Source organism: Streptacidiphilus jeojiensis (genome assembly GCF_042510965.1).
In the GTDB taxonomy this organism is placed as follows: Bacteria; Actinomycetota; Actinomycetes; order Streptomycetales; family Streptomycetaceae; genus Streptacidiphilus; species Streptacidiphilus jeojiensis.
This window is the reverse complement of record NZ_JBEUKS010000015.1, coordinates 1-56,815: the sequence shown is the minus strand read 5'-3', so window position 1 is coordinate 56,815 and position 56,815 is coordinate 1. Positions and strand designations below refer to the sequence as shown.

Here is a 56,815-nt window from a genome sequence, read left to right as displayed (position 1 = left end):
CTGCTGCTGGCCACCGCGGTCGCCGCGCCCTGCGGCCTGCTGGTCGGTTGGCCCGCCATCCGCCGCCGGGGCCTCGCACTGGCGCTGACCACCTTCGCGGTCGGCACGGCGATGAGTCGATTTGTCTTCCAGCAGCCCTCCCTCACCAGTGGGCTGCGCCTGGACCGCACCGGTGCCTGGGCCGACGACCGGCTCTTCTACGGCGTGGAACTCGCCCTCCTCGCCGCCGCCCTGCTGGCGGTGCACGCCCTGCGCCGGGGCGCGACCGGCCGCGCGCTCGGCGCGATGCGCGACCACGAGCCCGCCGCGTACGCCTCCGGCGTGGACGTCCCCCGGTTGAAGCTGCTGGCCTTCACCGCGGGCGCGGCCCTGGCGGCGCTCGGTGGCGGCCTGCTGGGGCTCGGCGCCCAGGCCTTCGACCCCAACGCCTTCGACCCGGTGCTCGGCCTGCTCTGGTTCGCAGCGGCGGTCGGCCTCGGCGCGGACAGCGCCTCTGCGGCCGTGCTCGGGGCCATGGTGCTCACCGTGCTGGACGCCTCCACCACCGCCGGGGTCTCGGCCGCCGCGATCGGCCTGCTGGCCCTGGTCCGCGGACGGCTCGTCCACGGACGGCGCGCCGTTACCGGCGGGAGCACCGCCCCCGTACCGCCCGAGCAGCCACCCCTGCCGGTCCGGCTCAGCCCGTTCGGCGAACGACTGGTCCAGCGCCTGAAGGGAGTCCCCGAGTGAGTCCGAGCCCGAGTCCCAGACCAAGTCCGAGTCCGAGTTCGAGTCCGGCACCGCGCCTGTCCGCCCGCGCCCTGGTCCGCCGCTTCGGCGGGGTGACCGCCCTCGACCGGGTCTCGCTCGACCTGCCGCCGGGCCGGATCACCGCCCTGACCGGCCACAACGGAGCCGGCAAGAGCACTCTGTTCCGCTGCCTCAGCGGAGCCGACCGCCCCGACAGCGGCCAGGTGCTGCTCGACGGCCGCGACATCACCCGCCTCCCCGAGTACACCCGCGCCCGGCTCGGCCTGGCCAGGACCTTCCAGCAGATCGCCGTCTTCCCCGGCCTGAGCGTCGCCGACAATCTGCGCGTCGGCGCCGAGCAGGCGGGCCGCAGGGGACGGCTCGAAGCCGACTTCGCGGTCGCCCGCACACTGCGGCTGCTCGGGCTGGACCACCTCGCCGACCGGCACGCGTCCGGCCTGCCCACCGGCACCCTGCGGCTGGTGGAACTGGGCCGCGCGCTCAGCGCCGAACCGGGCGTCCTGCTGCTGGACGAGCCCGCGGCCGGCCTGGACCGGGCCGAATCCGAACGGCTGGCCGTACTGCTCACCGCACTGGCGGCGGACGGACTGGCGGTGCTGCTGGTGGAGCACGACCGCGAGCTGGTCGACCGGATCGCCGACCGGGTGCTCACCATGTCCGCCGGACGCATCCTCCCGGCCGTATCCACATCGGCCGCGTCCACACCCGCACCCGCACCGTCGGAAAGCGCGGCCGATGACGCTTGAGATCGCCCTTCTCGGTGCCCGGGTCCGCCACGGCCCGCTGGAGGCGCTGCACGGAGTCGACCTGCCGGTCCCGGCCGGCCGACTCACCGTCCTGCTCGGCCGCAACGGCGCCGGACGGAGCACCGCCCTGGACGCCCTGGCGGGCGCCGTCCCGCTCTCGGCCGGGCGGGTGCACTGGTACGGCGGCGCGCCCGCCGGGTCCGGCGCCGCCCGCGACATCACCGCGCTGGGCGCCTACGCCCGGGCCCGCCTCGGCATGACCCTGGTCCCCGCCGAGGGAGCGGTCTTCCCCTCGCTGACCGTCGCCGACCACCTCTCCCGGTCGACGCCCCGCGAGCGCGCCGCTGTCCTCGACCTCTTCCCCGAGCTGGGTCGGCTGCTCCCCCGCAGCGCCGGCACCCTCTCGGGCGGGGAGCAGCAGATGCTCGCTCTGGGGGTGGCCCTGGCCCGCCCGAGCCGGCTGCTGATGCTGGACGAACCCGGTCGGGGGCTCGCTCCGGCCGTCCTGGAGCGGTTGCACACCGCGCTCGCCGCCGCGGTCGCGGCGGGGCGCACCGTCGTCCTCGCCGAGCAGTCGCTGCCGTCGGCGGCCACCGCCGCGGTCGACCTGGTGCATGTGCTGCACCGGGGCTCGGTGGTCTTCTCGGGCGAGCCGGACGAACCGGCCCTGGCCGCGATCAGCGCAACCGCAGCACCGTCCCCGCGTCCAGCCGGTCCGGGTCCGGGCCGATGGCGGCCCGGTTGAGCCGGTACAGCGCGCGCCAGCCGCCGGCGAGGCCGTAGCGGACGGCGATGGCTGACAGGGTGTCACCCGGACGAACGGTGTAGCGCGCGGGCACCGGCCCGGGCACAGGCGTGGGCGTCGGCCCCGGCGTGGGCGTCGCTCCCGACGTCGGCGTTGGTTGGGGACTCGGCGTCGGGCTCGGCGTCGGCTTGGGGCTCGGCGTCGGCTTCGGCACAGGCTTCAAGCTTGGCTTGGGCGTCGGATTCACGCTCGGCGTCGCGGTCGGCTTCACGCTCGGCCTGGCACTCGGCTTCAGTGTCGGCGTGGGCTTCTGACTCGGCTTAGGGCTCGGCTTCGGTGTCGGCTTGGGACTGAGCGTCGGCTTCGGCACAGGCTTCAGGCTCGGCTTGGGCGTCGGTTTCAAGGTCGGCGTCGGCTTCGGCGTCGGCCTCACGCTCGGCCTGGGACTGGGCTTCAGCGTCGGCTTCGGACTCGGACTCGGCTTCGGCGTCGGCTTAGGACTGGGCTTCGGGCTCGGCTTCGGCTTCGGGCTCGGCGTTGGCACCGGCCTCAGCAGGCCCAGTTGCCGTGCGCAGGAGGGCCAGGCCTGCCAGCCCTGCTCGCGGAGGATCCTCTCGGCCACCGCGATCTGCTGCTGCTTGGTCGCCTGGTCCGGCCTGGTCGCATAGACCCTGCCGCCGGACTCGCGCCAGGTCTCCAGCGAGATCTGGACTCCGCCGTAGTAGCCGTTGCCGGTGTTGATGTGCCAGTTCCCGCTGCTCTCGCAGGCGGCGAGCGAGTCCCAGACGGCCGTGGTCACCCGGGCGGGCGCAGGCCCGATCGCCGCGCCGCTGCCGTCCGCACTGGGCACCGCCCAGAGCAGCAGCGTCGCGGTGACGACGGTCAGAGCCTGACTGCGTATGCCCACGGCCGACGACGCTACGTCCGATCAGCACACGATCTGATGAACCACCAGATCGGCGCGCCGAAGCCTCACCCGGTCGGCCGCAACAGCCGCGCAGCCGGCACGCGCACCGGCCCCGGCAACGCCGAAGGCGCGGCACCCCGCGAGGGGCCCGCGCCTTCGGTTGGAGCAGAGACTGACGTCAGCCGATGGTCAGCACCTGACCCACGAGGATCAGGTTCGGGTTGGAACCCACGGTGCTCTGGTTCTCCTGGTACAGGGTCTGCCAGGTGGTGCCGTTCGCGGCCGCGATGGCGCTCAGGGTGTCACCGGACTTGACGGTGTAGGAGGTGCCCGAGGCAGTGGAGCCGGTGGAGGCGCTGCTGTCGGTGCTGGAGGTGGTGGCGGCGCTGTCCGAGGAGCTGGAGTTCGAGCTGCTCGAGTCGCTGGAGCTGCTGGAGCTGTTGTCCGCGTAGCTGTTGGAGCTGTTGGAGCTGCTGGAGCTGTCGGACGAGCTGGAGCTGTTCGAGCTGCTGCTGGAGGTGGACGAGGTGTCCACGGAGGCAGCGGCGCCGCCCTGGGTCAGGCCGGCCTGCGGGCCGCAGACGGGCCAGGCGCCGGGACCCTGCGAGGCCAGGACCTTCTCGGCCACGGCGATCTGCTGGCCCTCGGTGGCCTGGTCGGCCGAGGAGGCGTACTGGGTGCCACCGTAGGCGGCCCAGGTGGAGGCGGAGAACTGCAGGCCACCGTAGTAGCCGTTGCCGGTGTTGATGCTCCAGTTACCGGTGCTCTCGCACTGCGCGACGGCCTCCCAGGTGGAGGTGTCGGCGGCGGAGGCGCTGGTGGCGGTAACCAGACCGGCCACGGGGGCGGCGACGACCACACCGGCAAGTACGGCGGCCCGGAGGCGGCTCTTCTTGCGGCCACCCTCGGTCTCGATGGCGGCGGTGCGGGCAGCGTCGGTCTCGCGGCGGAAGATCATGAAGTCCCTCTCGACAGCCCCGGCCGGGCCCACGGGCAGCGCTTTGCAAGCACTGCTTCGTTCCATGGATCCGGTTCTGCGGGACGGGCGGCGGCACGGGGGTGTCCGCCTGGCCGTCCCGGTGCCTGCCACTCGCCGCCGGCCTGTCCTTGCGGCGGCGGGCGCACTTCCCCGGGGTGAGCCGAGGAGGCGTACAGAGGCGGGCGAACCCGGGCGGTGCTCGTTGCACCGGTCTCCGAACGTAGGCAACTCGTGCTGCACAGCCAAATAATTTGGTTTAAATGCTGATCAGAGGGGCGTTACCGGAGGTATCGATCATCGAATGCCTGGCAATTGGCACCGATTGGTCCGATATATGCAAGATCGACGGCGGGCGTCGTGGGCTGCGCCACACAGCCGGCTCAGTGAGCTGACCCACATTGTCGACCCACGGTCACCGCTGACCTGCAGGGAGTGAAATCTCGACCGGCCGTTCCCCTGCTCGAACCCCCTCAACCGTGACCTGGCGCACACCCGGTCCGTTTGTCATCACGGCTGGGGCAGCACCGCGCCGCCCCCGTGACCCAAGGAGTGTTCGTGCCGCGTTTGATCGACGTCAGCGACGAGGTCCGTGCCGAGATCGGCGACGACGAGGCGGACCGCCTGCTCACCGGAGTCACCGCCCCGGACCGATACGACTGCACCTCATGCCGGGCTCCGGGCGATGTCACTGTGGAGCCGACGGCGACCGTGCTCTTCGTCGGCGAGGAGACGGCAGTCCTCGCCTTCGCCCATTCCCGCTGCATCCCCTCCCAGGTGGTACCGGTCGCCGAGGAGCAGTTGCTCGGCGCGGTGCGCAGCATCGGCCAGACCGCCGGCGGCGCGGCCCCCGGCAGCCCCGAGCAGTCCCCCTACCCGTACCCGGCCGAGTTCCAGCCGGAGTTCCAGACCCAGCCGCACACCGGCCCCCAGGGCGGCTTCCCGTCCGCGGCCCAGCAGGCCCAGCTGGCCCAGCAGGCCCAGCCGCAGGCACCGGCGCAGCAGCCGCAGGCCCCCGCCGCCGTCCCCTCCCCGCGGCAGCAGGACGCCGCCGTCCTCGGTGTCACCTGCGGCCTGGTGCTCAGCCAGGAGGGCCCGTACGCCGGAGTGCCCCGGGCCGCGCTGGTGGTGGAGCCCACCGGACCGGTCGGCCGGCCCGGCGACGAGTCGGGCGTGGACCACTTCGCCGAGATGCTGCTGGACCACGGCTTCGGGCAGGTCGCCGATGTCGAGCAGCCGCCGCAGCAGCTGCCGGGCTGGTCGGTGCTGATGGCGATGGGCCAGCTGCACGCGATCCTGCAGCCGGCGCCCCAGGGCGGCGGCACCATCGCCTGGTGGCAGGCGCACGTCCCGCTCCAGGTCACCGAGGCCTGGCGGTCCGCCGCCACCCGGCAGGGCGAGGTGCTGATGTACGCGGCCCCGGCCGGGAGCGTGGGCCGCCAGCCCCGGGAGGACCTGCTGCGGCAGGCGATGGACGACGCCGCCCGGCGCGGGCTGCTGATCGGAGCCGTACTGCCGCTGGCCGGGACCTGACCCCTCCGGCAGCAGGTCGGCAGACTCCAGCAGCCCTCCGCCGACCTCCGGCATCCCTCCGGCGCGCGTCCTGCCCCACGCGCTCCGGGGACGGCCACCCTCCACCTGTCGGCCGCCGCCCCGCATCCCGCGGGGCGCCCGGTCGTTGGCCATGACGTGCAGACTTCTCGCTCCTTCCCCCCGCCCCGCTGGGCCACCGGCCATGTGCCGACGAGCGCCCCGCTGATGCCCTCCCCGCGTTCGCACGAGGCCGAGCCCGCCTCCAGCACGCCCATCTACGACGCGCTGTACTCGGAGTTCCGTCGGCTCTTCCGGGCCCTGCCGGGGGACCGCTCGGGAGAGGAGGAGCTGCGCTTCACCGGCTTCGGCCACTACTACGCGGGCAGCAGCGAGTACGCCGCGCAGGGCGGGATGGGCCGCCACCGCAGCTACCTCTCGCTGCCGCCGGGCCGCGGCTGACGCCGTACGGCCCCCGCCCCGGCCCGCGCGGCCCGCGCCCCGCGAAATCGACCGCCGCGCACCGCGCTGGCGCCCCGGCGGCATGCAGCAGGGCCCCGGGCGACTGCCGCCCGGGGCCCTGCTGTGACCGCCGTCCTGCCGTGACCGCGGCGCCTGCTCCTTCTACTTCTTGCGGCCGCGCTTCTCCCGCACCCGCACGCTGATGGAGATCGGCGTGCCGACGAAGCCGAACTCCTCACGCAGCCGACGCTCGACGAAGCGCCGGTAGCCGGCCTCGATGAAGCCCGAGGCGAAGAGCACGAACCGCGGCGGCTTGGCGCCGGCCTGGGTGCCGAACAGGATCCGCGGCTGCTTGCCGCCCCGCACCGGGTGCGGATGGGCGGCGACCAGCTCGCCGAGGAAGGCGTTCAGCCGGGCGGTGGGGATGCGGGTCTCCCAGCCCTCCAGCGCCGTCTCGATCGCCGGGACCAGCTTCTCCATGTGCCGGCCGGTCAGCGCGGAGACGTTCACCCGGGGCGCCCACTGGACCTGGACCAGGTCCTGCTCGATCTCCCGCTCCAGGTAGTAGCGGCGCTCCTCGTCGAGCTGGTCCCACTTGTTGTAGGCGACGACGACGGCGCGGCCGGACTCCACCGCCATCGAGATGATCCGGGTGTCCTGCTCGGCCAGGGTCTCGCTGGCGTCGATCAGGACCACCGCGACCTCGGCCTTCTCCAGCGCGGCCGAGGTGCGCAGCGAGGCGTAGAAGTCGGCGCCCGCGGTCTGGTGCACCCGGCGGCGGATACCGGCGGTGTCGATGAACTTCCAGGTCTTGCCGCCGAGCTCGATCAGCTCGTCGACCGGGTCGCGGGTAGTGCCGGCCAGCTCGTTGACGACGACCCGGTCTTCCTTGGCGACCTTGTTCAGCAGGCTGGACTTGCCCACGTTCGGCCGGCCGATCAGCGCGACCCGGCGCGGGCCGCCGAGCGGCTCGCCGCCGAAGGTCTGCTCCGGGGCGGGCGGCAGCTTGTCCAGGATGGCGTCCAGCAGGTCGCCGGAGCCGCGGCCGTGCAGCGCCGAGACCGGGTACGGCTCGCCGAGGCCCAGCGACCAGAGCATCGCCGCGTCGGCCTCGCCGGACAGTCCGTCCACCTTGTTGGCGCACAGCACCACCGGCTTGCCGGACTTGCGGATCAGCTTGACCAGGGCCTCGTCGGTGTCGGTCGCGCCGACGGTGGCGTCCACCACGAACAGCACCGCGTCGGAGGTCTGGATGCCCAGCTCGGCCTGCGCGGCGACCATGGCGTCCAGGCCGAAGACGTCGATCTCCCAGCCGCCGGTGTCGACCAGCCGGAAGCGGCGGCCGTTCCAGGTCGCCTCGTACTGGACCCGGTCCCGGGTGACGCCGGGCTTGTCCTCGACGACCGCCTCGCGGCGGCCGATGATGCGGTTGACCAGGGTGGACTTGCCGACGTTGGGGCGGCCGACGACGGCCAGCACCGGCATCGGGCCGGCCTCCGACAGGTCGCCGATCTCCTCCGCGTCGAAGCCCTCCTCCGCGGCGAGGGCCATGAACTCGGCGTAGTCCGCCGGGTCGATACCGTCGACGTTGCCGGCGGAGCCGTCGAGCCCACTGGTGCCGGCGTTGCTGCCGACGTTCTCGTTACTCATGGTGCGGTGCCAACTCTCGTTCGTCAGACGCCCGGGAGGGCGCGCAAAGCTTCGGGGTGCTGCGTGGACCGGCCGGGCCGGTCGCAGCGGGCCCGGCAACGGCCGGGCTCGGTACGGGGCTAGGCCCGGACGGTTCGGGCGCGCTGCCGCACCAGGCCCAGGATGTGGCCGATGACCTCTTCCGGGTCCATCTCGCTGGTGTCCACCTCGATCGCGTCGTCGGCCTTGGCCAGCGGCGAGGTGGCCCGCCCGGAGTCGGCGGCGTCGCGGCGCTCGATGTCCGCGAGGATCGCCGCCACACCGGCCGGGTCGGCCACCCCCAGCTGCGCCGCCCTGCGGGTGGCGCGGGTGGTGGCGGAGGCGGTGAGGAAGACCTTGAGGTCGGCCTCGGGGAAGACCACGGTGCCCATGTCGCGTCCCTCGGCGACGATCCCGCGCGGGGCGGCCGCCGCCGATCCGCGCTGCAGGTCGACCAGCCGGGTGCGGACCTCCGGAACGGCCGAGACGGCCGAGACGGCGGCGGTGACCTCCGGGCCGCGGATCGGCCCGGAGACGTCCACGCCGTCGACGGTGATGGTCGGGCCGTCGGCGTCGGTGCCGGAGAGGATGACCGGCTTGGCCGAGGCGTTGGCCACCGCCTCGGCGTCGTCGACGTCCACGCCGTTCTGCAGCAGCCAGTAGGTCATCGCCCGGTACATCGCGCCGGTGTCGAGGAAGCTGAGGCCCAGCCTGGTGGCGATCTCACGGGAGACGGTGGACTTGCCGGTGCCGGCCGGGCCGTCGAGGACGACGATCACCGGGGCATCCGAACGGTCGCCGCTCGGTGCAGTGTGGTGGGCCACGGTGAAGGATCCTCATTCTTCTCGACGCAATCAGGGGTCTCCCCCAAGGTTACCGGTCCGAACGCACCCGCCAGCCCCGCTCCTGCAGCGCCGCCGTCAGCACACCGGCCGCGGAGGGCGCGACCATCAGCTGCACCAGTCCGACCTGCTGCCCGGTGGAGTGCTCGATCAGCACGTCCTCGATGTTCACCCCGACCCGCCCGGCCTCGGCGAACAGCCGCGCCAGCTCGCCCGGCTGGTCGCCGATGGCGACCACGACCGTCTCGTAGCGGGTGGGCGGCGCGCCGTGCTTGCCCGGGATCCGGGCCCGCCCGGCATTGCCCCTGCGCAGCACGTCCTCCACGGCGGTCGCGCCCTGCTCGCGCTTGGCCTCGTCCGCGGCCTGCAGCGCGCGCAGCCCGGCGACGGTCCCGTCGAGGTCGGCGGCCAGCTCCTCCAGGATGTCGGCGACCATCCCGGCGTTGGCGCTGAGGATCTCCACCCACATCAGCGGATTGGAGCCGGCGATCCGGGTGGTGTCCCTGATCCCGGGGCCGGCCAGCCGCACCGCGTTCTCCTCGGCGTGCTCCAGCCGCGCCGCCACCAGGCTGGCCAGCAGCTGCGGGGTGTGCGAGACCAGTGCGACGGCGCGGTCGTGCGCGGCGGCGTCCATCACCACCGGGACCGCCCCGCACAGCGCCACCAGCTCCAGCGCCGCGTTGAGGGTGTCGGTGTCGGTCTCCGGCGTCGGGGTGAGCACCCAGGTCCGGCCCTCGAACAGATCGGCCCGCGCGGCCAGCGGCCCGGTCCGCTCGGCCCCGGCCATCGGATGGCTGCCGATGTAGTGGACGGTGTCGCAGCCCAGCGCGGCGATGTCGCGGCGCGGACCCGCCTTCACGCTGGCGACGTCGGTGTACCAGCGGGCCAGGTTCTGCCGCTGGCAGTCGGCCAGCACCGTGGCGATCATCGCCGGCGGCACCGCGATGATCGCCAGGTCCACCGGACCCTCCGGCTCCTCCACCGTTCCGGCGCCCAGCGAGGCCGCGGTACGGGCGGCGTCGGGGTCGGCGTCCCGCAGGTGCACCGTTATCCCGCGGGCGCTCAGCGCGAGCGCGGCGGAGGTACCGATCAGTCCGGTGCCGATCACGGCGGCGGTGCGCATGGCGGGATACGTCCTCGGGCTCAGGGGGCGGGTGCGGCGCGGGTTGCGCTCCCCATGATTCCGCATGGCCGGGCGGGGCAGCGAGTTCGCCGCAGCAGGGACCGGGTCGGAGGCGCAGACCGACCCGGTCCCTGCTGCGGCGCGGCTGCGGACTTCGGCTGCGGCGTCCGCGCGGCAAGCCGGCCACGGTCCGCTGCGGTCCGCGGCCAGCATCAGTCAGCGACCCTAGCTGCGCCGACCGCCATTCGAAACGGCGGGTTCACCTGTCGAGACTGCCGGAGCGACCGGACGGGCGGCCGCCCCGGCCCGCTGGGTGGTGGCGATGCAGCCGAGCACCAGTACCGCCGCGACCAGCGCGGACAGCGGCAGCCGCTCGCCCAGCAGCAGCACCGACCAGAGCAGCGTCAGCAGCGGCTGGGCCAGCTGCAGCTGGCTGGCCCGGGGCACGCCGATCGCCGCCATCCCCCGGTACCAGACCACGAAGCCGCCGAACTGGGAGACCGCCGCCAGATAGCCGAGGCCGACCACCGAGTGGACGGTCAGTCCGACCGGTTCCACCGCCAGCGCGACCGCGGCGGCGAGCGCGGTGAGCGGCAGCGCCGCCACCACGCCCCAGCAGATCACCTGCCAGCCCGGCATGGACCTGGCCAGTCGGCCGCCCTCGGCGTAGCCCACCGCGCACACCAGCAGCGCCGCCAGCAGGCACAGGTCGGCGCCGGTCGGACGGCCGTGGTTCTGCTGCAGCGCGAAGGCCGCGACGACCGCGGCCCCGGCCAGCGCCGCACCCCAGAACCAGGGCGACAGCCGGGTCCGGTTCCGCGCCGCCGACACCACCGCGGTGGCCAGCGGCAGCACCCCGATGACCACGGCGGAATGGGCCGATCCGGCGGTCTGCAGGGCGAACGTGGTGAGCAGCGGGAAGCCGACCACGCAGCCCAGCGCCACCGCCGCCAGCCCGCGCCAGTGTCGGCGCTCGGGGACCGGCACCCGCCCGGCGCGCAGGCAGCCGAGCGCCAGCAGGCCCGCCAGCACGCCACGGAGCCCGGTCACCGTCCACGGGCCCAGGCCGTGGCCGCCGTCCAGCGCCCAGTCGGTGGCCGGGAAGCTGAAGGAGAAGGCCAGCACCCCCAGGGCGCCGAGCAGCACCCCGCCGCCGGAACCGCTACTCGACCCACCCGCGGAACTGCTACCGGATATCCGACTCTTCACCGTAGCGCTACCATATTCTCTCATGAACGATAGTAGCAGTGTGGTCGATCTGGCGGACTTGCTGCGCCGCGAGCTCCAGCGCTACCCGGACGGGCAGATGCTCCCGTCCAGCCGCGCCCTGATGGCCCGCTACCAGGTCGGCCCGGGCACCGTCTCCCGCGCGGTCGCGGTACTGGCCGCCGAGGGGCTGGTGGTCTCCCGTCCCGGCGCGGGCGTCTTCCGGGTCCGCCCGCACGACGGCCCGGACCGGCGCGGCGGGGACCTGTCCTGGCAGCAGGTGGCGCTCAGCGCCGGCCGGGGCGAGCGCGCCGTGGACGCGACCGGGGTGCTGGCCACGCTGACCGTCCCGCCCGCCGAGGTGATCGACCTCAGCGGCGGCTACCTCCACCCCTCGCTGCAGCCCGAGCGCGCCCTGGCCGCCGCCCTGGCCAGGGCCGGACGGCGCCCCGGGGCCTGGGGCCGGCCGCCGGTCGAGGGGCTGCCGGAGCTGCGGGCCTGGTTCGCCGCCGACATCTCCGGCCCCTCCCAGGCCCTGGGCGCGGCGGACGTCCTGGTCGCGTCCGGCGGGCAGAGCGCGCTCAGCACCGCACTGCGGGCCCTGGCCGCGCCCGGCTCCCCGGTGCTGGTGGAGTCGCCCACCTACTACGGCATCCTGGCCATCGCCCGAGCCGCCGGGCTGCGCCCGGTGCCGGTCCCGCTGGACGCCGACGGCGTCCGCACCGACCTGCTCGCGGACGCCTTCGCGGCCACCGGCGCCCGGGTCTTCGTCTGCCAACCGCTGTTCCAGAACCCGACCGGGGCGGTGCTGGCACCCCAGCGCCGGACCGAGGTGCTGCGGATCGCCCGAGCCGCCGGGGCGTTCGTGGTCGAGGACGACTTCGCCCGCAGGCTCGCCCACGCCGACGCGCCCCCGTTGCCGCTGCCGCTGGCCACCGACGACCCGGACGGCGTGGTGGTGCACATCCGCTCGCTGACCAAGGTGACCTCGCCGAGCCTGCGGGTGGCTGGACTGAGCGCCCGCGGCCCGGCGCTGGAACGGCTGCGCGCACTCCAGGCGGTGGACAGCTTCTTCGTCTCGCGCCCGCTCCAGGAGACGGCGCTGGAACTGGTCGCGGCCCCCGCCTGGCGCACCCATCTGCGCACGGTCGCCACCGCGCTGCGGGACCGCAGGCAGGCCCTGGCCGTACCGCTGCACCGGCATCTGGCCGGACCGGCCCCGCTGGGCAGCTACCAGCTGTGGCTCCGGCTGCCCGACGGCGCCGACGAGACCGCGATCACTGCCGCGGCCTTCCGCGCCGGCGTCTCGGTCACCCCCGGCCGCGCCTACTTCCCGGCCGAACCCCCGGGCCCGCACCTGCGGGTCAGCTTCGCCGGCGCGGGCGGCGTCCAGCAGCTCGCCGAGGGGGCGGAGCTGCTCAACCGGGTCCTCGCCGAAGGGGCGCCCTAGCCGCCCCCGCAGCGGCCGCGGGCCTCAGAGCACCCGCAGCTCACGCGAGGTCAGATTGAGGCGCTCGCCACCCGTTCCGGTGCACACCGCGATGTCCTCGATCCGGGCGCCGTACAGCCCCGGCAGGTAGATGCCGGGTTCGACCGAGAAGGCCATCCCCGGCTCCAGCGGCCGGGCGGACCCGGCGACGATGTAGGGCTCCTCGTGCGTCTCCAGGCCGATCCCGTGGCCGGTGCGGTGGATGAACTGCTCCCCGTACCCGGCCTCGGCGATGATCTCCCGGCCCACCGCGTCCACCCGCTCCGCGGTGATCCCGGGGCGGATCGACTCGCACTGCGCGGTCTGCGCCGCCAGCAGCACCCCGAAGGCCCGCAGGTAGTCGGCCGGCGCCTCGCCGACGCAGTAGTCGCGGGTGGAGTCCGAGCAGTAGCCCGAGGGCATGGTGCCGCCGATGTCGACCACCACCGGCTCCCCGGCCCGGATCACCCGGTCGGACAGCTCGTGGTGCGGGCTGGCCCCGTTCGGCCCCGAGGCGACGATCACGAAGTCGACCGTCTCGTGGCCGGCCGCCAGGATGGCGTCGGCGATGTCCCTGCCGACCTCGCGCTCGGTCCGTCCCGGCCGCAGCCAGTCGCCCACCGCCGCGTGCACCGCGTCGATCGCCGCACCCGCGGCCCGCAACGCCTCGATCTCGGCGGCGGACTTCCGCATCCGCAGCGCCCCGAGCACCTCACCGGCCAGCGCCTGCTCCACCCCCGGCAGCGCGTCGCGCAACGCCAGGACCTTCTCGGCCCACATGTGGTTGTCCACGCCGACCCGGCGCGCGGACCCGCCGATCCGCTCGCCGATCAACCGGTACGGGTCCTCGGTCTCGTGCCAGCCGACGATCTCCAGGTCCAGCGCCCCGGCCGGCGACGCCTCGGCGGCCGGCTGCTCCAGCAGCGGCACCACCAGGAACGGCTCACCACCGGCCGGAGCGACCAGGCAGGTCAGCCGTTCCAGCGGCAGCGCCTGGTACCCGGTCAGATAGCGCAGATCCGGTCCGGGCGAGACCAGCAGGGCGTCCAGGCCCGCAGCGGCGGCGGCCTTCTGTGCGCGGACGATCCGGTCGGCGGGGTACAGCTCAGCGTCATGGGCCATGCGGCCCAGTCCACCATGCGGTCCGGTCCGCTGCCAGTCTGCGCAAGGGGTGATCCGGAGCGGCGGGGATCGGGTAGAAAGAGGAGATGATTATGCACCTGACGACGCTCGACGGCTGGCTGGCGCACCCCGACCGCCCCTACGCCACGGCCTCGCTGGCGTTGGAGGGCTTCATCCACTGCTCGCCGGACGAGAAGTCGGTCCTGGCCGTGGCCAACGACCGCTTCGCCGGCACCCAGGGACCGCTGATGGTCCTGCTGATAGACGAGGACGCCCTGGACTCCCCGGTCCGCTGGGAGGCCGCGGCGCCCGCTCCGCCGCCCGGCACCCCCGGCACCACGCTGTTCCCGCACATCTACGGCCCGGTCAACCGCTCCGCCGTCGCCGGGATGCTGGAGGTCGAGCGCGACACCGCGGGCCGCTGGGCCACCCTCGCCGCCTGGAGCTGAGCCGCCCCGAGCCGGACCCCCGGCTAGGCCGCCTCGGGCTCGAAGATGTGAATGGCCTCCGACTCCCGCCCGTAGAGGATGACCCGCGCCGGCGGCACCTTCCCCTCCAGCACGAAATGGGCGTGGATCTCGGCGAAGGCCCCGGCGAGGGTGGTCAGCCGCTCGGCGCTCGGCGGGGCGAAGGGCAGCCAGTGCACCGCGAGCTGCCAGCGGACACCGGTGTCGTTGTCACGCGGCGCCGTCGGCTCCGCCTCCAGATCAACCGCGTCCAGGATGTTCAACAGGGCGTTCATGTCGTCCCCGTCGATGCGGACGAAGTTCTCCTCAACCAAGATCTCTGCCATGCCCGGTCAATACCCCTTGCCACGTCGGTGAATCCGCTTCGACGGGGCAGACGAGCCTGCGTATCCGTCCAGGTGTGAACAGGTGAGGGAGCCTCAGATGCCCATCCGCTTCCACAAGTCCTTCCCGATCTTCCCCGGTGTCCGACTCAACATCAACCGTCATTCGCTGTCGCTGAGCGCGGGCGGCCGGCACGAGCACTACACCGTCAACAACCGGGGACAGCGGACCGAGTCGGTGGACCTCCCCGGTCCCTTCTCCTGGCGCCGCACCCGCAGTTCCCGCCGCCGCGACCGCTGACAACAGCGCTGACCGCTGCTACAGCCACCCCCGCTCCCGGGCCGCCATTCCGGCCTGGAAGCGGGTGGTCGCGCTCAACTCGCGCATCAGCCGCTGCAGTCGGCGCTGGGTGGTGCGGAAGCTCCAGCCCAGCGAGCGGGCGATGGCCTCGTCGGTGAGGCCGGAGGCGAGCAGCGCCAGCAGCCGGCGGCTGTCGTCGTCGGGGGCCGACTCGCCGTGCGGGGCGTCGGTGGCCCGGATCGGCACGGCCCGCTCCCACTCCGCCTCGAAGAGCGTGACCAGCGCGTCCAGCAGCGAGGACGGGTGGATGACGTAGGCCGCCTCCACCGCGTGCTCCTCGGCCCCGATCGGGATGACCGCCTGCCGGGCGTCCGCCATGATCATTTTCATCGGCAACTCGGGCCGGACCCGGGCCTGTTCGCCCTCCGCGCAGCTCACCAGGATGTCGTTCTCCAGCCGTTGCGGCCAGGCCACCGCCTCACGGCTGTAGATGACCCGGTAGCCGATCCCCTCCCGCAGCCGGCGCCGCACCCTGCGCAGGTTGAACCCGGGGTGGTTCAGGTACGGCGGCCGGTCGAAGCCGCAGACCTGCTCGCGGGCGCCCTCCTGGAGCTGGTTGACCCGGTGGCCGATGTTCTCCCGCCCGGTCAGCACCTCCACCGACTGGGCGGGGTGGGTGTAGCGGGAGGCCTCCCGGTAGGTCTCCATCAGGGAGTGGACCTCCGACCTGGCCTGCCGCAGCACCTCCTCCTGCTGGCCGATCAGCGATCCAATAGCCACATCGGGCGCCGCGGCAAGGAAGGTGACGGTCCGTCCGGAGATCCGGCTGGCGATCCCGGCCCGCACCAACCGCGCCAGCGAGCGCCCGGTCAGGGTCGGCGAAAGGCCGCAGAGCTGCCCCAACTCGGTTGCCGTCACCTGCGGATGTGCGACCAGGGCGGCGTAGACCGCACCATCGGGCTCCGGGAGTCCCACCGACTCGAACACGGCTGACCTCACTTGTCGGGTCCATCTGGCGTACTTGCGCCGCTTGGCGACTATCCGTCAGCTGGCCATCTTGTGCCACATCTCGCGCACCTGACAAGTTGCTGCCACGCAGTTGCCGGAATCGCACCCTCCGAGCGAATCCCAGAGCCAGGCGGCGCCCCGATCCCGAATTGCCCGAAGGGACTTGAATGAACTGGTCCATATCCAGCGCGCCGACCCGGGCGCTGGCCCTGCTCGCCGTGACCGGGGCGCTGATCAGCGTCACCACCGGTCTGGCCGCGGCCGCCCCGGTGGCTCCCGGCACTCCGACGCCGCCGGCCGCCCCCAAGGCGTCCGCCCCGGCCGCTGCCGAGGGCCGACCCGCCCTGGGCAGCAGCTGGAAGCCCGGCACCGCCAAGGGCGCCGCCCAGAAGGCCGGACAGGTGGTCCCCGGACAGGTCGTCCTGCAGCTGTCGCCGCAGACCGCCCTGACCAGCGGGAAGACCCGCAGCACCGCGCCCACCTCCAGTTCCGCCCTCAACACCGCCCTCGCCGGACTGCACGCCACCGCGCTGCACCCGCTCACCGCGAGCCTGGTCGTCGCCGACCTGGCCGACCGCGACTCGGCGGCCGCGGCGACCCGACTGGCCGCGGTGGACGGCGTGGTGAGCGCCGAGCCCAACCGCTATGTGTCCGGTATGAGCAGCGGCTCCACCCGACTGCCCGCAGCCGCGGCCACCACGGCCGATGCCGACGCCGCCGAGCTGGCCCGGCAGGCCGCCTCCGCGCCCTCGACCGCGCAACTGCCCACCAACTACGGGCTGACCTCCTCCCTGGAGAGCTGGCTGAACGCCGGCGGTGTCGACGCCATGGGCGCCTACACCGATCTGACCAGCCGTTACGGCCAGCTCCCCGGCGCCGGGGAGATCATCACCAATGTCTCGATCGGCGACCTCACCGACCAGTCGATGGCCGACGCCGGTGACACCTACGTCGCGTCCAACGGCCCCACCACCGTGGTCCGCAACGGCCAGCGCTACCTCGACATCCCCTCGATGCCGCTGATCCCGACCTGGACCGCGGACGCCTCCGGCACCCTGGACCCCACCGGTTCCACCGAGAACCAGGACGCCACCGACGGCGAGATCCTGCTGGACTTCGGCGTCATGTCGCCGCTGCCGCACGACCAGCAGCGCTCGGAGAACACCGGCGACGGGCTGACCGACCTGCTCGGCATCGCCCCCGGAGCCTCCTACCGCCTGGTGGTGCCGAGCGAGCCGACCATGGACCAGGTCGGCACCGCGCTGCTGGCCGCCGCCCGGCAGACGCCGCGCCCCGACGTGATCAACGCCAGCCTGGGCTTCGGCACCGACACCACCGGCTTCGCGGGGCGCTACCTGGAGGACGACCCGGCGATGCAGTCGATCATCGCCACCATCGTGCACCGGTACGGCATCACGGTGACGGTGTCCGCCAACGACGGCACCCGTCTCTACACCCCGGCCTCGGTGGGCCCCGACGGCGGCAGTACGCCCACCGACGTCACCCGCAACGCCTCCGCGACCACCAGCGTCGACGACGACGCGGCCTCCACCACCCCCAGCGAGGTGCTGGACAGCGGCGCCATCGCGGCCGGCGGCAGCACCACCGACGACACCCTGGCCGACGGCGCCTCGGGGGCGGCCACCGTGGCCGAGACCCGGATCAGCGGCTCCGGGGACTTCTCCTCGGGATTCGGCACCCGGATCAACCTCTCCGCGCCGAGCGACAACATCCCCGCCTTCGAGCACAGCGGCTCCACCGCCCAGTCGGTGGGCGTCTTCCTCAGCGGCGGCACCTCCGCGTCCGCCCCGGAGATCGCCGCAGCAGCGGCGGTGGTGCAGCAGACCGCCCGGCTGACCGGACGCACGCTGACGCCCCATCAGATCCGCGACCTGCTGGTGCGCACCGCCCGCCCGGTCGGCACCCCGGCCCAGATCGACCAGGACCTCCAGGTCGGCCCGCAGCTAGACCTGACCGCCGCCGTCGAGTCCCTGCTGCCGGCCGCCAAGGGCGGCAAGGGCGGCAAGGACCCGGTGATCGACCGGATCTCGGTGGCCCACCGGGTCACCATCGGCGGCCTCGGCGGCACCTTCGTCGAGTACACCGACCCCGGCGCCGTCGACCTGGCCGGCCCGGTGGACGGCGACGGCAACGCCACCGGCCAGGGCCTGAGCGGCCCGGTCACCATCGCCGCCGACATCTCCTACCCGGACCGGAGCGCCGGCCGGGAAGCCGACTACACCCTCACCGTCGGCCGCACCACCTTCCATTCCGACACCCCCTCGATCCGGGCCACCCCGGCCCAACTGCTGGCTGCCGCCGGGCTGCCCGTGGTCGCCACCACCGCCCGTACCGTCGACTACACCTTCACCGTCCGCGACCACGACGGCCGCAGCGCCGAGCAGAGCGGCCGGCTGACCTTCACCGCCAGCGACGGCACCGTCACCGAGGCCGCCGCGCCCACCGTCCGGACCGTGGCCAGGGCGGGCGACAGCGTCACCGTCCACTACGACCTGTCCGGCGTCAGGAACGTCAGCTCGCCGGAGCTGGTGCTCTCCACCGTCGGCCACTGGAACCCGGCCCTGGCCCCGCTGTTCAACCCGGCCTGGACCGCGCAGCTCAGCGCCACCGAGGGCACCGTCACCATCCCGGCCTCGGCCTTCACAGGCGGCGGCGGGATCTACGGCGTCGGCATCATCCAGAACAACGAGCAGCCCCAGGTGCCGGTCTACGGGGAGTTCGCCCCGATCCGGGTGCAGGCGGCCGCTGCGAGCAGCCGTCCGGACGCGCCGACCCTGGGCGCCCCGGGACAGCCGACCGGACACACCGTCACGGTCACCCGCTCCGCTCCTGGGTTCACTCTGCACTACAGCACTGACAACGCCCGCGGCGCGGTGCTGGAGATCTCCGCCCCCGCCCCCACCCTCTACGGCTCGCTCAACACCTTCACCGCCCAGAACGGGGTGGGCCGCGACGGCGACGGCTTCGACACCGGCTCGGTGGTCTACCGGCAACTGCCGGGCCGATCGGGCACGGTGGAGCTGGACGCGCTCAAGCTCGGTCTGGCCACCTCGGTGCAGTACAACGTCCGCATCGTCCCGGTCGACAAGGACGGCACGGCGACCGGGCAGGCCTCCCCGTCCTCGGCACTGATCGTCGACGACGGGCCGGCCCCCGGCGGCGGCACCGTCACCGACTTCGTCACCGCGGGTACCGACTCGGTCGCCGCGGTCAGCGGCTCCACCGGCAGCACCGGGACCTCGGTGCGCCACTACGACCCGGCCACCGGCCGGTACGGCGCGGTGATCACCAGCGACACTACCGCGACGGCCGGCTACGGCGTTCTGGGCGTGGACCCGGTGGCCCACACCGTGCTGCTGACCCACTGGGTCTCCAGCAAGGCCCAGAGCGTGGAGGTCTGGGACCTGGGCAGCGACACCGAGATCGGCTCCCCGATCACCCTGACGAGCAGTCAGGACATCCTGCTCGGCGGCAGGGTCGACCCGGCCCGGCACCGGGCCGCGCTGCTGGTGTGGGCCAAGCCGGGCAATGTGGACCAGCTGATCCCGCTGGACCTGTCCACCGCCACCGCGGGCAGCCCGGTCGCACTGGACACCACCACCGCCCAGAAGCGCGGCGCCTACTTCTACGGAATGGACGTGGACCGCTCCACCGGCCTGTTCCAGGTGGCCCACCTGGGCGGCGGCGGGCTCTGCTTCGGCCCGGGCACCGCCCAGGTGGCCGATGTCGACCTGGACACCGGGACGGTGACGGACGCGCCGACGTCCGCCACCCGGTGCGGGGTCCAGTTCGCCTCCTCACAGAACGGCACCAGCAGCTGGTTGCTGGGCTACACCGCGATCAGCGTCAACTTCCCCGGCACCACCGGCCTGGTCGGCTTCGACGAGTCCACGCTGGCCCCGGCCGGTTCGCTGACGCAGCGCCAGGAGAGCCCGCTGGCCTTCGCCGTGGACAGCGTCCACAACGTGGCGGTGGTGGCCTACGGCACTCCGCTGGGGAAGGTGGTCCTGGGCCAGCCGTTCGCGCAGACCACCGACAGCAACGCGATGAGCCAGCTCGACGTGGTCGACCTCAGCACCGGAGCCGTACTGAAGACCCTGTCCGACTCCAACTTCATCCAGGGGTTCGGCTCGGCCTTCGACGCGACCACCGAGCCGGCCGTCCAGCTCGACCCGGCCACCCGCACCGGCTGGACCTACGGCCCCGACGGGACCCAGATCCAGCAGTTCAGCTACTGACCGCCCGCTGAACCACGAAGACCGCCGGGCCCGCCCGCACCGAGATCGGTGCGGACGGGCCCGGCGGACGTTCCGTCACATGTGCACGGCGGCCGGGGCGTCCGGGTCCACCGAGATCTTCCCGCGGCGGTAGAGCACGCCGGTGAGCACCAGGCCGACCACGAAGAACCCGGCCGACCACCAGTAGGCGGTGCTGTAGCTGTGCAGCTGCGCCTGGGCCAGCACGGTCGGGCTCGGCGTCTTGCCGACCAGGTAGCTGGTGGCGGCGCTGGAGGCGAGGGTGTTCAGCAGCGCGGTGCCGATGGAGCCGCCGATCTGCTGCATGGTGTTGACCGTCGCCGAGGCGACGCCGGCGTCCGCCGGGTCGATCCGGTCGGTGGCCAGGCTCATCGCCGGGGGCATCACCAGCCCCAGCCCCAGACCGGTGATCACCAGCGCCGGCAGCACCGTGGTGACGTAGCCGCTGTTCATGCCGAGGCCGGTGAGCAGCACCATGCCGGCCGCCGCCAGGCCCATGCCCAGCGGGACCACCGGCTTGGGGCCGATCCGCGGGATCAGCACGATGGTGGAGATCTGCGCGGTGACGATCAGCGCACCGATCATCGGCAGGAACGCCAGGCCGGTGCTGACCGGGGTGTAGTGCCGCGAGACCTGCAGGTAGTAGGTCAGGAACAGGAACACCCCGAACATGCCCGCGCCGGAGATGCCGACGGCCAGGAACGAGGCGCCGCGGTTGCGGTCGAACAGCACCCGCAGCGGCAGCAGCGGGTGCGAGGCACGCGTCTGCCACCAGCCGAAGGCGGCCACCAGCACGGCGCCGGCGACCAGGAAGCCCCAGGTCATCGGGGAGGACCAGTGGTGCGTCTCGGCGTTGGAGAAGCCGTAGACCAGGCCGAAGAGCCCGGCGGTGACCAGCAGCGTGCCGGGGATGTCCAGCTTGGGACGGTCGGCCGGGGCGCCGGGCTTGAGCAGGATCAGGCCGCCGATCAGGGCGATCACCGCGAAGACCAGGTTGACGTAGAGGGTCCAGCGCCAGCTGAGGTGCTCGGTGAGCAGCCCGCCGAGCAGCAGCCCCAGCCCGCCGCCGGCGCCGGCGATGGCGCCGTAGATGCCGAACGCCTTGGCGCGCTCCTTGGCGTCGGTGAAGGTGGTGTTGAGCAGGGAGAGGGCGGCGGGTGCCAGCAGGGCGCCGAACATGCCCTGCAGGGCCCGTCCGATGACCAGGACCTCGAAGTTGCCGGCCGCACCGGCCAGCGCCGAGGCCACGGCGAAGCCGACCACCCCGACCAGGAACACGGTCTTGCGGCCGATCAGGTCGGCCAGGCGTCCGCCGATCAGCAGCAGGCTGCCGAAGGCCAGCGAGTAGGCGGTGATGACCCACTGCCGGTCGCTGTCGTTGAAGCCGAGCGCGTGCTGGGCCGAAGGCAGCGCGATGTTCATCACGGTCGCGTCGAGCACGACCATCAGCTGGGCGAGGGCGATGACGGCCAGCACCCACCAGCGGTGCGTGGAGGCAGGCTTCACGCCGGACGGGGTGTCGGTGCGGGCGCCGACGGTGGTCTGGGTCATGGGTCTCTCTCCGAACGAAACGGTTTCGTACCCAATCACCCTAGAACGCGACCTATCGAAACTCAAGCGTTTCGATAGGTCGTGAGTGTGAGTCAGGCAACACCGAGCGCGGGCAGGACCACCGCGTCGACGTAACGGGCCAGGTAGTCCCGGTCGGCGAAGCGGCCCTCCAGGAACTTCCGGCCGATCACCGCGCCCAGCATCATGTGGGCGAAGAACTCCACGGCCGGGGTGTCCGCGGCGATCTCGCCGCGGTCCACCGCGCGCCGGACCATGGCCTCCAGCTTGGCCCGCTCCGGGTCGATCAACATCTCCTGCAGGGCGGCCGCCAGGTCCGGGTTGGTGCTCACGGCATGGCCGATGGCGCCCATGAACGCGGTGTCGTGCTCGGCCGCGTCGCCGACCTCGTCGGCCAGCCGGTGCAGGTCACCGCGCAGGCTGCCGGTGTCCACGTCGGAGGTCTTCACCGGCCGGTTGTGCCGCATCGCGGCGGCCACCAGCTCCGGCTTGCCCTGCCACTGCCGGTACAGGGTGGCCTTGCTGGACTTGCTGCGGGCCGCGACGGCGTCCATGGTCATGGCCTCGTACCCGACCTCGCGCACCAGCTCGATCACAGCCTGGTAGAGCTCGGCCTCCCGCTCACTGCTGAGCCGGGAACGGCGCACCGTCGCGGTCATCGCTTCCCCTGTCCCCTACAGCCCGACGGCCTTCATCAGCTGGCCGACCTCGGGGTTGGTCAGGCGGCGGAGCCACCCGGACTTCTGGTCGCCCAGCGCGATCGGGCCGAACTGCACCCGGACCAGCTTCTCGACCGGGTAGCCGACCTCGGCCAGCAGCCGGCGCACGATGTGCTTGCGGCCCTCGTGCAGGCTCACCTCGACCAGGTAGTTCTTGCCGACGTTCTGCACCACCTTGAAGCTGTCGGCCCGGGCCCAGCCGTCCTCCAGCTCGACGCCCTTGGCCAGCTGCTTGCCCAGGTCGCGCGGGATCGGGCCCTGGATCGCGGCCAGGTAGGTCTTGGTCACCCCGTACTTGGGGTGGGTCAGCCGGTGCGCCAGCTCGCCGTGGTTGGTGAGCAGGATGATGCCCTCGGTCTCGGTGTCCAGCCGGCCCACGTGGAACAGCCGGGTCTCCCGGTTGTTCACGTAGTCGCCCAGGCACTGGCGGCCGTCCGGGTCCTCCATGGTGGCCACCACGCCGGCCGGCTTGTTCAGCGCGAAGAACAGGTACGACTGGGTGGCGACGGTCAGCCCGTCCACCTTGATCTCGTCGTGCGCCGGGTCGACCCGCTTGCCCTGCTCGCGCACCCGCTCGCCGTTGACCTCGACGCGGCCCTGCTCGATCAGCTCCTCGCAGGCGCGACGGCTGCCCATGCCGGCCCGGGCCAGCACCTTCTGCAGCCGCTCGCCCTCGGGCTCGCCGTGCGTCTTCGGCAGCTTCACGGCCGGCTTGTCGTGCCGGGCCCGCACCGCGTCCTCGACCTTGGCCTGCAGCTCGCGCGAGCGCACCGGCTTGGCCGGACCGCGCTTGGCGCCGGCCCCGCCGCCCAGGCCGCCGGGGCGGATCTGGCCGACCGAGCGGCCCGCGCCGGGCGCCTTGGCGCCGTACTCGGGACGGTCGTAGGAGCGCTGCTCGGGACGCGGCGCCTCCTTCTCCCAACCGCTGCCGCTGCGGCGCTTGTTGTCATTGGTCGAGCCGCCGCGCTGCCCGCCGCGGCCGCCGCCGGCCCCGCGCGGAGCACCGCCCCCACTGCGGCCGCCACCGCCGCCGCTGCTGTTCCTACCGTTGTTGCCACTACCGCTACGCATCAAGAAGTCCGTTGTCGAATCCGTCGTCGGGGCCGCGTCCCAGGGCGGGTGTCACTGCCTGTCACCTGCTCGTGGCGACCGCCTCGGCGATCGCTGAGCCCTCCTGCGAGTCCGCTTCCACGTCGTCGGCCTCAGGCAGGAAGGGGGCCAGCTCCGGCAGCTCGTCAAGGCCGCGCAGCCCCATCCGTTCCAAAAATGTTTGCGTCGTCCGGTACAGGATGGCTCCTGTTTCCGGTTCGGACCCGGTCTCCTCGACCAGACCCCTCTGCACAAGGGTACGCATGACGCCGTCACAGTTCACACCACGGACGGCGGACACCCGCGATCTGGACACCGGCTGCCGGTACGCGATGACCGCCAGCGTCTCCAGCGCGGCCTGCGTCAACCGGGCGTGCTGGCCGTCCAGGACGAAGCGGTCCACCGCCGGGGAACAGGCCGCACGGCTGTAGTAGCGCCAGCCCCCGGCCACGAAGCGCAGCTCGAATCCGCGCCCCTGCTCGGTGTACTCGGCGGCCAGCTCGCGCAGCGCCCGCTCCACGGCCCGCCTGGGCCGCTCCAGCACCTCGGCCAGCTGGGCGGTGGTCGTCGGCTCGACGACCACCATCAGGATCGCCTCCAGCGCCGGCTTCAGCTCCATCGAGGCGACGGCGCTCGGCACGTCGAGCCCGGCCGGGCTCCCGGCCGTGAGCGGCCCCGGCTCGGGCAGCGGCAGCGGCTCGGGGTCCGGCAGCGGTGGATGCGGCGGCAGCGGCGGGACCGGCGGCGACGGCACCGGGTCCGGAATCGGGTCCGGACCCGGTGCCGGCTCCGGCGGGGGCTCCGGGACCGGCTTGGGGATCGGGTCGGGCTCCGGCGTCGGCTGCGGGAAGGGCTCGGGGACCGGCTGCGGGCGCGGCGCGGGCACCGGATCGGGCTGCACCGGGTCGGGTTCGACCCAGGTCCCCTCCTCGATCCAGGCGTTCTCCAGGTACTCCCCCGGCCGCGGCCGGCCGGGCATGCCCAGCCGCCGCCGTCCGCCGGCCTGGGTTCCGTCGTCGTTGCCGCTCATCGCTTGCCACCTTCCTCGGCCGTGGAGCCCTCGGTGTCGAACTCCTCGCTCACCTCGACCTCTGCCCCTTCCTCCCCGATCCACTGCACCAGCAGTTCCCCCAGCGCCTCCGGCTGGTCGAACAGCAGCACCCGCTCGCGGTAGAGCTCCAGCAGCGCCAGAAACCTGGCCACCACCGTCAGCACGTCCGGGGCGTCCTCGGTCAGGACGCGGAAGCTGGCCTGCCCGAGCTGCTGCAGCCGCTCCAGCAGCAGCGCGGCCTGCTCGCGCACGCTGACCTTGGGCGTGTGGATGTGGTCGACGTAGACCACCGGCTTGGGCTTGGGCTCCATCGCCTTGGCGGCCAGCCGGGCGAAGGCCTCGGGGGTGAGGCTGATGACCACCTCGGGCAGCAGCGCGGCATGGTGCGGCTCGAGACCGGCGGTCCGCGGGCGGCGCTTCTGCTCCTCGGCCCAGCGCTGCTCGAACAGCGCCGCGATCTGCTTGTAGGCCCGGTACTGGAGCAACCGCGCGAACAGCAGGTCACGGGCCTCCAGCAGGGCCAGGTCCTCCTCGTCCTCCAGCTCGGCGACCGGGAGCAGCCGGGCCGCCTTCAGGTCCAGCAGGGTCGCCGCGACCACCAGGAACTCGCTGGCCAGGTCCAGGTCCCAGTCCGGGCCCATGGCCCGGATGTGGGCGATGAACTCGTCGGTGACCCGCGACAGCGAGACCTCGGTGACGTCCATCTTGTGCTTGGCGATCAGGCTCAGCAGCAGGTCGAACGGCCCCTCGAAGTTGTCCAGGCGCACCAGGAACCCGCCCGACGGCGCCTCCTCCTCGGGAGGCGCGGCGGCAGGTACCGGGACGGGGGGTGCGCTCACGGGCTCAGCGTAGAGCCCCGGGCGGACAGTGGGTGATCACGACCCGGACCCGGCTGCGGCATGTGCGTGGTTTGTCGCGCAGTTCCCCGCGCCCCTACGGTGCTGCAACTGAATCGCAGTGGGGACGTTGCACCCCCCAGGGGCGCGGGGAACTGCGCGACAAACCCCGCACAGCCCGCACCCGAAAACGGCACTACCGCCCGCGCAGCCGCCGCACCAGGATGCTGGCCTCGCCCCGCTGCTCCAGATCGGCCAGCACCACCGCGACGGCCTCCCGCACTATCCGGCCGCGGTCCACCGCGAGCCCGTGCTCGCCGCGCAGCACCAGCCGGGCGTGCTCCAGATCGATCAGCTCCTCGGCGGAGACATAGACCGTGATCTTCTCCTCGTGCCGCTCCCGCCCGGTGGGGCGGGACCGCCCGCCCCCCCGCGGCTTGCGCCGGGCCGCGGCGTCCGCCGCCGGCGCGGGGGTGCCGTTGTGCTGCGGTGCGGGCTGTCCGCCCGGCACGCCGGAGGCCGCCCCGTTGGCCAGCGGCCGACGCTGCGGGGCCACCGGCGCCGACGCCGGCGCCGCGGCCTGGGCCGCCTTCTCGCCGGAGGCGTGCTCGCCCTCCGGCTCCGCGGCTGCCTCCGTCGACCGGCCTGCCGGTGCTTCGGAGGAGCGGGGCGCGGGCGTGAGCGACATCCCCCCGGTGGTCCGGAACAGTTCGTCCGCTCCCGGGAGGCTCACTCGACGGGGCACCGGGCGAGCACCTCCCTGGCGAGCTGGCGGTACGCGGCGGCGCCGACCGAGTTGGAGGCGTAGGTGGTGATCGGCTCGCCGGCCACCGTGGTCTCCGGGAAGCGCACCGTGCGGCCGATGACGGTGTGGAAGACGTGCTCGCCGAAGGCCTCGACGACCCGGGCCAGCACCTCGCGGCTGTGCACCGTGCGGGAGTCGTACATGGTCGCCAGGATGCCGTCCAGGCGCAGGTCGGGGTTGAGCCGCTCGCAGACCTTCTCGATGGTCTCGGTGAGCAGGGCGACCCCGCGCAGTGCGAAGAACTCGCACTCCAGCGGCACGATGACGCTGTGCGCCGCGGTCAGCGCGTTGACCGTGAGCAGGCCCAGCGAGGGCTGGCAGTCGATGATGACGTAGTCGTAGTCCGGCAGCAGCGGCTTCAGCGCCCGCGCCAGCGCGGACTCCCGGGCCACCTCGCTGACCAGCTGCACCTCGGCGGCCGACAGGTCGATGTTGGAGGGCAGCAGGTCCATGCCGGGGACGGCGGTCTTCAGCAGCACCTCGTCGGCCGTCAGGCCCCGCTCCATGAGCAGGTTGTAGACCGTCAGGTCCAGTTCCATCGGGTTGACGCCGAGGCCGACCGAGAGCGCGCCCTGCGGGTCGAAGTCGACCAGCAGCACCCGCCGGCCGTACTCGGCCAGCGCCGCACCCAGGTTGATGGTCGAGGTGGTCTTGCCGACCCCGCCCTTCTGGTTGCACATCGCCACGATCTTGGCCGGACCGTGCTCGGTGAGCGGCGAGGGGATCGGGAAGTACGGCAGCGGACGGCCGGTGGGGCCGACCCGCTCGCGGCGCTGCCGGGCCGCGTCGGGCGCCAGCGTGGCGGCGTACTCCGGGTCGGGCTCGTACTCGGCGTCGGGGTCGTAGAACTGACCATCCGGCAGCTCGGCGTAGACCAGGCCCGGTTCGACGGCGTCGTAGGCCGTCGCGTTGTAGACCGCCGGCTCGGGCACGTCGGAGTGGCGCGCGCCGGCCTGGTAGGGATCGGCCTGACCGGGGTAGTGGTGGGTGTCGTACTCGGGTGTCGCCTGGCGGGCGTCAAAAGTGCGCACGTCCATCGACTCCTCCCCGGAGGGACCGGCGACGTCCTGCACCAGTCCTGGCTGACCACCCCCGGGAGCAAATGTCGACTCATTCACAAGTCGTCTTACCTCCTTGGCGACCGCCGTTGACACCGGAATCGTTTGGTGGGGCTTTGGGGCTTGCCCCCTCCAATGGGCGGCATGTGCCGTGCCGCAGCCTAGCAACGACACAGTAGCGCCAACCACCACACCAGTGATGCACGAACCAACATGTCGATATGACTAGATCACTGCTCAGTGGCCGACGACAGCCCCGCACCCCGCCACGATGCCAGAGATCAGGCGGCAGTACAGCTCTTCGGGCCACCGTCATCACATCTGCACGGGAGTGAGATCCCGGTCAGAAAGTTGACGATCTGTCGACATTGAGACCATTCGCCCCGCTACGACGGGCCCCCGGGCACGCCGTAGGGCGGAGCACCGGGGTGCTCCGCCCTACGTTTTGGACTATGCCTCAGGCCAGTACGTCGGCCAGGTCGACCGAGCTGAGCCCGTGCGCCTCGGCCACCTCACGGTAGGTCAGCTGGCCCTCGTGCGCGTTGAGGCCCTTGGCCAGCGCCGCGTCACGGTTGCAGGCCTCCTTCCAGCCGCGGTTGGCCAGCTCGACGATGTACGGCATCGTCGCGTTGGTCAGCGCGTAGGTGGAGGTGTTGGGCACCGCGCCGGGCATGTTGGCGACGCAGTAGAAGACCGAGTTGTGGACCGTGAAGGTCGGGTCGGCGTGCGTGGTGGGCCGCGAGTCCTCGAAGCAGCCGCCCTGGTCGATGGCGATGTCGACCAGCACCGAGCCCGGCTTCATCCGCGAGACCAGCTCGTTGGTGACCAGCTTGGGGGCCTTGGCGCCGGGGATCAGCACCGCGCCGATGACCAGGTCGGCCTCCAGCACCGCCTTCTCCAGCTCGAAGGCGTTGGAGGAGATCGCCTTGATCCGGTTGCCGAAGATCTTGTCGGCCTCGCGGAGCTTGTTGATGTCGCGGTCCAGCAGGGTCACGTCGTAGCCCATGCCGATGGCGATGGTGGCCGCGTGCCAGCCGGAGACGCCGCCGCCGATGACCACGGCCTTGGCCGCGTGGGTGCCGGGCACGCCGCCCGGCAGGGTGCCGCGGCCGCCGGCCGGGCGCATCAGGTGGTACGAGCCGACCTGCGGGGCCAGCCGGCCCGCGACCTCGGACATCGGCGCGAGCAGCGGCAGGGCGCCGTTGGCCAGCTGCACGGTCTCGTAGGCGATGGCGGTGGTGCCGGAGGCGAGGAGCGCGTCGGTGCACTCCCGCGAGGCGGCCAGGTGAAGGTAGGTGAACAGGGTCTGGCCCTTGCGGAGGCGGTGGTACTCCTCGGCGATGGGCTCCTTGACCTTGAGCAGCAGGTCGGCGGCGGCCCAGACCTCGTCGGCGGTGGCGAGGATCTCGGCACCGGCGGAGACGTACTCCTCGTCGGTGATGGAGGAGCCGACTCCGGCGTTCTGCTCCACGACGACCTGGTGTCCGTTGCGGACCAGCTCGTGCACGCCGGCGGGCGTGATGGCCACGCGGTACTCGTGGTTCTTGACCTCGCGGGGGATGCCGACCTTCACGGCTAAACACGTCCCTTGCACATCGGGGGTCCGCCGGCGGATACGCCGACGGTGGCCGCGCACTGGTTGCGGCACTTCCGAGTGTAATGAAGCCCGGGGATTGCGGCAGCCTTCCAATCTGACCAAAAGAATACGATCGGTTGGCAGTTTCGTAGGCTTGCGCGGTGGCGGGCGTTAACAAGTGCTACCAAAAGCACCAAATCGCTCACACAACCGCAATCACTCCGTAACGACCGGGTGCGTCGCGGCCTCCCCGCTCCGCCGCCGCTGCGGCAGCCCCAGCGCCGCCGCCTGCTCGCGCCGGGCCCGGCCGCCCTCGGCGTCGCCGGCCCGCTCCAGCGCCTCGGCGGTCCGCAGCAGCACCTGGGTCTGCAGCCGGGCACCCGGCGGACCGGCCACCCCGCGCGCCTCCTCCAGCGCGTCCCGCAGCGTGCGCACCGCCTGGTCCGGGTTGCCAGCCAGCTCCTGCACCCGGGCCGCACCGAGGGTCGCCCCGACCGCCCCGGCCGGGTCGCCGAGCTTGCGGTGCAGCGCCGCGGCCGCCCGGTAGTCCTTCAGCGCGTCACCGGTCCGCCCCTGCGCGGTGTGCGCGGCGGCGAGCCGGCCCAGCAGCCGCACCTCGTCGGCCTGCTCGCCGCGCCTGCGCCGCAGCCCCAGCGCCCGGCCGTACCAGTCCGCGGCCCGGACCAGGTCGCCCGAGGCCCGGAACGCCCCGGCGACCGCCTCCAGGATCCGGCAGACCGCGACATGGTCGTCGGCGGCGCGGGCCGGGCCCAGCGCCGAGCGGTAGCGCTCCAGCGCGCGGCGGTGCTGGCCCGCCGTGGCGTGCAGGTCACCCAGATTGACCAGCGCGGCCGCCTGCTGCCGGTGCAGCCCGCCGCGCAGGGCCAGCTCCAGCACCGTGCCGTGCAGGGCGTAGAGGTCCGCGGCAACCGGCTCCGGGCCGCCGGCCCACAGCGGCAGCGCCCGGACCAGGGCGGTGGCCAGCCGCATCGCCAGGCCGTCCAGCGCGCCGTCGGCCACCGCGGTGTCCAGGGCCGCCCGCAGCACCGGCAGTTCGGTGTCCAGCCACTGCCAGGCCTCGGCCGACCCGGAGAAGCGCAGCGGCCCGGGCAGCGGGTCCGGGGCGGGCCCCCCGGCCGGGGCCAGCTGGTGGCAGCAGGCGGTGAGCAGCCGGGTGAGCCGCTCCAGCAGCCGGGCCCGGGCCAGCTCGGTCTCGGCCGGCCGGTCCTCCACGAGCAGCACGGCCAGCGGTTCGCGCAGGCAGCCCGGCAGCTCGTGGCGCCCGCGGGCGCCGACCGGACGCAGCAGCTGCTGCTCGGCCAGCGTCGCCAGGTGCACCTCCGCGGCGTCCACCGGGCAGCCCAGCAGCGCCGAGGCGGTGCGCGGATCGGCCACCCCGCCGGGGGCCAGTGTCAGCAGCCGCAGCAGCCGGGCGGCCTGGGCCGGCAGTCCGTCACGGACCAGGTCGAAGGCGCGCAGCAGCGGCTCGACACCGGGTTCGGCGGCCCCGGGCCGCTTGGCCAGCACCACCCGCAGCGGCTCGGGGGTGTCCCGCCCGCGAAGTCCGGCCGCCTCGGGTTCGGAGGTGTCCCTCCCGCCGGGCCCGGTCGCCTCGGGTTCGTGCGAGGGTACCCGGGGCCGCTCGGCGGGGTGGGCCGCCAGCAGCCGCAGTACGTCGGTGACCGAGGCCCTGGGCCTGGCCCTGAGCCAGCCGCCGACCAGGCAGAGCGCCATCGGGTGGCAGGCCAGCGTCTCGGCCAGGGTCCGCGCCGCCACCGGGTCGCAGACGATCCGGGTGTCCCCGGCGTGCGCCACCAGCACCGCGGTGGCCGCGGAGGCCCCCAGACCGCCGATCACCACCGGGCGGGCGTCGGCCAGACCGGTCAGCGGCCCGGAGGTCACCGCCACCACCAGGCAGCCGTCGGACGGCGGCAGCAGTGCCTCGACCTGCTCCACCTGCGTCACATCGTCCAGCACCAGCAGCACCTGACGCCCCGCCAGCGCCTCCCGCAGCGCGGCCGGGCCACTGGCCGCCCGCTGTTCGGCGTCCTGCTCCTCGGTGTCCGGATCCGGCAGCGGGGCCGGCGGCCGGGGCTCCCCCAGCGCCTCCAGCAGCACCTCGGCCGCCCGCTCGGCGGGGACGGGCCCGCCGCCTGGCCCGGTCATCCGGACGAAGAACTGGCCGTCCGGGTAGTCCGCCGCGACGGTGCGTGCGAAGCGGACCGCCAGCGCGGTGCGTCCGGAGCCGCGCCGCCCGGCGACGATCAGCACCCGGCAGCGCGGGGCCTCCCCGTCCGCGCCCAGGCCGGGCCGCCGCACCTCGTCCCGCAGTTGGGCCAGCTCCGCCTGGCGACCGGCGAAGACCGCCGGATCGTCGGGCAGCTCCGCGGGCGGCAGCGCGCCGCGCCGCTGGTTCCGACGTACCGTCCGCGCCTCTGCCGCCTCAGCTTCCGCCACTCGCGCAGCGTAGTTCACCGGCGGGGCGCAGCTCCGCAGCTGCGCCCCGCCGTCAACAAACCGACCCGCCGATCACTCGAACGGGCGCGCCGGCCAAGGGGCTTCGGCGGGTCGCAGGCCGTACCGGCCGGCCTCCCCGAACACATCGCTGTCCAGCGCGACCTTGGCCGCGAGCACCGAGGACACCAGCGCGCCGTTGTGCAGGTCGCCGGCGAGGACCAGCCGCACCAGCTCGTCCAGGTCGATCCGGTCGACCTGGAGGTCCAGCTCCTCGTGCTCGGCCTGGAAGCGCTCGCCGTCCGCCTCGGCCAGGTCCCGGGCCAGGAAGATCCGCAGGGCCTCCGAGGAGCCGCCGGGCGAGCTGTAGAAGTCGATCAGCGTCCGCCACTCGCCGGCCTTGGTGTGCGCCTCCTCGTACAGTTCCCGCTGGGCGGCGTGCAGCGGGTTCTCGCCCGGCACGTCCAGCAGGCCGGCCGGCAGCTCCCACAGCCGGTGCCGCACCGGGTGCCGGTACTGCCGCACCAGCAGGACCCGGCGCTCCTCGTCGATGGCCAGCACCCCCACTGCACCGGGGTGCTGCTGGTAGTCCCGTGCGGCGGTGGCGCCGTCGGGCATCACGACGTCGTCGGTCCTGATGTCCCAGACCTTCCCGTGGAACGACAGCCGCGAGGCCGTCACCGGCCACTCCTCCGGACTGTCCACAACCGGCTCCCGCCGCATAGCCACCCTCCACCGTTGCTTTTCGGACTTTCCTGAGCCATGCAACCAGAAAGGGGCGCGGGGCTCTGCTCGATGAAAAGCAGGCGCTGCCAACCATGCACCTCCGTAGAGGGCTGGTCGCGCAGTTCCCCGCGCCCCTGGTGGTGCTTACTCGCCGTCGTTGGCCTGACGCTTCACTGCTGCCGCGACCAGCCCCGCGAACAGCGGGTGCGGGCGCGTGGGGCGGGACTTGAGCTCAGGGTGGGCCTGGGTCGCGACCAGGTACGGGTGCACGTCGCGCGGGTACTCCACGTACTCCACCAGGTCGCCCTTGGGCGACAGCCCCGAGAAGACCAGCCCGGCCTTCTCCAGCTCGCCGCGGTACGAGTTGTTGACCTCGTAGCGGTGCCGGTGCCGCTCCTCGACGTACGGCTCGTCGCCGTACACCTCGCGGACGATGGACCCCTCGGCGAGCTTCGCCGGGTACAGCCCCAGCCGCATCGTGCCGCCCAGGTCGCCCTTGCCGTCGACGATCTCCAGCTGCTCGGCCATGGTCGAGATCACCGGGTTCTGCGCCGCCGGGTCGAACTCGGTGGAGTTGGCGTCGGCCAGCCCGGCCAGGTTGCGCGCGGCCTCGATGACCACGCACTGCAGGCCCAGGCACAGGCCAAGCAGCGGGATCCGGTTCTCCCGGCCGTAGGTGATCGCGGCGACCTTGCCGTCCACCCCGCGGTCCCCGAAGCCACCCGGGATGCAGATCGCGTCCACGTCGCCGAGCTGCTCCTCGGCGCCCTCCGGGGTCCGGCAGTCGTCGGAGGTGACCCACTTGATCTCGACCTTGGCCTTGTTGGCGAATCCGCCGGCCCGCAGCGCCTCGGTCACCGACAGGTAGGCGTCCGGCAGGTCGATGTACTTGCCCACCAGCGCGACCTTCACCACGTGCTCGGGCTCGTGCACCCGGCGCAGCAGGTCGTCCCAGACGGTCCAGTCGACATCGCGGAAGGCCAGGTCGAGCCGGCGCACCACGTAGGCGTCCAGCCCCTCGCTGTGCAGCACCTTGGGGATGTCGTAGATCGACTTGGCGTCGATCGCCGCGACCACGGCCTCCTCGTCGACGTCGCACATCAGCGAGATCTTGCGCTTGATGGCCTGCGGCACCTCGCGGTCGGCGCGCAGCACGATCGCGTCGGGCTGGATGCCGATGTTGCGCAGCGCGGCGACCGAGTGCTGGGTCGGCTTGGTCTTGAGCTCGCCGGAGGGGCCGATGTAGGGCAGCAGCGAGACGTGCACGAAGAAGACGTTGTCCCGGCCGACCTCGTGCCGGACCTGGCGGACGGCCTCCAGGAAGGGCAGCGACTCGATGTCGCCGACGGTGCCGCCGACCTCGGTGATCACCACGTCGACGTCCTCGGTCGCCATCCGGCGGATCCGGGACTTGATCTCGTTGGTGATGTGCGGGATGACCTGCACGGTGTCGCCCAGGTACTCGCCGCGGCGCTCCTTGGCGATGACGGTGGAGTACACCTGCCCGGTGGTGACGTTGGCCGAGCCGTGCAGGTTGGTGTCCAGGAACCGCTCGTAGTGGCCGATGTCCAGGTCCGTCTCGGCGCCGTCGTCGGTGACGAAGACCTCGCCGTGCTGGAACGGGTTCATGGTGCCGGGGTCGACGTTGAGGTACGGGTCCAGCTTCTGCATGGTGACCCGCAGTCCGCGGGCCTTCAGCAGAGCCCCGAGGCTGGAGGCGGTGAGCCCCTTGCCGAGCGAGGAGGCGACGCCCCCGGTGACGAAGAGGTGCTTGGTCGTCGAGTTGTTCCGACCGGAACTGGCCGAATGGGGCTGTGCCAAGAGGGGGCTCCCGTGGTTGCGTCTTCGCAGGTGTCGACCGGACCCTGCGTACCGCCCCCGGGGACACTGGGAAACCAGGGTCGCTGAGGGGCGGGTTGGCGGCGGTGCTTAGCACCAGTCCACGGAGTACCAGCCTATCAGCGCCGTGGCTTGATCGCGTTCCTCGGCCTCTCCGGCGGCGCGCCGTGATCACGGTGTTCACACCCACCCCGGTCGGCGTCGTATCCTGCACGGACGCGTTCCTGCAGCAGGAACCCCACAGATCCCAGGAGCACCACAGCACCTGACGGATCGACGGCAGATCCGGGCGCTTCCACCCCTTGAGCCTCCCTTTCCCCCGCATCAGCGCTGCCGAGTTCATCTCGCGAACTGGAGATCCACGTGGCCGCTCGTATCGAGGACTACGCCCTCATCGGCGACATGCAGACCGCCGCCCTCATCAGCCGGGACGGTTCGGTCGACTGGCTGTGCCTGCCCCGCTTCGACTCCCCCGCCGCCTTCGCCGGCCTGCTCGGCACCGACGAGCACGGCTTCTGGCGGATCGGCCCGGCCGACCCGATCGGGCAGCCGCAGACGGCCGCACCCAAGGGCATCCCCGACTTCACCGAGAGCGGCGAGTTCCGGGTGCTGCCGCCGACCGCGGCCGCCCCCGCCGCGCCGGCCACCCGGCGCCGCTACCGCGGCGACTCGCTGGTCCTGGAGCAGGAGTGGGACACCCCGCGCGGCACCGTCCGGGTGATCGACTTCATGCCGCCGCGCGGGCTCCCCGAACGCGGCGCGGTCCCGCAGATGATCCGCATCGTCGAGGGGGTCAGCGGCCGGGTGCGGATGCGCTCGGCGCTGCGGATGCGCTTCTCCTACGGCCGGGTGGTCCCCTGGGTGCACAAGGTGGAGGACGGCGACACCGTCCGCACCGTGGCCGTCGCCGGACCCGACTCGGTGTGGCTGGACGGCGAGGCCGAGACCTACGGCCGCAACCTGACCACCTACGCCGACTTCACCGTCGCGGCGGGCCAGCGCATCGCCTTCGCGCTCACCTGGCAGCCCTCGCACCTGGGCGCCCCGGACCAGCCGGACGCCGAGGAGGCACTGGCCACCACCGAGGAGTTCTGGCAGGACTGGGTCTCCCACTGCACCTACCAGGGCCCCTACCGGGAGGCCGTGGTCCGCTCGCTGATCACCCTCAAGGCCCTCACCTACGCCCCCACCGGCGGCATCGTGGCCGCCCCCACCACCTCGCTGCCGGAGGACATCGGCGGCGTCCGCAACTGGGACTACCGCTACACCTGGCTGCGCGACGCCACCATCACGCTGTCCTCGCTGCTGCGCACCGGCTACCGCGACGAGGCCCGCGCCTGGCGCGAGTGGCTGCTCAGGGCGGTCGCCGGCGACCCGGAGAACCTGCAGATCATGTACGGGATCGCGGGCGAGCGGGAGCTCACCGAGGCCTCGCTGGACTGGCTGCCCGGCTACGAGGGCTCCACCCCGGTCCGGATCGGCAACACCGCCGCCGAACAGCTCCAGCTGGACGTCTACGGCGAGGTGGTCGAGGCGCTGCACCTGGCCCACATGACCGGCCTGGTCCGCAACGACCACGCCCACCTGCTGCAGCTGCGCCTGATCAGCTACCTGGAGCAGCACTGGAGCGAACCGGACGAGGGCATCTGGGAGGTGCGCGGCCCGCGCCGGCACTTCGTCCACTCCAAGGTGATGGCCTGGGTCGCGGTGGACCGCACCATCCGGATGCTCGAGGAGACCCCGCACGAGGGCCCGCTGGAGCGCTGGCGCCAGCTGCGCGACGACATCCACTACGACGTCTGCGAGAACGGCTTCGACCGGGAGCGCAACACCTTCACCCAGTCCTACGGCTCCAAGGAGCTGGACGCCTCACTGCTGCTGATCCCGCAGGTCGGCTTCCTGCCGCCGGACGACAAGCGGGTCATCGGCACCATCGAGGCGATCCAGCGCGAGCTGCTCACCCCCGACGGCTTCGTGCTGCGCTACCCCACCAGCGGCGGCCTCGAGGGCCTGGACGGCCTGCCCGGCGACGAGGGCGCGTTCCTGGCCTGCTCGTTCTGGCTGGCCGACGACCTGGCGATGATCGGCAGGGTCGGCGAGGCCCGCGACCTGTTCGAGCGGCTGCTGGCGATCCGCAACGACGTGGGGCTGCTCGCCGAGGAGTGGGACCCGCGGCTGCAGCGGCAGGTCGGCAACTTCCCGCAGGCCTTCAGCCACGTCCCGCTGATCGACACCGCACTGCGGCTGAACGCAGTCGGCGGACTGCCCGCGAGGTAGCCCTCCTCCTTTGTATACTCGTGGAACAAAGTCGTTTCCGCAAAGGAGTGCCATGCCTGCCACCACCGCCGCGACTGTGGTCCTGACCGCCCGTGCCCTGCTGCTCGACATGGACGGGACCCTGGTCGACTCCGGTCCGGCGGTGGAGCGGGTGTGGCGGGCCTGGGCCGCCAAGCAGGGCCTGGACGGCGACCGGGTGCTGGAGGTGGTCCACGGGCGCCAGGGCTTCGCCAGCATGGCGATCCTGCTGCCGGACCGGCCGATGGAGGTCAACCACGCCGAGAACGCCGAGATGCTGGCCCGGGAGACCGCCGACACCGAGGGCGTGGTCCCGATCGGCGGCGCCCCGGCCCTGCTCGCCTCGCTGACCGGCCTCCCGCACGCACTGGTCACCTCGGCCGACGACGCCCTGGCCCGGGCCCGGATGGGCGCCGCAGGACTGCCCGTCCCGGCCGTGGCCGTCACCGCCGAGCACGTCACCCGCAGCAAGCCGGACCCCGAGGGCTTCCTGCTCGGCGCCGAACTGCTCGGCATCGACCCGCGCGAGTGCATCGTCTTCGAGGACTCCGAGGCCGGCACCCGCGCCGGCCTCGCCGCCGGCATGCGCGTCATCGGCGTCGGCCCCGCCACCACCGCCTACGGCGCGACCGTCACCGTCACCGACCTCACCCAGATCCAGGTCAGCACCAACGACTCCGGCACCCTCACCGTGACGATCACCCCCTGAGACAAAAGGGGCGCGGGGAACTGCGCTGCCAACCACCCACCAACGCAGACCGAACCGCCTACCGCTCCCCCGTCAGCTCGTCGTACACGCTCAACACCTGAGCCACCGTAGCCGCCTCATCCGGCCACGTCTCCGCCTGCACCGGCCCCGCGGCCGCCAGCTCAGCCCGCCGTCCCTCGTCCGCCAGCACCGCCGACACGGCCGCCGCCAGAGCCGTTGGATCCCCCGGAGGGACCAGCACCGCCGCGTCCCCCACCAGCTCGGGAAGTCCCCCCACCGCCGTCGCGACGAGAGGCACCCCCGCCCGCAACGCCTCCTGGGCCACCAGCGACCGGGCCTCCCAGCGCGAGGAGATCACCACCAGGTCCGCCGCCAGCAGCAGCTCCCGCACGTCCGAGCGCCGGCCCAGCAGCCTGGCCCGCAGCTTCTCGGACTTGATCCGCGCCCGCAGCGCCCCCTGCTCGGGCCCGTCCCCGGCGATCAGCAGCAGCGGCTCCTCGCCGCCGCGCCACCCCGAGGCGGCGTCCAGCAGCAGGTGGAAGTTCTTCTGCGGGACCAGCCGTCCCACCGCCAGGACCACTGGACGGTCGACCCGGTCCTTGCTGCCCAGCAGTTCCTTGCGGACCGCCTCCCGCCCGCGCTCCGCGGCCGCCACCGGAAGCGGCGGCGCGGCCACCGGGCCGAGCCTGGCGTCGGCCGCGCCCAGACTCCGGGCCCGGGCCACCAGATCGGAGGAGGCGCCGAGGATCAGGTCCGCGTTCTTGGCGACCCGACGCTCCATCAGCCGCAGCAGCCTGCGCTCCACCCCGGTGGCGAGGTTGGCGTGGTGCGAGGTGACCACCAGCGGGGTCCCGGCCCGCGCCGTCCGCAGCGCCAGGTCCGACAGCAGCGCGGCCCGCAGCCCGTGCGCGTGCACCAGCGAGGCCCGGGCGAAGGCCCGCCGCAGCTCGCCCACCGCGGCGGCGTCGGTACGGGGCCCCGGGGTGGGCGTGATCTCGACCGGCTGGAAACGCGCCCCCGAGCCGGAGAAGCCGTAGAGCTCGTCGGTCTCGGCCGGCCCGCACACGGTGACCTCCAGGCCGTGCGCGCTGAGCCCCTGGGCCAGGGAGCGCACATGCGCGCCGATGCCGCCTGAACTGCCCGCCAGTACCAGGACGGCGTGCAGTTGGCCGGTGTGGGCTGCAGAGGTGTGCTCCACGGTCAGCGTCGTCTCCTGCTCGGTCGGATGGGTCGGCGGTGGGACAGAGGTCGGCGGGCGGGCTGTCGCGGCACCACGATGCCAGCTCGGAAGGGGTCTTGGACAGTCGGCAGCGGCGCTGCAGCCGTGGTCACGCCCCGTTGCTCACCCGTTCGGCGGCGTGTCGCCGAACGGCCTCCGGCTAGTCGGCGGCCGCGGTGCGGGCGGCCGCCAGCAGTTCCTCCGCATGTGCCCGGCCGAGCTCGGAGTCCTCGAGACCGGCCAGCATCCGGGACAGCTCCCGGACCCGTTCCACATCGCTGAGGGTGGTGACGCCGCTGCGGGTGACCGTGCCGTCGACGGTCTTCTCCACCACCAGGTGCCGGTCCGCGAAGGCCGCCACCTGCGGCAGATGGGTGACCACGATGACCTGCGAGGTCCGTGCCAGCCTGGCCAGCCGCCGGCCCACCTCGACCGCGGCCTTGCCGCCGACGCCGGCGTCGACCTCGTCGAACAGGTAGGTCGGCACCGGGTCCGCCCCGGCGAACACCACCTCGACCGCCAGCATCACCCGGGACAGCTCACCGCCGGACGCGCCCTTGGCGATGGGACGCGGCGGGGCACCGGGGTGCGGCGCCAGCAGCACCTCCACCTCGTCCACACCGTAGGGGCCGAAGTCGGCGGCGGGGGTGATCCCGAAACTGACCCGGGCGTGCGGCATGGCGAGCTCGGTCAGCTCGGCGGTTACGGCCTTGGCGAAGTCCTCCGCCGCGGCCCTGCGGGCGGCGGTGAGCTGCCCGGCGAGCTCGGAGACGGTGCCCCGGAGCTGCTCCTGCTCCTCCTCCAGGGCGCCGATGGTGTCGTCGTCGCCGTCCAGCTCGGTGAGCCGCTCGGCGGCCGTCTCGGCCCACTCCAGCACCTCGGCGAGACCGCCCTCGGCGCCGCCCGCGGCTCCGGCGTACTTGCGCACCAGGTGCGCCAGCACCGCGCGGCGCTCCTCCACCGCGGCCAGCCGGGCCGGGTCCGCGTCCAGGTCGTCCGCGTAGCCGGCCAGGTCGCCGGCGATGTCGCCGAGCAGGTAGCCGACCTCGCCCAGCCGGTCGGCCAGCGCCGCCAGCCTGGGGTCGTGGTGGCGCACCGACTCCATCGCCCGCCGGGCCTGCGCCAGCAGGGTCCCGGCGTCCACCGCGTCCGGGTCGGAGGGCTCGCCGGCCAGCGCCGCGTGCGCCTGGTTGGCCGCGGAGGACAGCGCGTCGGCGTGACCGAGCCGCTCGGACTCCGCCGCCAGCTCCAGGTCCTCGCCGGCCAGCGGCTCCGCCGCGGCGACCTCGTCCAGGCCGAAGCGCAGCAGGTCGGCCTCCTGGGCCCGCTCCCTGACCCGGGTGGTCAGCTCCTCCAGCCGCGCGGTCACCTCGCGCAGCCTGCGGAAGGCGGTCTGGTACTCCACCAGCGGCAGCGCCACCGGGTCGCCGGCGTAGCGGTCCAGCGCGCCGCGCTGCCGGGCCGGCTGCAGCAGCCGCTGCTGGTCGGTCTGGCCGTGCACCGCGATCAGGTCCTCGCCCAGCGAGGCCAGCAGGCTCATCGGCACCGAACGCCCGCCGACGTGCGCCCGCGAACGCCCCTCCGCGGAGACGGTACGGCTGATCAGCAGCGCGCCGTCGTCGAGCTCGGCGCCCGCCTCGGCAGCGCGCTGCGCGGCCGGGGAGCCGACCGCGTCGGCGACCCGCCCCTCCACCACGGCCCGCTCGGCGCCGTTGCGCACCAGGGCCGGGTCGGCCTTGCCGCCGAGCAGCAGCCCCAGGCTGGTGACCACCATGGTCTTGCCCGCCCCGGTCTCACCGGTCACCACGGTGAATCCGGGCGACAGCTCGACCACAGCGTCCTCGATCACGCCCAGCGCCCGTATCCGCATCTCCTCCAGACGGGGGCGCTCTACGCCGTTGACCTGCACCTTGTCCTCTCGGTGAGCGCTCACTGGCCCCTCTGGGGGAAATCCTGGGGAGCCCGCGCTCCCGTCCACGTCCGTATCACGACCCCATGACGGGTTGCCCTGAGCCTAGTGGCCTGACCCGTCCGAGCGAAGCGGGGACCGCCCCGTTCACCCGCCCTTGGGCCTCAGCGCTGCGCCGCTCCGCGCCAACCCGTCACCGGCAGTGCGAACTTGGCGACCAGCCGGTCGGTGAAGGGGGCCCGGTGCAGCCGGGCCAGCCGGACCGGGATCGCGCCCCTGCGGACCTCCACCCGGGCCCCGGCCGGCAGCTCCACGGTGCGCCGCCCGTCGCACCACAGCACCCCGTTGGGCGTCTTCGCCTGCACCTCGACGGCCAGCACCGAGTGCGGCGAGGTCACCAGCGGCTTGGCGAACAGCGCATGGGCGCTGATCGGCACCATCAGCAGCGCCTCGACCTCCGGCCACACCACCGGGCCGCCGGCCGAGAAGGCGTAGGCGGTCGATCCGGTGGGCGTCGCGCAGACCACCCCGTCGCAGCCGAAGGTGGACACCGGGCGCCCGTCCACCTCGGTCACCACCTCGATCATGCGTTCGCGGGATGCCTTCTCGACGGAGGCCTCGTTGAGCGCCCAGTCGGTGTGCACCACCCGGCCGTCCGTTCGAACGACCACGTCCAGGGTCATCCGCTCCTCGACCTCGTAGTCGCTGTCCACCACCCGCTCGACCACCTTCTGCAGGTCGTCGCGCTCCACCTCGGCCAGGAAGCCCACCCGCCCGAGGTTCACCCCGAGCATCGGCACCCCAGACTCCCGGGACAGTTCGGCGCCGCGCAGCAGCGTGCCGTCGCCGCCGAGCACCAGCACCAGCTCGCAGCCCCTGGCCGCACCCGGACCGACCGCCACCGTCTCCACCTGCGCCGGGTAGCCCATGTCGGGCGCCTCCTCGGCCAGTACCCGCAGCTTGATGCCGGCCTTGGAAAGCCCCTCCACCAGGCACTCGACGCTCTGCAGGGCCTCCTCGCGGCCGGTGTGCGCGAGCAGGAAGACGGTACGGTCGCTCATCTGAACCTCCGGCGCCGGACGGGACGTCCTCGGCCCGGTCGGCGCTCCCCCTCTGATGCGGGCAAGTCGCGGTCAAGTGCAGTGCTCCGACCTTACCTTCTGCGCTCCGGCGCACCCGGAAGCCCAGCCCCAGGAGCCCCTCCGGTGGACTGCCGTTCACTCCGGCGAATCCCGCTGTAACCCGTGTGTTAATTCCCGGAGTAGAAACGTCGCACCCGAGCTCCCGATCAATTCCGCTGCCCTACGCTTCCCATGGGAACCGAGGGGGATCCCGTTTTCCAGGCCCGGGGGGGCTCGTATGGTCGAGTTGCGCCGCCATTCCCGTTTTTCCCGTTCACCCGAACGCATACTGACCGGGCTGCTCTCGGTTCTCGTGCTGGTGCTCGCACTCGGTCTGGCGAATGCCAGGCCGGCGCACGCCTCGGCCAATCTGGTGGTGAATCCCGGATTCGAGCAGCTGGGCTCCGGAAACTGGCCGGTCTGCTGGGAGCAGTCCGGTTGGGGCAGCAACACCGCGGCCTTCTCGGTCAGCAGCCAGTCCAACACCGGCAGCCACGCCATGCAGATCACCATGACCGCCGCCGGCACCGGCGACCGCAAGGCGATGATGACCGAGAACAGCTCCTGCGCCCCGGCGGTCACCCCCGGACACCAGTACCTGCTCGGCCTGGACTACATGACCAGCACACCGGACTCGGTGGTCACCATGTTCCGGCACGACACCCAGAACGGCTGGCAGTACTGGACCGACCTGAAGACCCTGCCGGTGTCCGCGACCTACGCGCAGACCAGCGTGGAGACCCCGGCGATCCCGGCCAATACCGACATGGTGACCTGGGGCGTGTCCATCTACGGCGTCGGCACCCTGGTCACCGACGACTACACCATGTACGACGCGACCGCCGCCGTGACCGGTACCGGCTGCAGCGCCGGCACCGCCTGCACCGCCGGGGTCTGGCAGACGCTGCCGTTCAACTCGCCGGTCCGCTCCATCCACGTGGTGCTGCTGAAGAACGGCAAGATCCTGATGGTGGCCGGCTCCGGCAACGACCCCAACGCCTTCGCGGCCGGCACCTTCACCTCCGCCGTCTACGACCCGGTGGCCGAGACCTTCCAGGTCATCCCCACCCCCTCGGACATGTTCTGCTCCGGCCACGTCCAGCTCGCCAACGGCGACGTGCTGATCCTGGGCGGCAACGCCGCCTACCCCGCCGCCGACGGCAGCCACGGCTACGAGGGCCTCAACTCCTCGTACCTGTTCGACCCGGACACCAACACCTACGTCAAGGTCAACAACCTCAACGACGGCCACTGGTACCCCTCGGCCACCGAACTGGGCAACGGCGACGTGCTCGCCTTCGGCGGGCTCAAGGCCGACTCCACCGGCTCGGTGACCGCCGAGTACTTCTCCGCCGCGAGCAACTCCTGGCTGCCGCTGAACCAGGTCAACCAGACCTGGTCGTACTGGGGCCTGTACCCGGCGATGATCCTCCGTCAGGACGGCACGCTCTTCTACACCGGCAGCCACGTCTTCGGGAACAACATCTCCGGCACCGGCTCCGACCTGTACAACTACACGACCAACACGATCACCTCGGTCAGCGGGCTGCAGGACAAGGACAACCGGGACCAGTCGATGTCGGTGCTGCTGCCGCCGGCGCAGAACCAGGAGGTGCTGACCGTCGGCGGCGGCAACGTCAGCACCAACGTCGACGCCAACCGGGACACCGACCTGATCAACCTCTCCGCAGCCACCCCGACCTACACCGCCGGGCCGCAACTGCCGCAGGGGACCGTCACCGGCGGCGCGACCGAGACCGGCACCCAGGGCAAGATGTACGTCTCGCTGGTGGTGCTGCCCAACGGCAAGGTGCTGGAGACCGGCGGCGGCCTGCACGACCGCGAGGACCCGGTCTACGAGGCGTCGATGTACGACCCGATCGCCAACACCTTCACCCCGGTCGCCGCCGACCAGGTGCCGCGCACCTACCACTCCTCGGCCTTCCTGCTGCCCGACGGCCGGGTCATGGCGATCGGCAACAACCCCGGCGACGGCAGCTTCGACATGCGGGTCTCGGTCTACTCGCCGCCCTACCTGTTCGACGGGGCCCGGCCGCAGATCACCTCCGTCGGCTCGACCGAGTGGCACTACGGCTCCACCCAGACCGTCACCGTCGACCGGACCGTCGGCACCGCCGAACTGATCCGGCCCGCCGCGGTCACCCACTCCTCCGACCCCAACCAGCGCTACGTCGCCCTGCCGGTCACCGCCAACGGCAACACCCTGAGCCTCAACGTCACCAGCAACCCCAACCTCGCCCCGCCCGGCTGGTACATGCTCTTCGTCACCGACGCCAACGGGGTTCCCTCCGTAGCCACCTGGGTGCATCTGACATGACGACCCGAAACGTGCGCACCCGCGCCCTGCTCGCCGGCGGCGCCCTGGCCGCCGCGACCACGATCCTGCTGGGACTCCAGGCCGCCGACGGCGCCTCCGCCGACGGGCACCGGGTCCGGCACCTGGCCGTCCCGCTGACATCCGGGCCGCCGGCCGTCCACGTCCCGCAACCGGGCGGCAGCGGCGGCCGGGTGATCCCCAACCGGAGCGGCCCGTCCAGGGTCCCGGTCCCGGCCAACGTCGACGGCTGCGACCACGACTACGGCACCACCAACCAGTGCGTGCCCTGGAGCATCCAGGGCGCCACCACCGCCGCCCGCTGCGACTGGCTGACGGCACACGGCTTCGGCCCGCTGAAGGTCTACGGCAAGGACCGTCAGCACCTCGACAGCAACAAGGACGGGACGGCCTGTGGCAGCGGCGACCGCACACCTGCGTGAGGGCCTGGCCCTCGCCGCCGGCTGCGCCCTGCTCACCGCCTGCGCGGCCACGGCTGCGCCGACGGTGCGTCAGCAGGCGGCAGCGGGCGGCCCGATCGCCGTGGCCACCGCACCGGCCGCGCCCAGCGGCGCCTGGCCCTACTACGGCACCCGGATCGAACCGACCGTGGCGCTGCCGTCCTTCCAGCTCACCGACACCGGCGGCAAGCCCTACCGGCCCAGCACCCGCGCGGCCGGACGGATCGTCACCCTCTTCTTCGGCTACACCGCCTGCCCCGACGAGTGCCCCACCACCATGGCCGACATCGCCGCCGCCCTGCGGCGGCTCCCGGCGGCGGTCCGGGCCCGGGTCACCACGCTCTTCGTGACTCTGGACCCGGCCCACGACACCCCTGCGGTGCTGCGCAGCTGGCTGGACGACTTCGACACCGGCTTCGTCGGCCTCAGCGGACCGGTCGCCGTGGTGGACCGGGACGCCCTCTCGCTGGGCGTCCCCGCCCAGCCGCCGAGCAAGGACGCGGCCGGGACCCGCACCGTCGAGCACGGCACCCAGACGCTGGTCTTCGGCCCGGACGGCACCGCCCGCTTCGTCTGGAGCCCGACGACCACCGTCGCCGACATCGTCCATGACCTGAATGTGCTGGCCGGATGACTTGAATCCATTAGTGGATATTTCGGCCCGGTAGCCGGTCCGTAAAAGCCCTGCTTTCCGCCGCCGTTGCTGCTCCGACTGCGCTCTACTGGTAGTACCGGGAAATCCGGAATTCGAAACACCGCACTGACGCATTACCACTCCGGGGGGAAGTGAATGGTCAGTTCCATCTTTATGCTGCTGGTGTCCGCCACGCTTTTCTGCATGTCCGCGCTGACACTCTGGTGGATGCTGCACGCCTGGCGCACACCCGAAATACTCGAAGGCACCCGCTTCGTCCCCAGCGACGGCGCGCACAGCCTCTCCTTCTCGCTGCTCGTCCCGGCCCGGCACGAGCAGGAAGTGCTCCGGCACACCATCGAACGGCTGCTGGAGACCGACTACCCCGACTACGAGATCCTGGTGATCGTCGGCCACGACGACCCGGAGACCGCCGAGGTGGCCGCCCGCCTCGCCGAGGAGCACCCCGAGCAGGTCCGGGTGGTCACCGACACCCACGCCGTCAAGAACAAGCCCAAGGCCCTCAACTCGGCGCTGCCGCACTGCCGCGGCCGCGTCGTCGGGGTCTTCGACGCCGAGGACCACGTCCACCCCGACCTGCTCTCCCACGTCGACCACGCCTTCCGCGGCGACGCCGACGTGGTGCAGGGCGGGGTCCAGCTGATCAACTTCCACTCCAGCTGGTACAGCCTGCGCAACTGCCTGGAGTACTTCTTCTGGTTCCGCAGCCGGCTGCACCTGCACGCCAGCCGCGGCTTCATCCCGCTCGGCGGCAACACCGTGTTCGTCCGCACCGAGGTGCTGCGCCAGGCCGGCGGCTGGGACGAGCAGTGCCTGGCCGAGGACTGCGACCTGGGCGTGCGGCTCTCCTCGCAGGGCGCCAAGGTGGTGGTCGCCTACGACTCGGCGATGGTCACCCGCGAGGAGACCCCGGACACCCTCTACGGGCTGCTGCGCCAGCGCACCCGCTGGAACCAGGGGTTCCTCCAGGTCTACCGCAAGAAGGACTGGAAGCAGCTGCCCACCGTGCGCCAGCGGCTGCTGGCCCGATGGACCCTCAGCACCCCCTTCCTGCAGGCCTTCTCGGGCGTGGTCATCCCCCTGGACGTGGCACTCGCCCTCTTCGGGCACCTGCGGGTCTCGGTGGCACTGGCCTCCTTCCTGCCGGTGGTGCCGACCCTGGCGACCTTCGCCTTCGAGGCGGTGGCCCTGCACGACTTCGGCCTGCAGTACGGGCTGCGGGTGCGGCCCTGGCACTACGTCAAGTTGATCGTCGGAGGCCCCTTCTACCAGGTCGTGCTGGCCGCCGCGGCACTGCGCGCGGTCTGGCGCGAGGGCCGCGGGCAGCGCGGCTGGGAGCTCACCCGGCACGTCGGCGCACACCTCACCGAGGGCGCGTAGCAGCACCCCAGAGAAGAGAGGAAGGTTCCATGACCACCGTTCTGGACACCCTCGCCGGCGCAGCCACCACCGAGGCCCCGGCCCCCGCGGCACCCTCCCGGCGGCGCCGGGACCTGTGGACCGCGCTCGCGGTCACCCTGCCGGTCCTGATCGTCCAGGCCTGGAACATCACCGGCTACCCCACCGTCAGCGACGACGAGGGCACCTACCTGGCCCAGGCCTGGTCGGTCCAGCACTGGCACGGCCTGGCCCCCTACACCTACTGGTACGACCATCCACCGCTCGGCTGGATCCAGATCGCCATGCTGTCCTGGCTCCCGGCCCTCTTCAGCTCCCCGGCGCACCTGTTCACCGCGGAGATGCGGGTGGTGATGATCCCGGTCACCGCCGCCTGCTGCCTGCTGCTGTTCGTGCTGGCCCGGCGGCTCGGGCTGGCCCGCTGGGCGGCCGGGCTCGGGGTGCTGCTGTTCGGCCTGTCGCCGCTGTCGGTGGGCCTGCAGCGGGAGCTGTTCCTGGACAACTTCGCGGTGCTCTGGATGCTGGCCGCGCTGGTCCTGGCCGCCTCACCGCGCCGGCACCTGTGGCACCACATCAGCTCGGGCCTGGCCGCCGGCGCCGCGGTGCTCTCCAAGGAGACCATGCTGGTGGCGCTGCCGGCGCTGGTGCTGCTGCTCTGGCAGCGCAGCGACCGCACCACCCGGAAGTTCTCGCTGGTCGGCTTCGGCTCCGCGTTCGCCCTCACCGTCGCCCAGTACCCGCTGTACGCACTGCTCAAGAACGAGCTGCTGCCGGGCACCGGCCATGTCTCGCTGTGGGGCGGCATCGCCTTCCAGCTCGGCCGGGCCGGATCCGGGTCACTGCTGACCTCGGGGACCGGCTCCAACCAGACCCTCAACTCCTGGCTCTACTACGACCACGTGCTGATCGTGGCCGGGCTGGCGGCTGCCGTCGCGATGGTCGCCTCCCGCCAACTGCGCGCCGTGGCCTGCGCCGTACTGCTGTTCACGGCCGTGGCGGTGCGCCCCGACGCGGGCTACCTGCCGGCCATGTACATCATCCAGGTGCTGCCGTTCCTGGCCCTGTGCATCGCCGCCACCGCCCAGGTCCTGGTCCGCACCGGACTGCACGCCTTCCCCCGGGTCGGCCTGCGCCCGGTGCGCTGGGCGGCGGTCGGCGCGGTCGCCGTCCTCGCCGCCGGATACGTCGTCCCGCACTGGTACGAGGGCGACCGCACCGCCGTCACCGCCGACGCCAACGCCCAGTACGACCGCGCCGTCCAGTGGATCCGCGCGGACATCCCCGACCCGGCCCGCACCCGGATCGTGGTGGACGACGCGATGTGGCTGGACCTGGTCCACGACGGCTTCAAGCCCGGCACCGGCGTCATCTGGTTCTACAAGGTCGACCTCGACCCCGCTGTCGCCCACGGCTTCCCCAAGGGCTGGCGCAGCCTGGACTACATCGTCTCCACCCCCACCCTCCGGCAGGACCCCAACAGCCTGCCCACCGTGGAGCAAGCGCTCACGCACTCCACCGTCATCGCCTCCTTCGGCAGCGGGACGAACCTGATCCAGATCCGAAAGATCGACAAGTCTTCCTGATCGGCCCAGCCTCCTGACAGAACGCCAGAAGGGTCCATCCCATGACCTCCGAGACCTCGCACACCCCCGGCGCCGCCGGCACCCCCGCCTTCACCGTGCTCATCCCGACCTACAACGAACGCGAGAACGTCCCCGAGCTGCTGCGCCGCCTGGTCGCCGCGCTGCTCCCGGCCGACCGGCCGCAGGACGCCCCGGTACCGCGGTTGCTGTTCGTCGACGACGGCAGCGACGACACCGCGCAGTTGCTCACCGCGGCCGCCGACGACTGCCCGCTGCCCATCACCGTGCTGCACCGCGACGTCCCCGAGGGCGGGCTGGGCGGCGCCATCGTGGCCGGCCTGCGCCAGGTCTGCGACGGCGGCGGCGACTGGGCCGTGGTGATGGACGCCGACCTGCAGCACCCGCCGAACCTGGTCCCGGAGCTGGTCGCCACCGGCCGCCGGGAACGCGCCGACCTGGTGGTGGCCAGCCGCTACCTGGAAGGCGGCAGCAGGCAGGGCCTGGCCGACCGCTACCGGCTGGTGGTGTCCGGCGCCTCGACCCTGCTGGCCAAGGGGGTCTTCCCGCTGGAACTGCAGGGCATCAGCGACCCGATGAGCGGCTTCTTCGCGCTGCGCACCGCAGCCGTGGACCCCGCCGAACTGCGGCCGCTGGGCTACAAGATCCTGCTGGAGCTCGCGGTCAGGTCCCGGCCGCGCCGGGTCGCCGAGGTGCCGTACCACTTCGGCGAACGCTTCGCCGGGGAGTCCAAGTCCTCGCTGCGCGAGGGCCTGCGCTTCCTGCGGCACCTCACCGGGCTGCGGTTCTCCACCCCGGGCGGCCGGGCCCTCGCCTTCGGCCTGATCGGCCTCAGCGGAGTGCTGCCCAACCTGGGTCTGCTGCACCTGCTGACCCAGGCTCACATGCACTACCTGCCGGCCGAAGTACTGGCCAACCAGGCGGCGCTGGCCTGGAACTTCGCCCTGCTGGAGGCCACCGTCTTCCGCAGCCGGCGGCACCGGCACTGGGCCAGCCGCACGGCCAGGTTCTGGGCGCTCGGCAACGCCGACCTGCTGCTGCGCATCCCGCTGCTGGCGCTGCTGGTCAGCGGCCTGGGCATGGGCGTGCTCTGGGCGACCGCGCTGACCCTGGTGGCCTCGTTCGCGGTGCGCTTCCTGATCGCCGAGCGGTCCATCTACGTCCCGCACCGCGAGGCCCCGCGCACCCCGGCGGCCGCCTCCGCACCGCTGCCCGTGCCCGACCTGGCCACCGCCGAGTGACCGGTCGGCCACTCACCGGCTGACGGGCTACTGGGGGCCCTGCTCCACGGCCCGGCGGGCATCCGCCGGGTCCAGGGGCGGGGCGTCCCGGCGGAACCACAGGAAGTACTCGACATTGCCGGAGGGCCCGGGCAGCGGGCTCGCGGTCACCCCGCGCACGCCGAGCCCCACCTCGGCGCCCTGCCCGGCCACCTTCTCGATCATCTCCTGGCGCAGCTGCGGACTGCGGACCACCCCGCCGCTGCCCAGCCGCTCCTTGCCCACTTCGAACTGCGGCTTCACCATCAGCACCAGATCGCCCTCCGGCGCGGTGCAGCGCGCCAGCGCGGGCAGCACCAGCCCTAGCGGGATGAACGACAGATCGCTCACCACCAGGTCCACCGGCACCCCGTCGAGCTGATCCAGGGTCAGCTCCCGGACGTTGGTCCGGTCCATCACGGTCACCCGGTCGTCGCTCTGCAGCGACCAGGCCAGCTGGCCGTAGCCGACGTCCACCGCCAGCACCCGGTCCACCCCGGCGCGCAGCAGCACATCGGTGAACCCGCCGGTGGACGCGCCGGCGTCCAGGCAGCGGCGGCCCTCGACGACCAACCCCTCGGGCCGGAACACCTCCAGCGCGCCGGCCAGCTTGTGGCCGCCCCGGGAGACGTAGTCGGGGTCGTTGTCGTCCTTCGCCACCACCACCGCCGCAGCGGTCTCCACCTGGGTGGCCGGCTTGGTCGCCGTCGTCCCGCCCACGGAGACCCGCCCCGCGGCGATCAGCTCGCTGGCGTGCTCCCGCGACCGGGCCAGCTTGCGGCGGACCAGCTCTGCGTCCAGACGGCGTCGTGCGACTGCCACGTGCGGTTCAGCTCCTGCGGTTCGAATCGGTGCCGAGCGGGTGCGGCTCGGCGTCCAGCGCGTTCAGGGTGTCACGAAGCGTCCGGTGCACGCTCTCGTAGACCCCGGCATGCGCCTCCGTCGGCACCCCGTCCAACTCCGCGAGCCGCGCCAGCGCGGAGTCGACTGCGTCGTGCCCGGTCTCCAGCACCGGCTCCCGGGACTCACTCATCGCCCGCCTGCGCCTTCGGCGCCACCCGCTTCGCGGACGAGCCCACCGCGCCGGCGGTGGCCTTCTTCGCCGCAGTGGTCCGCTTCGCCGGGGTCTTCTTGGCGACGGCCTTCTTCGCCACAGCCTTCTTTGCCGGGGTCTGCTCAGTCGCGGCCGGCTCAGTCGCCGACTTCCGCACCGCCGGGGCCTTCTTCGCCGGAGCCCGCTTCACCGCGCTCCCCTTCGCGGCACCACTCGTCGCCGACACGCCCTCAGCCACGGTCTTCTTCGCCGCCACCCGCTTCGCCGCAGACCGCTTCGCGGGTACGTCCTCCGCCGCGGGCTCCTTCGCCGGGGTCTTCTCCACCACGGTGGGCTGGGCCGTGGCCTTCTTCGCTGCGACCTTCTTCGCGGGCGCCTTCGCCACCGGTGCCGGCTCCGTCACCGCCGTGCCGGCAGCCGCCTCGGCCGGCTTCCCAGCGGGGGCCTTCCGCGCCGCGGGGGTCCTGGCCGGCGCCGCCGCTGCCTCGGCGGCGACCGCCGCCTTCCGCGCGGCCGTCTTCTTCATCCCCGGCACGGCCGCGCGCCTGCGCGCCGCAGCCGCCGCGGCGTCGTCGTCCGCCGGGAGGTCCTCGTCGACGATCACCCGCACCGGTCGCACCGAGCCCGACTTCCGCCGGGGTGCCGGGAATGCCTGCTCGGCGCGCGGCCGCGCGACCCGCGGCTCCTCCTCCGGCTCCTCGGGCTCCGCCGCGGGCGCGTCCTCCCCGCCCTGCAGGTGCCGGACCTGCTGTTCCAGGAACTCCAGGACCACACCCACCTGGACCACCCCGTCACCGAGGCGGCTCCACACCTTGTCGGCCTCCGAGCGCACCACGCCGACCACCAGCTGCACCGGCTCGGGCGCCCGTTCCAGCAACTGCTCCGGACGCACCCCGCTCAGCTCCACCAGTTCCCGGGCGGCCCCCTCGGCCCTGCGCCGGACCTCCTCGGCCACGCCGACGACCCCGGTGGCAGCCCCCGCCGCAGCCTTCAGGCAATCACGCACCACGTCGCGCATCCGGCACTCCTCCTCCACACCCACGCACTCGACAGGCCCTGCACCGACGCTACCGCCTGGCCGTCCCCCGTCGCGCACTCAGCGCGCCCCGGGCTGCGGTAGCGTCGGACGCACCCAGCACCCATCCCGCACCTCAGGAGCACAGCGCACCATGGCCACCCCCGCCGAGTGCCGCGCGGCACTGGACCAGCTCAGCCGCAACCTCGGCAAGGCCGAAGGCGACGTCCGCACCGCCGCGTCCCTGGACCGCTCGCTGACCTGCTGGATCACCGACCTGGACCTCACCTTCTCGGGGCGGCTGCGGGACGGCAGCATCACCGAGGTGACCGAGGCCCCCGGCCGTCCGGCCGAGCGGGCCCAGATCCGGCTGTCGATGTCCGGCGACGACCTGGTCGCCCTGGTCGACGGCAAGCTGAACTTCGCCTCGGCCTGGGCCACCGGCCGGGTCAAGCTGGAGGCGGGCATCCGCGACCTGCTCCAGCTCCGCAAGCTGCTCTAGGCGTCCCCGACCGGCCTCAGAGACCCAGCGAGGCCAGCGCCTCGCGCCACTTCGGGGTCGACCCGCCGGGTGCGTCCGCCGCCGCCCAGGCCGCCGCGCACAGCGCCCGCAGCCCGTCGTAGCGGTCCTCCCCGCGCTCGGCGAGGACCAGGGCACCGTCCCGCAGCTCCACCGTCCAGCCGCCGCAGCGGTACGAACCGCCGTCCCCGGCGCTGAGCTCGGGCTGCACCCGCAGCAGCCCGCGCAGGTCCGCCGCCAGATAGGTCGGACGGTACTTCGCCGGGGCCTCCGGCAGCTCCTCGGGCCTGCTGACGCCGGTGAACACCAGCAGGCTGTCGACACCGCCGTTGTAGGCGCCCTCGATGTCGGTGTCGAGCCGGTCCCCCACCACCAGCGGCCGCTTCGCCCCGGTGCGGATCACCGTCTCCCGGTGCATCGGCGGCAGCGGCTTGCCGGCCACCTCCGGCTCCACCCCGGTCGCCGTCCGCACGGCCGCGACCAGCGTGCCGTTGCCCGGCGCGGTGCCGCGCGCGGTCGGGATGGTCAGGTCGGTGTTGGAGGCCACCCACGGCAGGCCGCTGGCGACCGCGTAGGAGGCCTCGGCCAGCTGCTGCCAGCCCACCGTCGCGTCATAGCCCTGCACCACCGCGGCCGGGCCGTCGTCCAGCGAGCGCACCGGGCGCAGCCCGTGCTCCCGCACCGCCTCCAGCAACCCCTCGCCGCCGACGACCAGCACCGCCGCGCCGGCCGGCACCTTCCCGGCAACGACCCGGGCCGCCGCCTGCGCCGAGGTGATCACGTCCTCCGGCTCGGCGGCGACGCCCAGCTCGGTCAGGTGCTCGGCGACGGCCTTGGGCGTGCGCGAGGCGTTGTTGGTCACATAGGCCAGCCGCATCCCGGCCGCACGGGCCTCCGCGAGCGACTCCACCGCGTGGTCGATCGCCCGGGGCCCGGCGTAGACGACTCCGTCCAGGTCCAGCAGGGCCGTGTCATAGGCCCGGTACAGCGGCTGGTCTGCGTGCTCAGACATGGATCGGTGTCTTCCTACTCGTCCTGATGATGCTCTTGGTCCTGCTGGTCCTGCCCGTGCTCTGCCCCGACCGTACCGAACCCGCCGGCCCGCGCCTTCAGCGTCGCCCGTGTCTGGCGCAGCGCGGCCCGGTAGTGGGCGGCCTCCGGGCGCATCGCCACCGCGAGCGCCAGGTGCACCGCCGACTCCTCGAAGTCCCCGGTCCGGGCCGCCGCCAGCCCCCAGCCGAACTGGGCGTAGTCGTCGGACGGATCCGCCAGCGCCACCTCCCGGAAGCTCTCCAGCGCCGCGGCGTACGAACCGGCGTCGAACTGGGCCCTGGCCAGCGACTCCCGGATCGCCGCCGAGCCGGGCTCCGCCGCGGCGGCCCGGCTCAGCAACTGCTGCGCGGCCCCCGGATGGCCCCCGGCCAGCAGGGCGCTGCCGCGCCGGAACCACTCGTAGACATCACCGCTCGGTGCACCTTCGTCACTGCGTGCACGTTCCCTCATCGCGCCCTCCGATGATCAGGCAACCAGGCATACCCGATTAACATGCCCAGAGTGAGAGCAGTCAGTGCAGACGACTCAGGAGATTTCCGCCCCGGCGACGATGCCCGCGGTTGGGGTGATGCCGGACGGGTGGCCGCGGCCGGGCTGTCGCTGGCCCCGTTCCGGGGGCTGCGCTACGACCCGGAGAAGGTCAGCTCCCTGGCCGCCGTCACCTCCCCGCCCTACGACGTGGTGGACCCGGACGGACGCCTCCGCCTGGAGACCGGCGACCCGCACAACATCGTCCGGCTGATCCTGCCCCGCCCGCAGCCGACCGCCGAGAGCGGCTACCGCCAGGCCGCCCGCCTGCTCACCGAGTGGCAGCGCACGGGCGTGCTCGTCCCCGACCGCGCGCCCGCCCTCTACGTCTACGAGCAGCACACTCCGCCCGAGGACGGCGACCCGGGCAGCGGCACCCTGCAGCGCGGCCTGATCGGCGCGCTGGCCCTCAGCGAGCCGGGCGCCGGAGTGGTGCTCCCGCACGAGGACGTGATGCCGCAGCCGGTCGCCGACCGGGTCGGCCTGATGCGCACCACCAAGGCCAACCTGGAGCCGCTGCTGCTCACCTACCGCGGCGACGGCAGCGCCGCCGACGTGGTCGAACGCGCCGCGTCCGGCCCCCCGCTGCTGACCACCACGACCCTCGACGGCACCACCCACCGGCTCTGGTCCGTCACCGCCGAGGCCGACCTGGCCGCCGTCAGCACCGACCTGGCCACCTGCCGGGCCCTGATCGCCGACGGCCACCACCGCTGGGCCATGTACCTGCGCCTCCAGGGCGAGTACCGGCACCTCGCCAACAGCCCCTGGGACCGCGGCCTGGTGCTGCTCGTCGACACCGCCCGCTACCCGCTGCGGGTCCGCGCCATCCACCGGGTACTGCGGCAGCTCCCGGTGGACAAGGCCCTCTCCGCCCTCGACGGCGCCTGGTCGGTCGGCCTGGTGGAGGACGGCACCCAGCAGGGCGCGCTCGCCGCCCTGGCCGACGCCAAGGCAGCCGGGCTGAACGCCTTCGTCCTCGCCGGCGACGGCGGCTTCCACCTGGTCACCGGGCCGGACGAGGAGACGCTGCGCGCGGCGGTCCCCGACGACCGCCCCGAGGAGTACCGCCGACTGGACGCCACCGTGCTGCACTCGGTGCTCCTGGACCGGGTCTGGCACGTCCCGGACGCCCCCGAGCACATCGGCTACCTGCACGACACCGCAGCCGCCGTCCGCGAGGCCGAGCGCGGCGGGGGCACCGCGGTGCTGCTCCACCCCGTCGACGAGGGAGTGGTCCGCCGGCTGGCCGAACAGGGCGTCACCATGCCCAGGAAGTCCACCTCCTTCGGCCCCAAGCCGGCCACCGGACTGGTCCTGCGCAGCCTGCTGGTCCGCTGAGCGCCTGAAGGCCCGTCAACTGAGAACGGCTGTGGCCCGGAACCAGAGACCTCCTGGTTCCGGGCCACAGCCGGTGGATCAGTCCCGATCGCTCTCGGGCTCCAGGAAGGGACGCTCGGCGGACGGGCTACTGAAGCCCTCCTCCTCGTCCTCTTCCTCGTCGTCCTCGTAGTAGTCCTCGCCGTCGCCCTGGGCGAACTCGGCGTCGTCCTCCGCGTCGCCGTCGTCGTCCACCTCGACGACGATGCCGGTCTCGTCCTCGTCGTCCTCGTCCTCGTCGTCCTCGTCCTCGTCGTCCACCTCGACGTCGGGGTCGAGGGCGTCGACGAACTCGATGCCGTCCAGCTGCGCCAGGCGCTCGGCCGCGTTGGTGCTGCCGTCCTGGTCGGCCTCAACCGCCTTGGCGAACCAGTCGCGAGCCTCGTCCTCACGCCCGGCGCCGATCAGCGCGTCGGCGTAGGCGTAGCGCAGCCGGGCCGTCCAGGGCTGCACCGAGTGCGAGCCGAGCTCGGGGCACTCCAGCGTCACCACGGCGGCGTCGAACTGCTCCATGTCGCTGCGGGCACCCGCGGCGACCAGGCGCATCTCGATCTGCCCGGCCTTGTCCAGCTGCTTCACCTCGGGCGCGCCGGCCATCTCCAGCGCCCGCTCCGGCCGACCGAGACCGCGCTCGCAGTCGGCCATGACCGGCCACAGCTCCGCCGACCCGGTCATCCGCCGAGACGCACGGAACTCCGTCAGCGCCTCCGAGTAGCGCTCAGTGACGTAGGACGCGAAGCCGGCCGCCTCGCGCACCGCCGCGACCCGAGACGCCAGCCGCAGGGCGACGCGCGAGTACGCGTACGCCTCCTCCGGCTCGCTGTCGAGCAGCCGCGCGACCATGACCAGGTTCTTGGCCACGTCCTCGGCGAGCGTCTTCGGCAGGCTCATCAGCTCCTGGCGGACATCGCCGTCGATCTCCTGCCCGGTGACGTCCTCGTCGATCGGCAGCCGCCGAACCGGCTCACTGCGCCGATCGTCCCCATGCCCGCGGTTCTCGAACCGCCCACCACCGGACGACCCACGGTCGTCCCGACGCGGTCCGCGGTCATCGCGGTTGAAGCCACCGCCACGGGGACGGTCGTCCCGGTCACGGCTGTAGCCACCGCCGGAGGGGCGGTCGTCACGACGGGGGCCGCGGTCGTCCCGGTTGAAGCTGCGCGGACGATCGTCCCGGTTGAACCCACCACCGGACGGACGGTCATCCCGACGCGGCCCACGGTCATCCCGATTGAAGCCGCCACCACGGGGACGGTCATCACGGTTGAAGCCACCACTGGAGGGACGGTCATCACGACGGAACCCACCACCGGACGGACGATCGTCACGTCGCGGTCCGCGGTCGTCGCGGTTGAAGCCACCGCCACGGGGACGGTCGTCCCGGTCGCGACTGTAGCCACCGCCGGAGGGGCGGTCGTCACGACGGGGGCCGCGGTCGTCCCGGTTGAAGCTGCGCGGACGATCGTCCCGGTTGAACCCACCACCGGACGGACGGTCATCCCGACGCGGCCCACGGTCGTCACGGTTGAACCCACCGCCACGGGGACGGTCATCACGGTTGAAGCCACCGCCCGAGGGACGGTCATCACGACGGAACCCACCACCGGACGGGCGATCGTCACGTCGCGGGCCACGGTCGTCACGGTTGAAGCCCCCACCACGGGGACGGTCGTCCCGGTTGAAACCACCGCCCGAGGGACGGTCGTCGCGACGCGGGCCGCGGTCGTCACGGTTGAAGCCCCCACCACGGGGACGGTCGTCCCGGTTGAACCCACCGCCCGAGGGTCGGTCGTCACGACGGGGGCCGCGGTCATCGCGGTTGAAGCTGCGCGGACGGTCGTCCCGGTTGAACCCACCACCGGACGGACGGTCATCGCGACGCGGGCCACGGTCGTCACGGTTGAAGCCCCCACCACGGGGACGGTCGTCCCGGTCGCGGTTGAAGCCACCGCCCGAGGGACGGTCGTCGCGGTTGTAACCACCGCCGGAGGGGCGGTCGTCCCGACGGTACCCGCCGCCGAACGACGGTCGGTCGTCGCGGCGCGGGCCGCGATCGTCACGGTTGAAGCCCCCACCACGGGGACGATCGTCACGGTTGAACCCACCGCCCGAGGGACGGTCATCCCGACGGAACCCACCACCGGACGAGGCCGGCCGGTCGTCGCGGCGCGGGCCGCGGTCGTCGCGGTTGTAGCCGCCACCGGACGGACGGTCGTCCCGACGCGGTCCGCGATCATCGCGGCTGTCGCGGTTGTAGCTACCGCCACGGGAGTCACGCCGGCCGGCGCCCGCACCCCCGGTGCCCTGCGATCCGTCACCCGAACGGCGCTCCGGGCGTCCCTGAGGGGGGTTCGACATCGACCTGACTCCTTCTGATCTACCAGCAACATCCCGGTGGCCACCGTCGAGGCACCCCACCGACTCTCATTGTCCCGCACCCGGCAGGTGCCCGCTCACGGGCTACCGGCCAGTTCAATTCGATCCTGCAAAAACACAAAAAGCCGCGGCCCCAGCGAATCGCTGGGGCCGCGGCTCTGAATGATTGTTCGGCGGCGTCCTACTCTCCCACAGGGTCCCCCCTGCAGTACCATCGGCGCTGTGAGGCTTAGCTTCCGGGTTCGGGATGTTACCGGGCGTTTCCCTCACGCTATGACCACCGA

Annotated in this window: 50 protein-coding genes, 1 rRNA gene and 2 pseudogenes (1 of these 53 cut by a window edge); 22 read left to right on the top strand and 31 right to left on the bottom strand. The window is 72.9% G+C overall.

What is annotated here, in order from left to right:
• The 5 genes from ABUW04_RS32840 to ABUW04_RS32815 all read left to right on the top strand — a co-directional run.
• Window positions 1–729, top strand: the final stretch of a protein-coding gene (locus tag ABUW04_RS32840) for an ABC transporter permease subunit (RefSeq protein ID WP_380568098.1). It extends 1,233 nt beyond the left edge of the window; 729 of the gene's 1,962 nt are visible here — the last part of the coding sequence; its start codon lies beyond the left edge, outside the window; it ends in the stop codon at window positions 727–729.
• Complete coding sequence (locus tag ABUW04_RS32835) at window positions 726–1,496, top strand: ABC transporter ATP-binding protein (RefSeq protein WP_380568097.1); 771 nt, start codon at window positions 726–728, stop codon at window positions 1,494–1,496. Before ABUW04_RS32840 ends, ABUW04_RS32835 begins: the two co-directional genes overlap by 4 nt.
• A complete protein-coding gene (locus ABUW04_RS32830) occupies window positions 1,486–2,241 on the top strand; it encodes an ATP-binding cassette domain-containing protein (protein WP_380568096.1) in 756 nt (251 codons plus the stop codon). The genes ABUW04_RS32835 and ABUW04_RS32830 overlap by 11 nt, the downstream gene beginning before the upstream one ends.
• A 110-nt stretch (window positions 2,242–2,351) precedes the next feature.
• Entirely contained in the window at window positions 2,352–2,555 is a 204-nt protein-coding gene (locus tag ABUW04_RS32820) for a hypothetical protein (RefSeq protein WP_380568244.1), read from the top strand.
• 30 nt (window positions 2,556–2,585) lie between these two features.
• Entirely contained in the window at window positions 2,586–2,909 is a 324-nt protein-coding gene (locus ABUW04_RS32815) for a hypothetical protein (RefSeq protein ID WP_380568243.1), read from the top strand.
• Here ABUW04_RS32815 and ABUW04_RS32810 read toward each other — a convergent pair.
• A pseudogene (locus ABUW04_RS32810) lies at window positions 2,873–3,040 on the bottom strand (transglycosylase family protein); the annotation flags it as partial. The gene ABUW04_RS32815 and the pseudogene ABUW04_RS32810 sit on opposite strands and share 37 nt — an antisense overlap.
• Between ABUW04_RS32810 and ABUW04_RS32805 the strand changes: the two are divergent.
• Window positions 2,976–3,134: a hypothetical protein gene (locus ABUW04_RS32805; RefSeq protein WP_380568242.1), complete on the top strand. Its 159-nt coding sequence runs from the start codon at window positions 2,976–2,978 to the stop codon at window positions 3,132–3,134. The pseudogene ABUW04_RS32810 and the gene ABUW04_RS32805 overlap by 65 nt on opposite strands.
• Before the next feature lie 192 nt (window positions 3,135–3,326).
• Here ABUW04_RS32805 and ABUW04_RS32800 read toward each other — a convergent pair whose 3' ends face one another.
• Complete coding sequence (locus ABUW04_RS32800; RefSeq protein ID WP_380568095.1) at window positions 3,327–4,106, bottom strand: LysM peptidoglycan-binding domain-containing protein; 780 nt, start codon at window positions 4,104–4,106, stop codon at window positions 3,327–3,329.
• A 576-nt stretch (window positions 4,107–4,682) separates the two neighbouring features.
• On the opposite strand from ABUW04_RS32800, the gene ABUW04_RS32795 reads away from it, so the two are divergent.
• Both ABUW04_RS32795 and ABUW04_RS32790 read left to right on the top strand, forming a co-directional pair.
• Window positions 4,683–5,657: a hypothetical protein gene (locus tag ABUW04_RS32795; protein WP_380568094.1), complete on the top strand. Its 975-nt coding sequence runs from the start codon at window positions 4,683–4,685 to the stop codon at window positions 5,655–5,657.
• Window positions 5,658–5,882: 225 nt separating this feature from the next.
• Window positions 5,883–6,116 (top strand): hypothetical protein, encoded by a 234-nt coding sequence (locus ABUW04_RS32790; protein WP_037598062.1) that lies wholly within the window; start codon window positions 5,883–5,885, stop codon window positions 6,114–6,116.
• Between the two features lie 162 nt (window positions 6,117–6,278).
• Here ABUW04_RS32790 and der read toward each other — a convergent pair whose 3' ends face one another.
• The 4 genes from der to ABUW04_RS32770 all read right to left on the bottom strand — a co-directional run bounded on the left by der (window position 6,279) and on the right by ABUW04_RS32770 (window position 10,982).
• Window positions 6,279–7,667, bottom strand: coding sequence for a ribosome biogenesis GTPase Der (der, locus tag ABUW04_RS32785; protein ID WP_232242779.1), 1,389 nt, complete (start codon window positions 7,665–7,667; stop codon window positions 6,279–6,281).
• 218 nt (window positions 7,668–7,885) lie between these two features.
• Window positions 7,886–8,608 carry a (d)CMP kinase gene (cmk, locus tag ABUW04_RS32780; protein WP_232242773.1) on the bottom strand — a complete coding sequence of 241 codons (723 nt, stop codon included), beginning with the start codon at window positions 8,606–8,608 and terminating at the stop codon, window positions 7,886–7,888.
• A gap of 49 nt (window positions 8,609–8,657) precedes the next feature.
• Window positions 8,658–9,749: a prephenate dehydrogenase gene (locus ABUW04_RS32775; protein ID WP_030265126.1), complete on the bottom strand. Its 1,092-nt coding sequence runs from the start codon at window positions 9,747–9,749 to the stop codon at window positions 8,658–8,660.
• A gap of 225 nt (window positions 9,750–9,974) precedes the next feature.
• Entirely contained in the window at window positions 9,975–10,982 is a 1,008-nt protein-coding gene (locus ABUW04_RS32770) for a DMT family transporter (protein ID WP_380568093.1), read from the bottom strand.
• Here ABUW04_RS32770 and ABUW04_RS32765 point away from each other — a divergent pair.
• Window positions 10,981–12,405, top strand: coding sequence for an aminotransferase-like domain-containing protein (locus ABUW04_RS32765; protein ID WP_380568092.1), 1,425 nt, complete (start codon window positions 10,981–10,983; stop codon window positions 12,403–12,405). The genes ABUW04_RS32770 and ABUW04_RS32765 overlap by 2 nt on opposite strands.
• Before the next feature lie 24 nt (window positions 12,406–12,429).
• Here ABUW04_RS32765 and ABUW04_RS32760 read toward each other — a convergent pair whose 3' ends face one another.
• Entirely contained in the window at window positions 12,430–13,545 is a 1,116-nt protein-coding gene (locus ABUW04_RS32760; protein ID WP_380568091.1) for a M24 family metallopeptidase, read from the bottom strand.
• Window positions 13,546–13,631: 86 nt separating this feature from the next.
• On the opposite strand from ABUW04_RS32760, the gene ABUW04_RS32755 reads away from it, so the two are divergent.
• A complete protein-coding gene (locus ABUW04_RS32755; protein WP_030265114.1) occupies window positions 13,632–13,994 on the top strand; it encodes a DUF952 domain-containing protein in 363 nt (120 codons plus the stop codon).
• 23 nt (window positions 13,995–14,017) lie between these two features.
• Here the strand turns inward: ABUW04_RS32755 and ABUW04_RS32750 are convergent, their stop codons facing one another.
• Window positions 14,018–14,338, bottom strand: coding sequence for a hypothetical protein (locus ABUW04_RS32750; protein WP_380568090.1), 321 nt, complete (start codon window positions 14,336–14,338; stop codon window positions 14,018–14,020).
• 97 nt (window positions 14,339–14,435) lie between these two features.
• On the opposite strand from ABUW04_RS32750, the gene ABUW04_RS32745 reads away from it, so the two are divergent.
• Window positions 14,436–14,636, top strand: coding sequence for a DUF4236 domain-containing protein (locus ABUW04_RS32745; protein ID WP_030265108.1), 201 nt, complete (start codon window positions 14,436–14,438; stop codon window positions 14,634–14,636).
• 18 nt (window positions 14,637–14,654) lie between these two features.
• Here the strand turns inward: ABUW04_RS32745 and ABUW04_RS32740 are convergent, their stop codons facing one another.
• Window positions 14,655–15,635 carry a transcriptional regulator gene (locus tag ABUW04_RS32740; protein ID WP_380568089.1) on the bottom strand — a complete coding sequence of 327 codons (981 nt, stop codon included), beginning with the start codon at window positions 15,633–15,635 and terminating at the stop codon, window positions 14,655–14,657.
• A 176-nt stretch (window positions 15,636–15,811) separates the two neighbouring features.
• Between ABUW04_RS32740 and ABUW04_RS32735 the strand changes: the two genes are divergently transcribed.
• Window positions 15,812–19,903 (top strand): hypothetical protein, encoded by a 4,092-nt coding sequence (locus tag ABUW04_RS32735; protein WP_380568088.1) that lies wholly within the window; start codon window positions 15,812–15,814, stop codon window positions 19,901–19,903.
• A gap of 75 nt (window positions 19,904–19,978) precedes the next feature.
• Here ABUW04_RS32735 and ABUW04_RS32730 read toward each other — a convergent pair whose 3' ends face one another.
• The 11 genes from ABUW04_RS32730 to ABUW04_RS32680 all read right to left on the bottom strand — a co-directional run bounded on the left by ABUW04_RS32730 (window position 19,979) and on the right by ABUW04_RS32680 (window position 33,625).
• On the bottom strand, window positions 19,979–21,472 hold the full coding sequence (locus ABUW04_RS32730) for an MFS transporter (RefSeq protein ID WP_380568087.1): 1,494 nt from the start codon (window positions 21,470–21,472) through the stop codon (window positions 19,979–19,981).
• Between the two features lie 92 nt (window positions 21,473–21,564).
• Window positions 21,565–22,149: a TetR/AcrR family transcriptional regulator gene (locus ABUW04_RS32725; protein WP_030265094.1), complete on the bottom strand. Its 585-nt coding sequence runs from the start codon at window positions 22,147–22,149 to the stop codon at window positions 21,565–21,567.
• Window positions 22,150–22,164: 15 nt separating this feature from the next.
• Complete coding sequence (locus ABUW04_RS32720; RefSeq protein ID WP_030265091.1) at window positions 22,165–23,280, bottom strand: pseudouridine synthase; 1,116 nt, start codon at window positions 23,278–23,280, stop codon at window positions 22,165–22,167.
• Window positions 23,281–23,341: 61 nt separating this feature from the next.
• A complete protein-coding gene (scpB, locus tag ABUW04_RS32715) occupies window positions 23,342–23,917 on the bottom strand; it encodes an SMC-Scp complex subunit ScpB (protein ID WP_380568238.1) in 576 nt (191 codons plus the stop codon).
• Between the two features lie 407 nt (window positions 23,918–24,324).
• Window positions 24,325–25,188 carry a segregation and condensation protein A gene (locus tag ABUW04_RS32710; RefSeq protein WP_380568086.1) on the bottom strand — a complete coding sequence of 288 codons (864 nt, stop codon included), beginning with the start codon at window positions 25,186–25,188 and terminating at the stop codon, window positions 24,325–24,327.
• A 193-nt stretch (window positions 25,189–25,381) separates the two neighbouring features.
• Entirely contained in the window at window positions 25,382–25,930 is a 549-nt protein-coding gene (locus tag ABUW04_RS32705) for a hypothetical protein (protein ID WP_198037658.1), read from the bottom strand.
• A complete protein-coding gene (locus ABUW04_RS32700; protein WP_380521733.1) occupies window positions 25,915–27,021 on the bottom strand; it encodes a ParA family protein in 1,107 nt (368 codons plus the stop codon). Before ABUW04_RS32700 ends, ABUW04_RS32705 begins: the two co-directional genes overlap by 16 nt.
• 484 nt (window positions 27,022–27,505) lie before the next feature.
• A complete protein-coding gene (gene ald, locus ABUW04_RS32695) occupies window positions 27,506–28,621 on the bottom strand; it encodes an alanine dehydrogenase (RefSeq protein WP_030265076.1) in 1,116 nt (371 codons plus the stop codon).
• A 219-nt stretch (window positions 28,622–28,840) separates the two neighbouring features.
• Entirely contained in the window at window positions 28,841–31,081 is a 2,241-nt protein-coding gene (locus ABUW04_RS32690; protein WP_380568085.1) for a tetratricopeptide repeat protein, read from the bottom strand.
• A 72-nt stretch (window positions 31,082–31,153) separates the two neighbouring features.
• A complete protein-coding gene (locus ABUW04_RS32685; protein ID WP_030265069.1) occupies window positions 31,154–31,801 on the bottom strand; it encodes an NUDIX domain-containing protein in 648 nt (215 codons plus the stop codon).
• 147 nt (window positions 31,802–31,948) lie between these two features.
• Complete coding sequence (locus ABUW04_RS32680) at window positions 31,949–33,625, bottom strand: CTP synthase (protein ID WP_380568083.1); 1,677 nt, start codon at window positions 33,623–33,625, stop codon at window positions 31,949–31,951.
• Between the two features lie 381 nt (window positions 33,626–34,006).
• On the opposite strand from ABUW04_RS32680, the gene ABUW04_RS32675 reads away from it, so the two are divergent.
• Window positions 34,007–35,920: a glycoside hydrolase family 15 protein gene (locus tag ABUW04_RS32675; protein WP_380568082.1), complete on the top strand. Its 1,914-nt coding sequence runs from the start codon at window positions 34,007–34,009 to the stop codon at window positions 35,918–35,920.
• A 52-nt stretch (window positions 35,921–35,972) separates the two neighbouring features.
• The gene (locus ABUW04_RS32670; RefSeq protein ID WP_030265063.1) at window positions 35,973–36,647 is read left to right on the top strand and encodes an HAD-IA family hydrolase; all 675 of its coding nucleotides are present in this window, start codon (window positions 35,973–35,975) and stop codon (window positions 36,645–36,647) included.
• A 58-nt stretch (window positions 36,648–36,705) separates the two neighbouring features.
• On the opposite strand, the gene ABUW04_RS32665 is transcribed toward ABUW04_RS32670, so the two are convergent.
• The 3 genes from ABUW04_RS32665 to ABUW04_RS32655 all read right to left on the bottom strand — a co-directional run bounded on the left by ABUW04_RS32665 (window position 36,706) and on the right by ABUW04_RS32655 (window position 40,836).
• Window positions 36,706–37,845, bottom strand: coding sequence for a glycosyltransferase family 4 protein (locus tag ABUW04_RS32665; protein ID WP_380568081.1), 1,140 nt, complete (start codon window positions 37,843–37,845; stop codon window positions 36,706–36,708).
• A 181-nt stretch (window positions 37,846–38,026) separates the two neighbouring features.
• A complete protein-coding gene (recN, locus tag ABUW04_RS32660) occupies window positions 38,027–39,736 on the bottom strand; it encodes a DNA repair protein RecN (protein ID WP_380568237.1) in 1,710 nt (569 codons plus the stop codon).
• A gap of 203 nt (window positions 39,737–39,939) precedes the next feature.
• Window positions 39,940–40,836 carry an NAD kinase gene (locus ABUW04_RS32655; RefSeq protein WP_030265056.1) on the bottom strand — a complete coding sequence of 299 codons (897 nt, stop codon included), beginning with the start codon at window positions 40,834–40,836 and terminating at the stop codon, window positions 39,940–39,942.
• Window positions 40,837–41,209: 373 nt separating this feature from the next.
• Between ABUW04_RS32655 and ABUW04_RS32650 the strand changes: the two genes are divergently transcribed.
• From ABUW04_RS32650 to ABUW04_RS32630, 6 genes are all read left to right on the top strand, one after another.
• Complete coding sequence (locus ABUW04_RS32650; protein WP_449341763.1) at window positions 41,210–43,234, top strand: galactose oxidase-like domain-containing protein; 2,025 nt, start codon at window positions 41,210–41,212, stop codon at window positions 43,232–43,234.
• Complete coding sequence (locus ABUW04_RS39735) at window positions 43,231–43,674, top strand: hypothetical protein (RefSeq protein WP_449341762.1); 444 nt, start codon at window positions 43,231–43,233, stop codon at window positions 43,672–43,674. Before ABUW04_RS32650 ends, ABUW04_RS39735 begins: the two co-directional genes overlap by 4 nt.
• On the top strand, window positions 43,646–44,326 hold the full coding sequence (locus ABUW04_RS32645; RefSeq protein WP_380568080.1) for an SCO family protein: 681 nt from the start codon (window positions 43,646–43,648) through the stop codon (window positions 44,324–44,326). The genes ABUW04_RS39735 and ABUW04_RS32645 overlap by 29 nt, the downstream gene beginning before the upstream one ends.
• 156 nt (window positions 44,327–44,482) lie before the next feature.
• Complete coding sequence (locus tag ABUW04_RS32640) at window positions 44,483–45,727, top strand: glycosyltransferase (RefSeq protein ID WP_030265046.1); 1,245 nt, start codon at window positions 44,483–44,485, stop codon at window positions 45,725–45,727.
• Between the two features lie 29 nt (window positions 45,728–45,756).
• Complete coding sequence (locus ABUW04_RS32635) at window positions 45,757–47,328, top strand: ArnT family glycosyltransferase (RefSeq protein WP_380568079.1); 1,572 nt, start codon at window positions 45,757–45,759, stop codon at window positions 47,326–47,328.
• A gap of 41 nt (window positions 47,329–47,369) precedes the next feature.
• The gene (locus tag ABUW04_RS32630; protein ID WP_380568078.1) at window positions 47,370–48,587 is read left to right on the top strand and encodes a glycosyltransferase; all 1,218 of its coding nucleotides are present in this window, start codon (window positions 47,370–47,372) and stop codon (window positions 48,585–48,587) included.
• Between the two features lie 27 nt (window positions 48,588–48,614).
• Here the strand turns inward: ABUW04_RS32630 and ABUW04_RS32625 are convergent, their stop codons facing one another.
• The 3 genes from ABUW04_RS32625 to ABUW04_RS32615 are packed head-to-tail and all read right to left on the bottom strand — an operon-like array spanning window position 48,615 to window position 50,677.
• Window positions 48,615–49,427 (bottom strand): TlyA family RNA methyltransferase, encoded by an 813-nt coding sequence (locus ABUW04_RS32625; protein WP_380568077.1) that lies wholly within the window; start codon window positions 49,425–49,427, stop codon window positions 48,615–48,617.
• Between the two features lie 7 nt (window positions 49,428–49,434).
• A complete protein-coding gene (locus ABUW04_RS32620; protein WP_037598051.1) occupies window positions 49,435–49,638 on the bottom strand; it encodes a hypothetical protein in 204 nt (67 codons plus the stop codon).
• Complete coding sequence (locus ABUW04_RS32615; protein WP_380568076.1) at window positions 49,631–50,677, bottom strand: hypothetical protein; 1,047 nt, start codon at window positions 50,675–50,677, stop codon at window positions 49,631–49,633. The genes ABUW04_RS32620 and ABUW04_RS32615 overlap by 8 nt, the downstream gene beginning before the upstream one ends.
• A gap of 151 nt (window positions 50,678–50,828) precedes the next feature.
• Here ABUW04_RS32615 and ABUW04_RS32610 point away from each other — a divergent pair, with 151 nt between their 5' ends.
• Complete coding sequence (locus ABUW04_RS32610) at window positions 50,829–51,176, top strand: SCP2 sterol-binding domain-containing protein (RefSeq protein WP_380568075.1); 348 nt, start codon at window positions 50,829–50,831, stop codon at window positions 51,174–51,176.
• A 16-nt stretch (window positions 51,177–51,192) separates the two neighbouring features.
• Here the strand turns inward: ABUW04_RS32610 and ABUW04_RS32605 are convergent, their stop codons facing one another.
• Together ABUW04_RS32605 and ABUW04_RS32600 are read right to left on the bottom strand one after the other, a co-directional pair.
• On the bottom strand, window positions 51,193–52,206 hold the full coding sequence (locus tag ABUW04_RS32605) for an HAD-IIA family hydrolase (RefSeq protein WP_380568074.1): 1,014 nt from the start codon (window positions 52,204–52,206) through the stop codon (window positions 51,193–51,195).
• A gap of 14 nt (window positions 52,207–52,220) precedes the next feature.
• Complete coding sequence (locus ABUW04_RS32600; protein ID WP_037598048.1) at window positions 52,221–52,697, bottom strand: tetratricopeptide repeat protein; 477 nt, start codon at window positions 52,695–52,697, stop codon at window positions 52,221–52,223.
• Window positions 52,698–52,826: 129 nt separating this feature from the next.
• Here ABUW04_RS32600 and ABUW04_RS32595 point away from each other — a divergent pair, with 129 nt between their 5' ends.
• A complete protein-coding gene (locus tag ABUW04_RS32595; RefSeq protein WP_380568236.1) occupies window positions 52,827–54,116 on the top strand; it encodes a DUF1015 family protein in 1,290 nt (429 codons plus the stop codon).
• 78 nt (window positions 54,117–54,194) lie between these two features.
• Here the strand turns inward: ABUW04_RS32595 and ABUW04_RS32590 are convergent, their stop codons facing one another.
• The 3 genes and pseudogenes from ABUW04_RS32590 to rrf all read right to left on the bottom strand — a co-directional run bounded on the left by ABUW04_RS32590 (window position 54,195) and on the right by rrf (window position 56,815).
• Window positions 54,195–55,046 (bottom strand): hypothetical protein, encoded by an 852-nt coding sequence (locus ABUW04_RS32590; protein WP_380568235.1) that lies wholly within the window; start codon window positions 55,044–55,046, stop codon window positions 54,195–54,197.
• Window positions 55,047–55,436: 390 nt separating this feature from the next.
• Window positions 55,437–56,414, bottom strand: a pseudogene (locus tag ABUW04_RS32585) (hypothetical protein); the annotation flags it as partial.
• Between the two features lie 285 nt (window positions 56,415–56,699).
• A 5S ribosomal RNA gene (gene rrf / locus ABUW04_RS32580) occupies window positions 56,700–56,815 on the bottom strand.

Excerpts from the sequence above, each read along its gene's own strand:
- ABUW04_RS32720 (WP_030265091.1), bottom strand. The coding sequence starts at position 23,280 with ATGCGTAGCGGTAGTGGCAACAACGGTAGGAACAGCAGCGGCGGCGGT.
- ABUW04_RS39735 (WP_449341762.1), top strand. The coding sequence starts at position 43,231 with ATGACGACCCGAAACGTGCGCACCCGCGCCCTGCTCGCCGGCGGCGCC.
- ABUW04_RS32765 (WP_380568092.1), top strand. The coding sequence starts at position 10,981 with ATGAACGATAGTAGCAGTGTGGTCGATCTGGCGGACTTGCTGCGCCGC.
- ABUW04_RS32605 (WP_380568074.1), bottom strand. The coding sequence starts at position 52,206 with ATGTCTGAGCACGCAGACCAGCCGCTGTACCGGGCCTATGACACGGCC.
- ABUW04_RS32760 (WP_380568091.1), bottom strand. The coding sequence starts at position 13,545 with ATGGCCCATGACGCTGAGCTGTACCCCGCCGACCGGATCGTCCGCGCA.
- ABUW04_RS32830 (WP_380568096.1), top strand. The coding sequence starts at position 1,486 with ATGACGCTTGAGATCGCCCTTCTCGGTGCCCGGGTCCGCCACGGCCCG.
- ABUW04_RS32725 (WP_030265094.1), bottom strand. The coding sequence starts at position 22,149 with ATGACCGCGACGGTGCGCCGTTCCCGGCTCAGCAGTGAGCGGGAGGCC.
- ABUW04_RS32615 (WP_380568076.1), bottom strand. The coding sequence starts at position 50,677 with ATGCGCGACGTGGTGCGTGATTGCCTGAAGGCTGCGGCGGGGGCTGCC.
- ABUW04_RS32655 (WP_030265056.1), bottom strand. The coding sequence starts at position 40,836 with ATGAGCGACCGTACCGTCTTCCTGCTCGCGCACACCGGCCGCGAGGAG.
- ABUW04_RS32790 (WP_037598062.1), top strand. The coding sequence starts at position 5,883 with ATGCCCTCCCCGCGTTCGCACGAGGCCGAGCCCGCCTCCAGCACGCCC.
- ABUW04_RS32600 (WP_037598048.1), bottom strand. The coding sequence starts at position 52,697 with ATGAGGGAACGTGCACGCAGTGACGAAGGTGCACCGAGCGGTGATGTC.
- ABUW04_RS32620 (WP_037598051.1), bottom strand. The coding sequence starts at position 49,638 with ATGAGTGAGTCCCGGGAGCCGGTGCTGGAGACCGGGCACGACGCAGTC.
- ABUW04_RS32750 (WP_380568090.1), bottom strand. The coding sequence starts at position 14,338 with ATGGCAGAGATCTTGGTTGAGGAGAACTTCGTCCGCATCGACGGGGAC.
- ABUW04_RS32635 (WP_380568079.1), top strand. The coding sequence starts at position 45,757 with ATGACCACCGTTCTGGACACCCTCGCCGGCGCAGCCACCACCGAGGCC.
- recN (WP_380568237.1), bottom strand. The coding sequence starts at position 39,736 with ATGCGGATACGGGCGCTGGGCGTGATCGAGGACGCTGTGGTCGAGCTG.
- ABUW04_RS32640 (WP_030265046.1), top strand. The coding sequence starts at position 44,483 with ATGGTCAGTTCCATCTTTATGCTGCTGGTGTCCGCCACGCTTTTCTGC.
- der (WP_232242779.1), bottom strand. The coding sequence starts at position 7,667 with ATGGCCCTCGCCGCGGAGGAGGGCTTCGACGCGGAGGAGATCGGCGAC.
- ABUW04_RS32610 (WP_380568075.1), top strand. The coding sequence starts at position 50,829 with ATGGCCACCCCCGCCGAGTGCCGCGCGGCACTGGACCAGCTCAGCCGC.
- ABUW04_RS32755 (WP_030265114.1), top strand. The coding sequence starts at position 13,632 with ATGATTATGCACCTGACGACGCTCGACGGCTGGCTGGCGCACCCCGAC.
- ABUW04_RS32590 (WP_380568235.1), bottom strand. The coding sequence starts at position 55,046 with ATGAGCCTGCCGAAGACGCTCGCCGAGGACGTGGCCAAGAACCTGGTC.
- scpB (WP_380568238.1), bottom strand. The coding sequence starts at position 23,917 with ATGGAGCTGAAGCCGGCGCTGGAGGCGATCCTGATGGTGGTCGTCGAG.
- ABUW04_RS32630 (WP_380568078.1), top strand. The coding sequence starts at position 47,370 with ATGACCTCCGAGACCTCGCACACCCCCGGCGCCGCCGGCACCCCCGCC.
- ABUW04_RS32730 (WP_380568087.1), bottom strand. The coding sequence starts at position 21,472 with ATGACCCAGACCACCGTCGGCGCCCGCACCGACACCCCGTCCGGCGTG.
- ABUW04_RS32735 (WP_380568088.1), top strand. The coding sequence starts at position 15,812 with ATGAACTGGTCCATATCCAGCGCGCCGACCCGGGCGCTGGCCCTGCTC.
- ABUW04_RS32745 (WP_030265108.1), top strand. The coding sequence starts at position 14,436 with ATGCCCATCCGCTTCCACAAGTCCTTCCCGATCTTCCCCGGTGTCCGA.
- ABUW04_RS32670 (WP_030265063.1), top strand. The coding sequence starts at position 35,973 with ATGCCTGCCACCACCGCCGCGACTGTGGTCCTGACCGCCCGTGCCCTG.
- ABUW04_RS32800 (WP_380568095.1), bottom strand. The coding sequence starts at position 4,106 with ATGATCTTCCGCCGCGAGACCGACGCTGCCCGCACCGCCGCCATCGAG.
- ABUW04_RS32685 (WP_030265069.1), bottom strand. The coding sequence starts at position 31,801 with ATGCGGCGGGAGCCGGTTGTGGACAGTCCGGAGGAGTGGCCGGTGACG.
- ABUW04_RS32770 (WP_380568093.1), bottom strand. The coding sequence starts at position 10,982 with ATGAGAGAATATGGTAGCGCTACGGTGAAGAGTCGGATATCCGGTAGC.
- ABUW04_RS32775 (WP_030265126.1), bottom strand. The coding sequence starts at position 9,749 with ATGCGCACCGCCGCCGTGATCGGCACCGGACTGATCGGTACCTCCGCC.